49 protein-coding genes (2 of these 49 cut by a window edge) are annotated in these 57671 nt (G+C 72.0%); 28 read left to right on the top strand and 21 right to left on the bottom strand.

Annotated features, from left to right (window positions below):
* Positions 1-2296, top strand: partial view of a glycoside hydrolase family 65 protein gene (locus tag QBL25_RS06830; RefSeq protein ID WP_409056093.1) — the 3' portion only. It extends 104 nt beyond the left edge of the window; the window shows 2296 of its 2400 coding nt (coding positions 105-2400); the start codon falls outside the window, past its left edge; the stop codon is at positions 2294-2296.
* Between the two features lie 60 nt (positions 2297-2356).
* On the opposite strand, the gene QBL25_RS06825 is transcribed toward QBL25_RS06830, so the two are convergent.
* Entirely contained in the window at positions 2357-3193 is an 837-nt protein-coding gene (locus QBL25_RS06825; protein WP_409056092.1) for a universal stress protein, read from the bottom strand.
* A 191-nt stretch (positions 3194-3384) separates the two neighbouring features.
* On the opposite strand from QBL25_RS06825, the gene QBL25_RS06820 reads away from it, so the two are divergent.
* A complete protein-coding gene (locus QBL25_RS06820) occupies positions 3385-3801 on the top strand; it encodes an Hsp20/alpha crystallin family protein (protein ID WP_409056091.1) in 417 nt (138 codons plus the stop codon).
* A gap of 120 nt (positions 3802-3921) precedes the next feature.
* On the opposite strand, the gene QBL25_RS06815 is transcribed toward QBL25_RS06820, so the two are convergent.
* Both QBL25_RS06815 and QBL25_RS06810 read right to left on the bottom strand, forming a co-directional pair.
* The gene (locus QBL25_RS06815) at positions 3922-4794 is read right to left on the bottom strand and encodes a universal stress protein (protein ID WP_409056090.1); all 873 of its coding nucleotides are present in this window, start codon (positions 4792-4794) and stop codon (positions 3922-3924) included.
* Between the two features lie 91 nt (positions 4795-4885).
* Positions 4886-5749, bottom strand: coding sequence for a universal stress protein (locus QBL25_RS06810; RefSeq protein ID WP_409056089.1), 864 nt, complete (start codon positions 5747-5749; stop codon positions 4886-4888).
* 169 nt (positions 5750-5918) lie between these two features.
* Here QBL25_RS06810 and QBL25_RS06805 point away from each other — a divergent pair, with 169 nt between their 5' ends.
* From QBL25_RS06805 to QBL25_RS06730, 16 genes are all read left to right on the top strand, one after another.
* A complete protein-coding gene (locus tag QBL25_RS06805; protein WP_409056088.1) occupies positions 5919-6419 on the top strand; it encodes a hydrogenase maturation protease in 501 nt (166 codons plus the stop codon).
* Between the two features lie 12 nt (positions 6420-6431).
* Positions 6432-8726 (top strand): carbamoyltransferase HypF, encoded by a 2295-nt coding sequence (hypF, locus tag QBL25_RS06800; protein ID WP_409056087.1) that lies wholly within the window; start codon positions 6432-6434, stop codon positions 8724-8726.
* Between the two features lie 5 nt (positions 8727-8731).
* Positions 8732-9001: a HypC/HybG/HupF family hydrogenase formation chaperone gene (locus QBL25_RS06795; protein ID WP_409056086.1), complete on the top strand. Its 270-nt coding sequence runs from the start codon at positions 8732-8734 to the stop codon at positions 8999-9001.
* A 98-nt stretch (positions 9002-9099) separates the two neighbouring features.
* Entirely contained in the window at positions 9100-11793 is a 2694-nt protein-coding gene (locus QBL25_RS06790; protein ID WP_409056085.1) for a GNAT family N-acetyltransferase, read from the top strand.
* 13 nt (positions 11794-11806) lie between these two features.
* Positions 11807-12538 (top strand): CBS domain-containing protein, encoded by a 732-nt coding sequence (locus QBL25_RS06785; protein ID WP_409056084.1) that lies wholly within the window; start codon positions 11807-11809, stop codon positions 12536-12538.
* Positions 12539-12561: 23 nt separating this feature from the next.
* Entirely contained in the window at positions 12562-13083 is a 522-nt protein-coding gene (locus QBL25_RS06780; protein WP_409056083.1) for a flavodoxin domain-containing protein, read from the top strand.
* A gap of 4 nt (positions 13084-13087) precedes the next feature.
* Positions 13088-13681, top strand: a complete 594-nt coding sequence (locus QBL25_RS06775) for a hypothetical protein (RefSeq protein WP_409056082.1) — start codon at positions 13088-13090, stop codon at positions 13679-13681.
* A gap of 131 nt (positions 13682-13812) precedes the next feature.
* Positions 13813-14964 carry a 4Fe-4S dicluster domain-containing protein gene (locus QBL25_RS06770; protein ID WP_409056081.1) on the top strand — a complete coding sequence of 384 codons (1152 nt, stop codon included), beginning with the start codon at positions 13813-13815 and terminating at the stop codon, positions 14962-14964.
* Positions 14961-15425, top strand: a complete 465-nt coding sequence (locus tag QBL25_RS06765; RefSeq protein ID WP_409056080.1) for a Crp/Fnr family transcriptional regulator — start codon at positions 14961-14963, stop codon at positions 15423-15425. The genes QBL25_RS06770 and QBL25_RS06765 overlap by 4 nt, the downstream gene beginning before the upstream one ends.
* Entirely contained in the window at positions 15422-16228 is an 807-nt protein-coding gene (locus QBL25_RS06760) for an FAD/NAD(P)-binding protein (RefSeq protein WP_409056079.1), read from the top strand. The genes QBL25_RS06765 and QBL25_RS06760 overlap by 4 nt, the downstream gene beginning before the upstream one ends.
* 1 nt (position 16229) lies before the next feature.
* Entirely contained in the window at positions 16230-16985 is a 756-nt protein-coding gene (locus QBL25_RS06755) for an oxidoreductase (protein ID WP_409056078.1), read from the top strand.
* Positions 16982-18313, top strand: a complete 1332-nt coding sequence (locus QBL25_RS06750) for a Ni/Fe hydrogenase subunit alpha (RefSeq protein WP_409056077.1) — start codon at positions 16982-16984, stop codon at positions 18311-18313. The genes QBL25_RS06755 and QBL25_RS06750 overlap by 4 nt, the downstream gene beginning before the upstream one ends.
* A 17-nt stretch (positions 18314-18330) precedes the next feature.
* Positions 18331-18987 carry a CBS domain-containing protein gene (locus tag QBL25_RS06745; protein ID WP_409056076.1) on the top strand — a complete coding sequence of 219 codons (657 nt, stop codon included), beginning with the start codon at positions 18331-18333 and terminating at the stop codon, positions 18985-18987.
* Positions 18984-20087 carry a hydrogenase formation protein HypD gene (hypD, locus tag QBL25_RS06740; protein ID WP_409056075.1) on the top strand — a complete coding sequence of 368 codons (1104 nt, stop codon included), beginning with the start codon at positions 18984-18986 and terminating at the stop codon, positions 20085-20087. The genes QBL25_RS06745 and hypD overlap by 4 nt, the downstream gene beginning before the upstream one ends.
* On the top strand, positions 20084-21118 hold the full coding sequence (gene hypE, locus QBL25_RS06735; RefSeq protein WP_409056074.1) for a hydrogenase expression/formation protein HypE: 1035 nt from the start codon (positions 20084-20086) through the stop codon (positions 21116-21118). Before hypD ends, hypE begins: the two co-directional genes overlap by 4 nt.
* A gap of 101 nt (positions 21119-21219) precedes the next feature.
* Positions 21220-21903 (top strand): response regulator, encoded by a 684-nt coding sequence (locus QBL25_RS06730; protein ID WP_409056073.1) that lies wholly within the window; start codon positions 21220-21222, stop codon positions 21901-21903.
* 11 nt (positions 21904-21914) lie between these two features.
* On the opposite strand, the gene QBL25_RS06725 is transcribed toward QBL25_RS06730, so the two are convergent.
* The gene (locus tag QBL25_RS06725) at positions 21915-23636 is read right to left on the bottom strand and encodes a GAF domain-containing protein (protein WP_409056072.1); all 1722 of its coding nucleotides are present in this window, start codon (positions 23634-23636) and stop codon (positions 21915-21917) included.
* Between the two features lie 536 nt (positions 23637-24172).
* Between QBL25_RS06725 and ppdK the strand changes: the two genes are divergently transcribed.
* Positions 24173-26851, top strand: a complete 2679-nt coding sequence (gene ppdK / locus QBL25_RS06720; protein WP_409056071.1) for a pyruvate, phosphate dikinase — start codon at positions 24173-24175, stop codon at positions 26849-26851.
* A 320-nt stretch (positions 26852-27171) separates the two neighbouring features.
* A complete protein-coding gene (locus tag QBL25_RS06715) occupies positions 27172-29970 on the top strand; it encodes a glycosyl hydrolase (protein ID WP_409056070.1) in 2799 nt (932 codons plus the stop codon).
* Between the two features lie 177 nt (positions 29971-30147).
* Here the strand turns inward: QBL25_RS06715 and QBL25_RS06710 are convergent, their stop codons facing one another.
* The 3 genes from QBL25_RS06710 to QBL25_RS06700 form a co-directional block, all read right to left on the bottom strand.
* Entirely contained in the window at positions 30148-31398 is a 1251-nt protein-coding gene (locus tag QBL25_RS06710) for an IS701 family transposase (protein ID WP_409056069.1), read from the bottom strand.
* 158 nt (positions 31399-31556) lie between these two features.
* A protein-coding gene (locus QBL25_RS06705; protein WP_409056068.1) for an IS5 family transposase occupies positions 31557-32503 on the bottom strand; the annotation gives its coding sequence in 2 pieces (ribosomal slippage) (positions 31557-32104 and positions 32104-32503; 948 coding nt in all).
* A gap of 261 nt (positions 32504-32764) precedes the next feature.
* On the bottom strand, positions 32765-33982 hold the full coding sequence (locus QBL25_RS06700; RefSeq protein WP_409056067.1) for an MFS transporter: 1218 nt from the start codon (positions 33980-33982) through the stop codon (positions 32765-32767).
* 273 nt (positions 33983-34255) lie between these two features.
* Between QBL25_RS06700 and QBL25_RS06695 the strand changes: the two genes are divergently transcribed.
* Entirely contained in the window at positions 34256-35488 is a 1233-nt protein-coding gene (locus QBL25_RS06695; RefSeq protein WP_409056066.1) for an ROK family protein, read from the top strand.
* Here QBL25_RS06695 and QBL25_RS06690 read toward each other — a convergent pair.
* The 5 genes from QBL25_RS06690 to QBL25_RS06670 form a co-directional block, all read right to left on the bottom strand.
* Complete coding sequence (locus QBL25_RS06690) at positions 35485-36735, bottom strand: MFS transporter (RefSeq protein WP_409056065.1); 1251 nt, start codon at positions 36733-36735, stop codon at positions 35485-35487. The two genes, QBL25_RS06695 and QBL25_RS06690, sit on opposite strands and share 4 nt — an antisense overlap.
* 224 nt (positions 36736-36959) lie before the next feature.
* On the bottom strand, positions 36960-37556 hold the full coding sequence (locus QBL25_RS06685; protein WP_409056064.1) for a TetR/AcrR family transcriptional regulator: 597 nt from the start codon (positions 37554-37556) through the stop codon (positions 36960-36962).
* A gap of 61 nt (positions 37557-37617) precedes the next feature.
* The gene (locus QBL25_RS06680) at positions 37618-38562 is read right to left on the bottom strand and encodes a phosphotriesterase (RefSeq protein WP_409062571.1); all 945 of its coding nucleotides are present in this window, start codon (positions 38560-38562) and stop codon (positions 37618-37620) included.
* Between the two features lie 26 nt (positions 38563-38588).
* Positions 38589-39290 (bottom strand): DUF4865 family protein, encoded by a 702-nt coding sequence (locus QBL25_RS06675; RefSeq protein WP_409056063.1) that lies wholly within the window; start codon positions 39288-39290, stop codon positions 38589-38591.
* 64 nt (positions 39291-39354) lie between these two features.
* Positions 39355-39927 (bottom strand): TetR/AcrR family transcriptional regulator, encoded by a 573-nt coding sequence (locus QBL25_RS06670; protein WP_409056062.1) that lies wholly within the window; start codon positions 39925-39927, stop codon positions 39355-39357.
* Between the two features lie 319 nt (positions 39928-40246).
* On the opposite strand from QBL25_RS06670, the gene QBL25_RS06665 reads away from it, so the two are divergent.
* From QBL25_RS06665 to QBL25_RS06655, 3 genes are read left to right on the top strand one after another with little or no spacing between them, the layout of a single operon-like run.
* Positions 40247-40546 carry an SHOCT domain-containing protein gene (locus tag QBL25_RS06665; protein WP_409056061.1) on the top strand — a complete coding sequence of 100 codons (300 nt, stop codon included), beginning with the start codon at positions 40247-40249 and terminating at the stop codon, positions 40544-40546.
* Positions 40543-41463, top strand: a complete 921-nt coding sequence (locus QBL25_RS06660) for an ABC transporter ATP-binding protein (RefSeq protein WP_409056060.1) — start codon at positions 40543-40545, stop codon at positions 41461-41463. The genes QBL25_RS06665 and QBL25_RS06660 overlap by 4 nt, the downstream gene beginning before the upstream one ends.
* Complete coding sequence (locus QBL25_RS06655) at positions 41460-44081, top strand: ABC transporter permease (RefSeq protein WP_409056059.1); 2622 nt, start codon at positions 41460-41462, stop codon at positions 44079-44081. The genes QBL25_RS06660 and QBL25_RS06655 overlap by 4 nt, the downstream gene beginning before the upstream one ends.
* 59 nt (positions 44082-44140) lie before the next feature.
* Here the strand turns inward: QBL25_RS06655 and QBL25_RS06650 are convergent, their stop codons facing one another.
* Positions 44141-44680, bottom strand: coding sequence for an ATP-binding protein (locus tag QBL25_RS06650; protein WP_409056058.1), 540 nt, complete (start codon positions 44678-44680; stop codon positions 44141-44143).
* On the opposite strand from QBL25_RS06650, the gene QBL25_RS06645 reads away from it, so the two are divergent.
* Positions 44652-44816, top strand: coding sequence for a hypothetical protein (locus QBL25_RS06645; RefSeq protein ID WP_409062971.1), 165 nt, complete (start codon positions 44652-44654; stop codon positions 44814-44816). The genes QBL25_RS06650 and QBL25_RS06645 overlap by 29 nt on opposite strands.
* Positions 44817-44882: 66 nt before the next feature.
* Here QBL25_RS06645 and QBL25_RS06640 read toward each other — a convergent pair whose 3' ends face one another.
* Complete coding sequence (locus tag QBL25_RS06640) at positions 44883-45212, bottom strand: hypothetical protein (RefSeq protein ID WP_409056057.1); 330 nt, start codon at positions 45210-45212, stop codon at positions 44883-44885.
* 330 nt (positions 45213-45542) lie between these two features.
* Between QBL25_RS06640 and QBL25_RS06635 the strand changes: the two genes are divergently transcribed.
* Entirely contained in the window at positions 45543-46637 is a 1095-nt protein-coding gene (locus QBL25_RS06635) for a PLP-dependent cysteine synthase family protein (protein ID WP_409062570.1), read from the top strand.
* Between the two features lie 60 nt (positions 46638-46697).
* Here the strand turns inward: QBL25_RS06635 and QBL25_RS06630 are convergent, their stop codons facing one another.
* Complete coding sequence (locus QBL25_RS06630) at positions 46698-47186, bottom strand: SRPBCC family protein (RefSeq protein ID WP_409056056.1); 489 nt, start codon at positions 47184-47186, stop codon at positions 46698-46700.
* A 63-nt stretch (positions 47187-47249) separates the two neighbouring features.
* A complete protein-coding gene (locus QBL25_RS06625) occupies positions 47250-48143 on the bottom strand; it encodes a DeoR/GlpR family DNA-binding transcription regulator (RefSeq protein ID WP_409056055.1) in 894 nt (297 codons plus the stop codon).
* Positions 48144-48348: 205 nt separating this feature from the next.
* Here QBL25_RS06625 and QBL25_RS06620 point away from each other — a divergent pair, with 205 nt between their 5' ends.
* Positions 48349-50733 (top strand): hypothetical protein, encoded by a 2385-nt coding sequence (locus tag QBL25_RS06620; RefSeq protein WP_409056054.1) that lies wholly within the window; start codon positions 48349-48351, stop codon positions 50731-50733.
* On the opposite strand, the gene QBL25_RS06615 is transcribed toward QBL25_RS06620, so the two are convergent.
* The 4 genes from QBL25_RS06615 to QBL25_RS06600 all read right to left on the bottom strand — a co-directional run bounded on the left by QBL25_RS06615 (position 50693) and on the right by QBL25_RS06600 (position 55346).
* Positions 50693-53107 carry a right-handed parallel beta-helix repeat-containing protein gene (locus tag QBL25_RS06615; protein WP_409056053.1) on the bottom strand — a complete coding sequence of 805 codons (2415 nt, stop codon included), beginning with the start codon at positions 53105-53107 and terminating at the stop codon, positions 50693-50695. The genes QBL25_RS06620 and QBL25_RS06615 overlap by 41 nt on opposite strands.
* A 186-nt stretch (positions 53108-53293) precedes the next feature.
* Positions 53294-53899: a hypothetical protein gene (locus tag QBL25_RS06610; protein WP_409056052.1), complete on the bottom strand. Its 606-nt coding sequence runs from the start codon at positions 53897-53899 to the stop codon at positions 53294-53296.
* 141 nt (positions 53900-54040) lie between these two features.
* Positions 54041-54877, bottom strand: a complete 837-nt coding sequence (locus QBL25_RS06605) for an MOSC domain-containing protein (RefSeq protein ID WP_409056051.1) — start codon at positions 54875-54877, stop codon at positions 54041-54043.
* 46 nt (positions 54878-54923) lie between these two features.
* Positions 54924-55346 carry a DUF6643 family protein gene (locus QBL25_RS06600; RefSeq protein ID WP_409056050.1) on the bottom strand — a complete coding sequence of 141 codons (423 nt, stop codon included), beginning with the start codon at positions 55344-55346 and terminating at the stop codon, positions 54924-54926.
* Between the two features lie 292 nt (positions 55347-55638).
* On the opposite strand from QBL25_RS06600, the gene QBL25_RS06595 reads away from it, so the two are divergent.
* A complete protein-coding gene (locus tag QBL25_RS06595; protein ID WP_409062569.1) occupies positions 55639-56937 on the top strand; it encodes a TerD family protein in 1299 nt (432 codons plus the stop codon).
* A gap of 16 nt (positions 56938-56953) precedes the next feature.
* Here QBL25_RS06595 and QBL25_RS06590 read toward each other — a convergent pair whose 3' ends face one another.
* Positions 56954-57671 carry the 3' portion of a glycosyltransferase gene (locus QBL25_RS06590; RefSeq protein ID WP_409056049.1) on the bottom strand. 458 nt of this gene lie beyond the right edge of the window, so only the last 718 of its 1176 coding nucleotides appear in the window; its start codon lies off the right edge, out of view; the stop codon is at positions 56954-56956.

The following is a 57671-nucleotide window of genomic DNA, read 5'->3' as shown; positions in this document are numbered from 1 at the left end:
CACGCGGGGGGCGGCACCCGAATGCCCGGCGGACGAGGTGCACTACCCGGGGACGTACGCGGGGGGCTGCTACAACCGGCTCACCTCGCACGTCGCGGACCGCCGGATCGAGAACGAGGACATGGTCAACCTGCCCGACTGGCTGCCCCTGCACTACCGGCTGAAGACCCCCGAGGGGGTGGGGGAGTGGCTCACCCCGGACTCCCCCGAGCTGGTTGCGCTGCGGCAGTCCCTCGACGTCCAGTCCGGCCTCCTGGAACGCTCCCTGAGGTACGAGGACGGGCGGGGGCGGACGCTGGCGGTGCGTCAGCTGCGGGTGGTCCACATGGCCGACCCGCATCTCGCCCTGCTGCGGACCGAGTTCACTCTGGAGGGTCCGCCCGGCGCCCTGGAGGTCGAGGCGGCTCTGGACGGGACCGTCACCAACGCCGGTGTGGAACGCTACCGGCAACTGAACTCCCGGCACCTGACGCACGTCCACACCGGAGACGGCGACGCCGCCGACACCGTGTGGCTGCGCTGCCGCACCACCACCTCCGACGTACGGGTGGGCCTGGCCGCCCGCACCACGGCGGGCGCCGCGAGGGCCACGACCACGCACGAGGCGGGCCGGGCCGCCCAGCGTTTCGAACTCGGCCTGGAGCCGGGACGCACCGTCACCGTCGACAAGACCGTCGCGCTGCACACCTCGCGCGATCCGGCGATCAGTGACCCCCTGCACTCGGCCGTCGACCGAGTGAGCCGTGCGCCCGGCTTCGACGAACTCCTCGAATCACACCTCACCGCCTGGGACCAGCTGTGGCGCAGGGCTGAGCTGGACGTACCCGGTGAGGCGGGCCGCATCCTGCGCCTGCACCACTTCCACGTCCTGCAGACCCTCTCCCCGCACACCGCCGACCTGGACGTCGGCGTGCCCGCCCGCGGACTGCACGGCGAGGCCTACCGCGGCCACGTCTTCTGGGACGAACTGTTCGTCCTGCCCTACCTCAACCTGCACTTCCCCGAAGTCTCCCGGGCGCTGCTCACCTACCGGCACCGGCGCCTGGAGCAGGCGTGCGCCGCGGCACGGGACGCCGGCCGGGCCGGGGCGATGTTCCCCTGGCAGAGCGGCAGCGACGGGCGGGAGGAGACACAGCAGCTGCACCTCAACCCGCGCTCGGGGCGCTGGCTGCCGGACCACTCCCGGCTCCAGCACCATGTGGGGTCGGCGGTCGCGTACAACGTGTGGCGGTACTGCGAGGCCAGCGGGGACGCCGAGTTCCTGCACACCAAGGGCGCCGAGATGCTGCTGCAGGTCGCCCGCTTCTGGGCGGATTCGGCGACGTACGACGAGAGCCTGGGCCGGCACCGGATCCGTGGTGTCGTCGGGCCCGACGAGTACCACGACGCCTATCCCGACGCCTCGCGGCCGGGGCTCGACGACAACGCGTACACGAACGTCACGGCGACCTGGGTCCTGGCCCGGGCCCTGGACGTGCTGCGTGATCTGCCGGAACCGCGCAGGCGGGAACTGGTGGAGCGGATCGGGCTCGACGGCGGCGAGATCGAACTGTGGGAGGACGTGTCCCGCACCCTCCATGTGCCGTTCCACGAGGGGGTGATCAGCCAGTTCGCGGGCTACGGAGACCTCGCGGAGCTGGACTGGGACGGCTACCGCGCCCGCTACGGGGACATCCGCCGCCTCGACCGGATCCTGGAGGCCGAGAACGACACGGTCAACCGGTACCAGGCCTCGAAACAGGCCGACGTGCTGATGCTCGGCTACCTCTTCCCGCCGGCCGAACTGCGGGGACTCTTTGACCGGTTGGGCTACGCGCTGGACCCGGACACCTGGCAGCGCACCGTCGACCACTACCTGCGGCGGACCAGCCACGGCTCCACGCTCAGCGGCCTCGTGCACGGCTGGGTCCTCGCCAGGGTGCGGCGTGCGGGGGCCTGGAAGTTCGTCCAGGAGGCGCTGGAGGGGGACATCGCCGATCTGCAGGGCGGCACCACGGGAGAGGGCATCCACCTCGGCGCGATGGCGGGCACGCTCGACCTCGTGCAGCGGGGCCTGACGGGTCTGGAGGCACGCGGAGGCGCCCTGTGGCTGGACCCGGTGCCGCTCCCGGAACTGTCCGAGTACGGCTTCGCCCTGCGCTACCAGGGCCACTGGGGTGTGCGGCTGCGCATGCGGCCCGGCAGTCTGCACATCGCCGTGCCGTCCTCCGACCGTTCGCCCATCGACATCGAACTGCCGGGCCGGACCGTCTCCGTCGCGCCGGGGGAATCCTGCGACCTGGTACTGCCGGACTGACGACGGGCGGGAGTGAACGCGCCCTGCCGAAGCAGCTCTTGGCCCCTCGGGACGCTCAGGTCACTCGGGCACCACGGCGACCGGGCAGCGGCTGTGGTGGACGAGCGCGTTCGCCGCGGGGCCGAGCCGCGTGTCCCGGCGGCCGACGACGATCAGCTCCGCCCGGGCCGAGGCACGCACCAGGGCATCGGCCGGGGACTGGAGCACGACGTCCGGCCATACCCGGACGCGCGGGTACTTCTCCTTCCACGGCCGCAGGGCGTCGGACAGGAGCTGCTCCTCCTGGTCCTCCCAGCGGGCGCGGTCCCTCTCCGGGACCGGGAACGGTGTCCGGGCCGCCGCGGAAGCGGGGAGTGCCCAGGAGTGCAGGGCGCGCAGCCACCGGCCCGAGTGCCGTGCGGCATCGAAGGCGAAGTCGACGGCGGCGTCGACCGGAGCGCGCGCATCGATGCCGAGCGTGATGACGTCGGACCGGGAGTCGGCGCGCCCGGCGACGACCCCGCCCGGGACCAGGACCACCGGACAGCGGCAGGCCTCGGCGGCGCCCAGGGCCGTCGAGCCGAGGGCCAGCCCGGCGAAGCCGTCGGCCCCGCGCGTGCCCAGCACCAGCAGGTCCGCGGGCGCGGGCAGGTCGAGCAGGGTCCGCGTCGCCTGCCCCGTCAGGCGTATGCCCTCGATGTCCGACTCCGGATGGCGCCGGGCGAGCTCCGCCACGAACCTGCCGGGCAGGGGCACCGGACGGTACGGCCAGAGCTCGGCGAGCTCGTCCGGGGAGAGGGCGGACACGTGGACCACCGTCAGCGGCAGACCGCCCCGCTCGGCTTCCCGGGCCGCCCAGAAGGCAGCGGCCCGGCTGCGTGGTGAGCTGTCGACACCCACGATCACTGAACGTCGCATGGCGCTTCCCCCGTTCGTGGTGGAGCGAGCCTCTCCTCCTACGTTGCTGGCCGCCTCGTCCGGGCGCCAGAGCCGGTCGGGCACCTCTGGGGCCCGGCCGGCTCTCGTCGGTACCGGACGGCCGCGCGACGCTGGACACGAGAAGGACGGGAACAGAACGGAAGAACGGAGGCGAGAGGAACATGATCGGCATGATCGACAGGTTGCAGGGCATGCCCACGACGCTGCCGGACCTGTTCGGCTGGATCGAGGCGGGGGTTCCCGGGCTGCACCCGGCGCCCGGGGTGCACGGGATCCGGATCGAGGAGTCCCTCACGGACGGGACGTACTCCCTGCGTGCTGAACTCCCCGGCATGGACGCCGCCAAGCACATCGACATCACGGTAGCGGACGGCGTTCTGACGCTGCGCGCCGAGCGCGCGGCCGTCACGCCGGACAAGCACCACTCGGAATTCCGCTACGGCACCTTCGCCCGTGCCGTCCGGCTGCCTGCCGGCGCCCGCGGCGACGAGGCGAGCGCCGACTACAAAGACGGAATTCTGACCGTCACGGTCCCGGTGCCGGAAGGGAAGACGGCGAGCCGGGCCATTCCGGTGCGGCACATCTGAGCGCGGTGCGCGCGTGCCGCACCAGCCCGCGCGGTCGAGTCGGTGCGGCTGCGCGGGCGCTTCGCGCGCCGCTGTGAGCGCAGTCAAGCGGGAGCGGACCCCTCAGGCGTAGCGGACCCCTCAGGCGTGCGGAACGATCGCGACCGGGCACCGGGCGTGGTGGATCACCGAGTGCGCGGTCCGTCCCAGATGCGCCCCCGCGGGAACACGGCGGCCGACGGCGAGCAGGCAGGCGTCCGCAGCGGACTTCACGAGATGGTGGCCGGCAAGACCGTGCACGAGCCGCTCGGTGACCTGTACGCCGGGGAACGTGTGCCGCCAGGGGGTGAGCGCTGCCGTGAGGTGACGGGATTTCAGCACGCCGGGCTCCGTGGCACCGGCGGCATCGGCGGCATCGGCGGAGGGAACCAGCGGCATCGACCAGGCGTGCACGACGTGCAGCGGCGCGCGGCGGCCGGCCGCCGTGGCGAAGGCGAACTCCAGCAACTCGTCGCAGGGCCGCTCCAGGTCCAGGCCGAGCACGACCGGAGGGCCCGGCTCGTCCGTCGGCTCCTCGGGTTCGCCCAGGGGACGGCCCGCTGTCCGCACCAGGACCACCGGGCAGGCCGACCGGGCCGCGACCGTCAGAGCCACCGAGCCGACCAGGACGCCGGCGAGGGCGCCGAAGCCCCGGGAGCCGAGCACCAGCAGAGCGGAGGATTCCGCCGCTGCCGTCAAAGACCGCGCCGGCTCCCCGGATACCTGCTCGCGCACGATCTCCAGAGCCGGGTACGCGTCCGAGAACTGCCGGGCGGCGCGGTCGAGCGCGCCGCTCTCGCGGCGGAAGGGGACCTCGATCTCCGGGAGACGGCTGCGCTCCTCGGGCTGGTCGAAGGCATGGATCAGGCGGAGCGGAACGTCTCGGCGCAGGGCTTCGCGGGCCGCCCAGTCGGAGGCGGCCAGGCTCTCGGGCGAGCCGTCGACGCCTGCGGTGATCATGTGCCGCATGGGCATGGTGAGCACCTCCGGGGTGCGGTCGGAGCGCCGACCCGTCCAGGTCCGGTCGGCGGCGTCGGCGGCCGGGTCGCCGCACGCGGGTGCGTGTTCAGACGTGCGGGATCACGGCCACCGGGCAGAGCGAGTGGTGGAGCAGCGCGTGGTTGACCGGGCCGAGCTGCATGCCGACGTGTGCCTTGCGGCGGCGGGCACCGACCACCACGAGATCCGCCGTGCGCGAGGCGTCGAGGAGCACCGTGCGCGCATGGCCCTCGGCGCTCTGGCGGCGGACCTCTATGTCCGGGTGGGCGGCGGCCGCGTCCCGTACGGCCGCCTCGACCTGGGCGGAGGCACGCTTCTGGTGCTCGTCGCGGACCATCGTGGGAAAGTCGGGGACTTCCAGGGCCGGGCAGCGCCAGGCGTGGACGACGGCGACCGAGGCGCCGCGGGTCCGTGCCTCGCGGAAGGCGAACTCCACTGCGGGGGAACCCTCTTCGGGGTCGTCGATGCCGACCACGACGGTGCGGAAGCTGCCCGCCAGGCTCTCCTCACGGCCGCGTACGACGATCACCGGTGATGTCGCGTGCGCGGAGACGGAGAGGCCGACCGAGCCGAGCAACAGTTCGGCGAGTTCGCCGCGCCCCCGGCTGCCGACCACGAGGGCCCCGGCGTCCGGAGCGAGCCGTACGAGAGCGAGGGACGGGTCTTCCGGCAGCACTTCGCCCGTCACCTTCACGGCGGCGCCGCGGCGCCGCGCGCGCTCCACCGCCGAGGCCACGATGTGGTCCGAAAGGACCTGCACCGAAGACCGGTTGATGCCGAAGGACGGCTCGTGTCCCTCGTACCACTCCCACCGCGAGGCGTGGACGACGCGCAGCGGAACACCGTGCGCCGCTGCCTCGTCCACCGCCCAGTCCAGTGCTTGCAGGCTCGGGTCGGAGCCGTCGACCCCGACGATCAGCGGCTTGTCCACCGTGCCACCACCTTTCGGCATGCCCCCGGCAGGGGCTCTGCGAAAGACGGTGTCACCCACCCGGCCGGTCGGGGAGGGGCGAACCGGCCCCGGCAAAGGACATTCGGCCCCTGCCGCGGCCGGCCGCGTATCCGCACAGTGGTGGTACGGCCCGGCGGAAGGAGGCGCGATGTCCGTCCGGACAAGGATCGCGGTGATCGGCGTCGGCAACGAGTTCCGGCGCGACGACGGCGTGGGCTGGAGGGTGATCGCCCGCCTCCGCGAGCGCGCGGCCGGCCGTCCCCTGCCGCCGGGCACGGTCCTGGCCGCGTGCGACGGTGACCCCGCCCGGCTGATCGGCCTGTGGGAGGGCGCGGATCTCGCGGTGATCGTGGACGCCGCCTATGGGCACCCCGGCCGGCCCGGGCTGGTGCACCGGCTGTCCCTCGACGCCGGTGAACTGGACCGGCCACGGACGACGAGTTCCCACGGGCTCGGGCTCGGCGAGGCCGTCGAACTCGCCCGCGTTCTGGGCCGACTGCCGAAGCGGCTCGTGGTGTACGCGGTGGAAGGCGCCGACAGCGCCCTGGGCACCGGACTGTCACCGAGCGTCGGGGCGGTGGTGGAACCGCTTGCCGACGACGTCGAGGGCGAGATCGTGCGGCACCGCGACGCCGCCGCCCACGGCTGAGGGGGAGCGGCCATGCCCGAGCGCAGCACCTTCCGCTTCGAGGTGTTCGGCACCGTGCAGGGGGTGGGCTTCCGCCCGTTCGTGCACCGGCTCGCCACCCGCCTCGGGCTGGACGGATGGGCCGCCAACGCCGAGGGGCGTGTGGTCGGCGAGGTAGCCGGATCGCCCGACGCAGTCGAGGAGTTCACCGCCGGGCTGCGCACCGAGACTCCCGCACTGGCGCAGGTCCGGCAGGTGTGCGTGACTCCCGCACGAGAGCCCGCTCCGCCGCCGGCGTCCGGCTTCACCATCCGGCGCAGCGACGTGGGCCACGCCGTGGCCCACGGGCCGCGGGAGATCCCGCCCGACGCCGCGATCTGCCAGGCATGCCTGCGCGAGCTGCTGGACCCGACCGACCGCCGCTTCCGCCACCCGTTCATCAACTGCACCGACTGCGGTCCGCGCGCCACCGTCGTCGAGGACCTGCCGTACGACCGGATCCGCACCACGATGCGGGACTTCCCGCTCTGTCCGGCCTGCGCGGCGGAGTACGCCGACCCCGCCGACCGGCGCTTCCACGCCGAACCCCTCGCCTGCCCCGACTGCGGGCCGCAGCTGTCCTGGGGCGACCTCCGCGGCGAGGCCGCCCTGCGCGCCGCGGTCAAGACCGTCGAAGGCGGAGGCATCGTCGCGGTGAAGGGGCTCGGCGGCTATCAGCTGGTGTGCGACGCCACCGACCAGGCGGCGGTCCGGACGCTGCGGGAACGCAAGCGCCGGCCGGTCAAGCCGTTCGCCGTCATGGTCCAGGACGTCACCGGCGCGCGGGAGCTGGCGCGTGTGTCACGGCTCGAACTGGACGCCCTGGAATCGGTGGCACGCCCCGTCGTACTGCTCGCCGCACGCGGCAGTATTCTCGCGGCGGATGTGCATCCGGGCCGTCGCCGGACCGGCCTGTTCCTGCCCACCACCGGGCTGCACCACCTCCTGCTCCGGGAACTCGCCCGCCCGCTCGTCGTGACCAGCGGCAACCTCGCCGACGAGCCGATCGCCACCGACGAAACCGGAGCCCACTGCTCGCTGGACGCGGTCGCCGACGGCTTCCTCACCCACGACCGTCAGATCCGCGCCCGCTACGACGACTCGGTCGTCCAGGCCGTGGGCCGCACCGTCCTGACCGTCCGCAGGGCGCGGGGCCTGGCGCCCGCGCCCCTGCCGCTGCCGGTCGCCACCCCCGTACCTCTGGTGGCCGTCGGCGCCCAGCTCAAGCACACGTTCACGCTGGCCGACGGCGACCGCTCCCACCTCTCCCCGCACGGCGGGGATCTGGCGAACGCCGCCGCGCTGGAAGGTTTCACGCATGGCTACGACCAACTCGTCCGGCTCACCGGCATCACCCCGAAGGCCGTCGCGCACGACCTGCACCTCGGATACCTGTCGACCCAATGGGCGCGGGACCGGTCGCTGCCCCGCGTCCCCGTCCAGCACCACCACGCCCACGTGGCGGCGTGCGCGGCCGAGCACGGACTGCGCACCCCCTTCGTCGGAGTCGCTTACGACGGTCTGGGACTCGGTGACGACGGGGCGCTGTGGGGAGGGGAGATCCTCGTCGCCGACCTGACCGGCTACCGCAGGGTGGGACGCTTCGCGACCGCGCCGCTGCCGGGCGGCGAGGCCGCCGTCCGGCACCCGTACCGGATGGCGCTCGGATATCTGCACGGAACTGAGATGCTGGGCGGCCCTCGCCCCTACCCGTGGCTGACCCGGGGCTTCAACGAGCGGCTCGAACCGGCGGAAACCGCTGTCCTGCGCTCCATGGTGGCCCGGGGCGTCAACTCACCGCGCGCTTCGAGCGCCGGACGGCTCTTCGACGCGGTGGCGAGCCTGCTTGGCCTGGCCGACACCGTCAGTTACGAGGGCGAGGCCGCCGCGGCCCTGGAGGCGGCGGCGGGCAACGTGCGCGCCCTGCCACTGGCACATCGCCTGGTCCGCGTGGAGGGTCTGTGGGTGTACGACCCGGGCCCGACCCTGGCCGATCTCCTGGAACGGCAGCACACCGGCGAGAGCGTCGCGTCGCTCGCCGCGGCCTTCCACCAGACCCTGGGCCTCGTCACCGCCGAACTGGTCGCGCACGCCGTGGCGGATGGGGCCCCGCGCACCGTCTGCCTCGCCGGAGGCTGCTTCGTCAACCGCCGGCTGCTCACGGAGGTCGGCCGCCGGCTGCGCGCGCGGGGCCTGCGCGTGCTGGTCGCCCGGAAGGTTCCGGTGGGCGACGGCGGCATCAGCTACGGGCAGGCCGCGGTCGCCGCCGCCCGGCTCGGGAGGGAGTGAGCGCGATGTGCCTGGGCATCCCCGGGCGGGTCCTGGAAATCTGGGACGACGCCGGACTGCGCATGGCCACGGTCGACTTCGGCGGCGTACGGCGTGAGGTGTGTCTGGCCTACACGCCGGAGGCCACCGTCGGCACCTATGTCGTCGTGCACGTCGGATTCGCCATCACCGAGGTCGACGAGGCCGAGGCCGAGCGGACCCTGGACGTGCTGCGGGCGATGACGGGCGCGGTGGAGGCCGAACTGGGCCGCCCCCTGCCCGGAACCTCCACTTAGGGCCGGTCGGCCCCTGGGCCGTGCCCTGCCAGCCCCTGGGGCACGCCACCCGACCCGGCCGATCCTCCAAGGGTCAATCCGCCGTCAGGAGGCCCGACATGACGCACGACGAGCGAAGCCGACCTCCGGTCCACGCCCTGCTCGCCGACGGGACGACGACCTGCATCCGGGACGTCCGGCCCGAGGACCACTCCCAGGTGCAGGGGCTCTACGAGGAGATGTCGTCGCAGAACCTGCGGCTGCGGTTCTTCGCCGCGAGCCGCCGGTCCGCCGCACAGGCCGCTGACCGCGCCTGTGCCGCTCCTCGCCCCGGCTACCGGGCCCTGCTCGCCGAGACCAAGGACCAGGTCATCGGCCTGGCCGAGTACGAGAGGACGGGCGACCCCGGTGCCGCCGAGATCTCGCTCGCCGTCGCCGAGGGCCTGCACCACCGCGGGATCGGCACCCTGCTCCTGGAACACCTGGTGTCCGCCGCCCGCGCCGAAAGCATCACCGCTTTCACCGCCGACGCGCTCGCCGAGAACCACGAGGTGCTGAAGGTCTTCGCCGATCTGGGCCTGCGCACCGCCCGCCGCTTCGACGGCCCCGAGGTGCGCTGCACCATCCGGCTGGAGCAGGACGAGGACTACCTGGCGGCTGTCGAAGCACGCGGCAGCGCCGCCGACGTGGCCAGTCTGCGGCCGCTGCTGCGGCCCGGGTCGGTGGCCGTGGTCGGCGCGGGCCGCAAGGCCGGTTCGGTCGGCCGGGCCGTCCTGCGCAATCTGCGCACCGGCGGCTTCACCCGGCGGCTCTTCGCCGTGAACCCGAGCGTGTCGTTCCTGATGAACGTGCCCGCCTACCCGTCGGTCGCCGCGCTGCCCCAGGTCCCCGACCTGGTGGTCATCGCGGTGCCCGCGCCCGCCGTGCCCGCCACCGCGGAGGAGTGCGGCAAGGCGGGCGTACGGGCCCTGGTGGTCGTCACGGCCGGTCTCGACGCCGCCCAGGGAGCGGCGCTGCTGGCCACCTGCCGGACCTACGGCATGCGGCTCGTCGGGCCGAACTGCCTCGGTATCTCCAACACCCACCCGGCGGTGTCGCTGGACTCGACTTTCGCCGCCCGCCACCCGCGCCCCGGCACAGCAGGCGTGGCCGTGCAGTCCGGGGGTGTGGGCATCGCTCTGCTGGACGGCCTGTCCCGCCTGGGCCTCGGCGTCTCCAGCTTCGTCTCGCTCGGCGACAAGTACGACGTCAGCGGCAACGACCTGCTCCAGTGGTGGGAGCGCGACGGTGTCACGGACCTCGCCCTGCTGCACCTGGAGTCCTTCGGCAACCCGCGGGCCTTCTCGCGCACCGCGCGGCGCGTGAGCCGGCGCATGCCGGTCCTCACCGTCGACGCGGGCCGCACCGAGGCCGGCCGGCGGGCCGCCGCCTCGCACACCGCCGCGGCCGCCACGCGGACCATGACCCGGCAGGCGCTGTTCACCCAGGCGGGCATCACCGCCACCCGCACGATCGGCGAACTCGTCCAGACCGCCGCCCTGCTGCACTCGCAGCCCGCACCGGCCGGGAACCGTGTCGTCATCGTCACCAATGCCGGCGGGGCGGGAGTCCTCGCGGCCGACGCGTGCGCCGAAGAAGGGCTCACCCTGCCGCCGCTCGCGACCGACCTCATGGACGAGCTGCTCGCCGTCCTGCCCGAGGGAGCCTCGGCCGCCAACCCCGTCGACGCCACCGCCGCCGTGAGCGAGGAACAGCTCAGGAGCTGCGTGGACCGGCTGACCCTGTCCGGAGCCGTCGACGCGGTCCTGGTGGTGCTGGTGCCCACCGCGGTCGCCGCGGCGACCGGCGACGACCTCACCCGCGCCCTCACCCACGCACCCGGCCGACGCGCCGGAGCGGTCGCCGCGGTCCACCTCGACCAGGCCCTGCCCGTCCGCCTGCTGCCCACCACGACCGGCGGCCCCGTGCCGTCGTACGCCGATCCGCAGGCAGCGGCCCGCGCACTCGCCCACGCCGTCCGCCGCGCCCGGTGGCTGGCCCGGCCCTCCGGCAGCGAGCCCGACCTCCAGGGGGTCGAGACCGCGCACGCCCACGCCGTGACCGAGGCCTGGCTGACCGGTCACCCCGAAGGGGGATGGCTGGATCCGCGCACCTGCGCCGAGCTTCTGGCCTGCTACGGCATCCCCCAGCTCCCCTGGGCCTGGGCCGAGACCGAGGACGAGGCCGTCGTCGCCGCCGAGCGGCTGCGCGGCCCGGACGGCCGGGTCGTGCTGAAGGCGCACTGGCCCGGACTGCTGCACAAGAGCGAGCAGGGCGCCATCCACCTCGACGTGCGGGGAGACGCCCATGTACGCGCCGCGTTCCGGGACTTCGAGACCCGCTTCGCCGGGCTGCTGTCCGGAGTGGTGGTCCAGCCGCTCGCCGAGCGGGGCACAGAGCTGTTCGCGGGCGTCGTCCAGGACGAGGTGTTCGGCCCGCTGGTCCTGTTCGGACTCGGCGGCACGGCCACGGAACTGCTCGCGGACCACGCGGCCCGCCTGGCCCCGCTCACCGACCTCGACGTCCACGACCTGATCACGTCGCCGCGCTGCGCCCCGCTGCTCTTCGGGCACGCAGGCAGCGGCCCCGTCGACCTCGAAGGCCTGGAGCAACTGCTGCACCGGCTGTCCCGGATGGCCTGCGACCTGCCGCAGCTGGCCGAGGCCGACCTCAACCCCGTCCTGGCACGGCCCGGCGGCGTGACGGCGCTCGACGCGCGCGTACGCCTGCTGCCACGGACCGCCCACGACCCGTACCTGCGCCGACTGCGCTGAAAAGGAGAGTGCGATGAAGCACAGCAAGATCGGATCCGTGATGGCCGGTGATGTCGTCAGTGCCCGGTACGCCACCCCGTTCAAGGACGTGGTCAAGCTGCTCGCCGAGCACCGCATCAGCGGGCTTCCCGTGATCGACACCGACGACAAGGTGATCGGAGTGATCTCCGAGACCGACCTGCTCGTGCGCGAGGCGAAGGCTCCCGACCCCTACCGGCGGCCGAGCCGCTTCCGGCTGCCCCGGATCACGCCCACCGCACGGACGGCGAAGACCAAGGCCACGGCACGGACCGCGGGACAGCTGATGTCCACGCCTCCCGTCTGCGTGCACGCCGAGAACACCATCGCCGAGGGCGCCCGCCTCATGGCCGAGCACAAGGTGGAGCGCCTGCCCGTCATCGACGACGAGGACCGCCTGGTCGGGATCGTCACCCGGCGCGACCTGCTCCAGGTGTTCCTGCGCCCCGACGACGCGATCCGCCACGAGGTGATCGAGCAGGTCCTGGTGCAGGCCCTGTGGCTGGCGCCGCAGACGATCGACGTCGACGTGCGCAACGGCGTGGTGACCCTGGAGGGGCAGCTGGAGCGCCGCAGCGAGATACCCATCGCGGTGCACATGACCCGGGAGATCGACGGAGTCGTCGCGGTCGTGGACAAGCTCACCTACCGCCTGGACGACTCCCACCTCCGGCCCGACGACCAGGCCCTGAAGGGCGTGGCCGACGACTGGCTGCGCAAACTCTGAGCACGAAGGAGGGGCCGACCACCATGACCATCAAGGTGCTCGTCGCCTACGCGACGAAGAACCACTCCACGGCCGAGATCGCCCGGACCGTCACGGAGGTCCTGCGGGAGGAGGGCCTGGAGTCCGACACGCGGCAGGCCGACCAGGTCGGCGACGTGCGGGCGTACGACGCCGTCGTGCTCGGCAGCGCCCTGTACGCGGGCCGCTGGCTCAGGGACGCCCGCCGCTTCGTCCGGCGCAACGCCCGGGCTCTGGAGGGGACTTCGGTGTGGCTGTTCAGCAGCGGTCCGCTCGACACGTCGGCCGGCGAGCGGGACATCCCGCCGGTGCGTGCCGCGCGCCGTGCCCTCGTCCGGCTCGACGCCCAGGAGCACGTCACCTTCGGCGGCCGTCTCGTCGAGGGAGCGAAGGGCCGGGTCGCCCACATGATCATCACGTCGGGGAAGGGCGGCGACTTCCGTGACTTCGCACGGATCGCCGCCTGGGCACGGCACATCGCCGCGACGCTTCGCGAGGAGGCCGTGGTGGGACCCGAAGGGCGCTGACACCATGGACGCGCCGACGCGGCTCCGGATCCGGGGCGCGGGGTGGCGATGGCGCAGGAACCCGCTGCGCCGCCGCAGCGACGTCGTCGAGGCGTGGACGCGCGTGCTGCTGGCCGCCGTGCTGCTGATCGGCGGCCCGCTGGCCGGGGTGTTCGCCGGGGCCCTCACGTACGACACCCTGCACACGAGGGCCGCACGGCAGCGGGCCGAGGGCCGGGTCGTGTCCGCCACCCTGCTGGAGGACGCTCCCGCGGTCGGCGGCACGAGCTCCCGAGCGATCCACCCGGTCACGGTGCGCTGGACCGACCGTGGCGGAAGGGTGCGCACGGCCACGGCCAAGGTTCCGGCCGGTGCCACGGCGGGCAGCCGGACCGGGCTCTGGCTCGACGCCCGCGGCAGGGCGACCGCCGCCCCCATGGCCACCGACGTGCAGTGGGGCACCGCGATCACCGTGGGCTGCGGCGCCGCCCTGATGGTCTGGACGTTCACCTGGGGCATCTGGATGACCGCGCGCGTCGTGTCCTGCCGTCGGCGGATGGCCGAGTGGGAGCGGGACTGGGCGCGGACCGCGCCCCGGTGGTCCGGCGGCGAGAGCTGAACCGGGGCCGACCGGGCCCCGGCAGGGCCGCTCGGCCCCTGCCCGCGGCGCCACGCCTCTTCGATCCTGGGGAGTGGACAGAGCCCTGGTGAGCAGGGTGGTGAGCTGCCCCGAAGCGTGGGAGGAGCGACATGACGACGACCGTCGGAGCCACGGCAGTCCTGGACCGGGAGGGCCTGAACGCCCTCGTGGAGCAACTGAGGGCCGACGGATACACCGTCGTCGGGCCCACCGTCGGCGACGGCGCGATCGTCCTCGCCGAACTCGACTCCGCCGAACAACTCCCGTACGGCTGGGGCGTGGAACTGGAGGCCGGGCACTACCGCTTGCGGCGCCGCGAGGACGGGGCCGCCTTCGCGCACTCGGCCGGGCCGCAGTCCTGGAAGAGCTTCCTGCACCCGCAGCGCGAGCGGCTGTGGAGCGCGGACCGCGCGCCCGACGGCACGGTGGCACTCACCACGGACGGCGCCGACCGTCCCGCGTACGCCTTCCTGGGAGTGCGCCCCTGCGACCTGCGGGCCATAGCGGTCCAGGACCGGGTGCTCACGGGCGGTCGCCACCGGGACAGCGGCTATGAGGAACGCCGGAGGGGGGCGTTCCTCATAGCCGCCGAATGCACCGAACCGGGTGCGACCTGCTTCTGCGTCTCCATGGGCAGCGGCCCCGGCGTCGACACGGGCTTCGACCTGGCGCTCACCGAGGTCGTCGACGACGCGGGCCACCGCTTCTTCGTACGGGTGGGCAGCGAGGCGGGCGCGGAACTGCTCGCCAAGGTCCCGCGCGTCCCGGCCGACGCCACCACCCGGGACGCGGCCGCCACCGCCGTCACCGAGGCCGTCGACAAGATGGGCCGGGCCATGCCGCCGGTGAGCCTGCGGCAGCTGATGGGATCGAGCCTGGAGGCCGACCGTTGGGACGACGTGGCCGCACGCTGCCTGACCTGCGGCAACTGCACCATGGTGTGCCCCACGTGCTTTTGCACCACCACCGAGGAGGTCACCGATCTCACCGGCAATCACGCGGAGCGCTGGCAGCGCTGGGACTCCTGCTTCGACCTGGACTTCTCCCAGGTGCACGGCGGTCCGGTGCGCTCCTCGGGCCGCAGCCGCTACCGGCAGTGGCTCACCCACAAACTCGGCACCTGGCACGACCAGTTCGACAGCTCCGGCTGTGTGGGATGCGGCCGCTGCATCGTCTGGTGCCCGGTCGGCATCGACATCACCGAAGAGGCCGCGGCCCTGCACGAGGAGGCCGAGGCACGGAAGAAGGAGACCGAGCGATGACCAGCACCACCACCCTGATGAGCGCGCTTCCGGCCGAACACCGCAACCGGTTGCTGCGGATGGCACGCGAGGTGTCCTTCCCGGCCGGGGCGCGGATCTTCGAGGAAGGCGGCCGCGCCGACCGGTTCTGGGTCATCCGTACCGGTTCCGTCGTGCTCGACATGCACGTCCCCGGCCGCCGCTCACCGGCGATCGAGACGCTTGGGCACGGGGAACTCGTGGGCTGGTCCTGGCTGTTCCCGCCGTACGTCTGGCAGCTGGGCGCCGCGGCACAGAGCCCGGTGCGCGCCTACGAGTTCGACGCGTTGGCGGTGCGCCTCATGTGCGAGAACGATGCGGCTCTGGGGGCGGTCGTCAACCAGTGGGTGGGTCGCGTGCTCGCCCACCGTCTCCAGTCGGCCAGGACCCGGCTCCTCGACCTGTACGCCCCCTACGGCAGCGGTAGCGGTGTCCGGGGATGACCGCCGTACCGGTTCCACACCGGATCGTCGCCCGCCGGGCGGAGACGCCGGACACGGCTACGCTGCGTCTGGAGCCGGTCGGGGAGCCGCTGCCCGCCTTCGCGCCGGGGCAGTTCGCCATGGTGTGGGCGTTCGGCCGGGGAGAGATCCCGCTCTCGGTCAGCGCGATGTCCGCCACCGGTGGGCTGGCGCACACCGTACGCGCAGTGGGGGCCGTCTCCGAGGGCCTGTACGCCGCCGAGGTCGGCGACGTGCTCGGGCTGCGCGGGCCCTACGGCACCGGCTGGGAGCTGGAGACGGCCGCGGGGCAGGACCTGGTGGTCGTCGCGGGCGGTATCGGGCTCGCCCCGCTCTGCCCCCTCGTCCGGGCCGCGGTGGCCGAACCGAAATCCTACGGGCGTCTGAACGTCCTGCTGGGCGCCCGCACTCCCGCCGACCTGATGGCGAAGACCGAGACCGGGCAGTGGGAGACCGCGTACACAGGGGTGTCCGTCGACCGACCCGACGGACACTGGGCGGGACGTATCGGCGTGGTCACCAAGCTGCTCGACGAGGCCCGGTTCACCCCGGACGACACCACCGCCTTCGTCTGCGGCCCCGAGGCGATGATCCGGGCGACGGCCCGGGAACTGCTGCACCGCGGAGTGCCCGCCGACCGCGTCCGGGTCTCCCTGGAACGCAACATGCGCTGCGCGACCGGGCACTGCGGCCACTGCCAGCTCGGCCCGCTGCTGCTGTGCAGGGACGGCCCCGTCATCACCTGGGACCGGGCCGAACCACTGCTCTACGTGAGGGAGTTGTGAGATGAACCCGCCGACGCTCGCCGTGTTCAAGCTCGCCTCCTGCGACGGCTGCCAGCTCACGCTGCTCGACTGCGAGGACGAACTCCTCGGCCTGGCCGGGCGGGTGGAGATCGCGCACTTCCTGGAGGCGTCCAGCGCCGTCGCCCCCGGCCCTTACGACCTGGCCCTGGTCGAAGGCTCCGTCACCACACCTGCCGACGCCGAGCGGATCCGCGAGATCCGGGCCGCTTCCCGCCGTCTGGTGACGATCGGGGCCTGCGCGACGGCCGGCGGCATCCAGGCGCTGCGGAACTTCGCCGACGTCGAGGAGTTCACCCGCACCGTCTACGCCCGCCCCGACTACATCGACACCCTCGCGACTTCGACCCCCGTCTCCACCCATGTGGACGTCGACTTCGAACTGCGTGGCTGCCCCATCGACCGTCGTCAGCTCCTGGAGGTCCTCACCGCCTACCTGGCCGGACGCAAGCCCGCCGTCGCCGACCACAGCGTGTGCTTCGAGTGCAAGCGGCGCGGCACGGTCTGCGTCACCGTCGCCCACGGCACGCCCTGCCTTGGCCCGGTCACCCACGCGGGCTGCGGGGCGATCTGCCCGGCGTACGGGCGGGGCTGCTACGGCTGCTTCGGCCCTTCGGGATCGGTGAACCTGCCCGCCCTGATCCCGGTGCTGCGCCGCGACGGCATGGACGGACGCGACACCGACCGCTTCCTGCACACCTTCAACAGCGCCGCCTTCGACGAGGAGTTGCACCGATGACGCACCGCGGCTCCCGTGTCCTGCGCGTCGGCTCGCTCGCCCGGGTCGAGGGCGAAGGCGCCCTGCACCTGAGCGTCCACGACGGCAGGGTCACGGCGGCGCAGCTGCGGATCTACGAGCCGCCGCGGTTCTTCGAGGCGTTCCTGCGCGGCAGGTCGTACGCCGAGCCGCCCGACATCACCGCGCGGGTGTGCGGAATCTGCCCGGTCGCCTACCAGATGAGCGCCTGCGCCGCGATCGAGGACGCCTGCGGGGTCACCGTCGACCCAAAGCTGCGGGAGCTGCGGCGCCTCCTGTACTGCGGCGAGTGGATCGAGAGCCAGACCCTGCACATCTACCTCCTGCACGCCCCGGACTTCCTCGGCTGCGACGGCGCGATCGAGCTGGCCCGCACCGCCCGTGGGCACGTCGAACGCGGTCTGCGCCTGAAGCAGGCGGGCAACGCGATCCTCGAACTCCTCGGCGGGCGCGCCATCCACCCGGTCAACGTCCGCGTCGGCGGCTTCCACCGCACTCCGGCGGCCGGGGAGCTGAAACCGCTGGCCGAGCAATTACGGCGGGCCCTGGACGACGCCTGGCAGACCGTCGAGTGGGTCGCGGGCTTCGACTTCCCCGACGCGCGGACCGACGCCGACCTGTTCGCGCTCGCCGACCCGGAGTCGTATGCCATCGAGAGCGGCACGCCCACCGTCCTGCGGGCTGACGGCACGCTGACCAGCTTCGAGCTCCCGGCTTTCCCGGACCACGTGCGCGAGGAACACTTGCCGCGGTCCACGGCGCTGCACTCCACTCTCGACGGGCGCCGCCACCTCACCGGCTCGCTCGCCCGCTTCGCGATCGGCGGCAGGCGGCTGTCGCCCACGGCGATGGAGGCGGCGCGCGCGGCCGGGCTCGGCGACCCCCGTGCGGGCGCGGTCTGCCGCAATCCCTTCCGCTCGATCCTCGTCCGGGCCGTCGAAGTCGTCCACGCGACCGGCGAAGCACTGCGGATCATCGACGCGTACGAGCCGCCCCGGCGCCCGTACACCGACGTCCCGCCCGCGGCGGGCACCGGGCACGGCGCGACGGAGGCACCCCGAGGGCTGCTCTACCACCGCTACGTGCTGGACGCCCGAGGCACCGTCGCCGATGCCCGCCTCGTACCGCCCACCGCGCAGAACCAGGGCGCCATCGAGGACGACCTGCGCCGCGTGGCCCAGCACGCGATCGAACGTGGCGACCCGGCGGACGACGAGCTGACGCGGCTGTGCGAGCGCGCCATCCGCAACCACGACCCGTGCATCTCCTGCTCCACGCACTTCCTCGACCTGACCGTCGACCGCACCTGACCCTTCAGGAGGACGCTGTGCTCCACTCCCCGCGCACCGTGAGCGACGTGATGACCCACACGGTCATCGCCGTGGGCCGTGAGGCCCCCTTCAAGGAGATCGTCGAGCTGATGGTCCAGTGGAAGGTCAGCGCCCTGCCCGTCCTTGAGGGCGAGGGCCGGGTGATCGGCGTGGTCTCCGAGGCGGACCTGCTGCCCAAGGAAGAGTTCCGCGACAGCGACCCCACCCGCTTCGACCAGGTGCGCCGCCTCTCCGATCTGGCCAAGGCCGGTGGCGTGGTCGCGGGCGAGGTGATGAGCACCCCCGCCGTCACCGTCCACGCGGACACCACTCTCCCGCAGGCCGCCCGGATCATGGCCCACCGGCGCGTCAAGCGGCTCCCGGTGATCGACGCCCACGGGATTCTGCAGGGCGTGGTCAGCCGCAGTGACCTGCTCAAGGTGTTCCTGCGCACCGACGAGGAAATCGCCGACGAGGTGACCCGCACCGTGGTCGCCTTCCTCTTCCCCGAAGGCGCCGTCACGGTCGCCGTCGAGGACGGCGTGGTCACCCTCGGCGGCACGATCCGGGACAAGACCCTCGTCCCCGTCGCCGCCCGCCTCACCCGGGCCGTCGAGGGCGTGGTGGACGTCCGGATGAATCTCGCCGAGCCGGTCCGGACGCCACCTCGATGAAATACCTCGACGAGTACCGCGACCCCGCCCTGGCCCGACATCTGCTCGCGGAGCTGCGCCGCACCGCGACGCGCCCGTGGCGGCTCATGGAAGTGTGCGGCGGCCAGACCCACACCCTGGTCCGCCAGGGCATCGACGAGCTGCTGCCCGCCGGCATCCACATGATCCACGGCCCCGGCTGCCCGGTCTGCGTCACCCCGCTGGAGACCCTGGACCGCGCCATGGCGATCGCCGCCCGCCCCGGCGTCATCCTCACCAGCTTCGGCGACATGCTGCGGGTCCCCGGCAGCAGCACCGACCTGCTCGGCCTGCGCGCTCGCGGAGCCGACGTACGGGTCGTGTACTCGCCGATGGACGCGGTACGGATCGCCGTCGAGCACCCAGAGCGCGACGTGGTCTTCCTCGCCGTCGGCTTCGAGACCACGGCGCCCGCCAACGCGATGGCCGTCCTGCACGCCGACCGGATCGGCCTCGCCAACTTCTCGCTCCTGGTGTGCCATGTCCTCGTGCCGCCCGCCATGACCGCCCTTCTCGAAGACCCGGAGTGCGAGGTCGAGGCGTTTCTCGCCGCCGGGCACGTGTGCGCGGTCATGGGATGGACCCAGTACGAACCGATCGCCTCGCGCCATCGGGTGCCCGTCGTGGTCACCGGTTTCGAGCCGCTCGACCTGCTGGAAGGGATCCTGATGGCCGTCGCCCAGCTGGAGGGGGGCCGGCACGACGTCGAGAACCAGTACGTGCGGGCCGTGCGGCGATCGGGCAACACCGCGGCCCAGGACGTCATCGGCCGTGTCTTCCGCGTCACGGACCGGGCCTGGCGCGGGATCGGAACACTCCCGGCCAGCGGGCTCGAACTCGCGCCGAAGTACTCCTCGTACGACGCGGCCAGGCGCTACGACGTGGGCGGGCCGCACCCCGTCGAGGACCCCGCCTGCATCGCCGGCGCCATCCTCACCGGCGCCCGGCTGCCCACCGACTGCTCCGCCTACGGGACACGCTGCACGCCCCGCACCCCACTCGGCGCCCCCATGGTCTCCGGTGAGGGCACCTGTGCCGCCTTCCACGCCGCCGGGCGACGAACCGGGAGCACACCCTCATGAACCTCGACTGCCCCCTTCCGAACGACGAGAACGAACGCGTCCAGTTGGGCCATGGCGCGGGTGGGCGGCTCGCCGCCGAGTTGCTGGACACCCTGGTCCTGCCCGCTCTGGGCGATGAGCCGGATGGCCCGCTCGAAGACGCGGCCCTCGTGCCCGGTGGCGGCGCGCTCGTCGTCTCAACGGACTCGTTCGTGGTCAGCCCGCTGGCCTTTCCCGGCGGGGACATCGGGTCCCTGGCCGTCCACGGCACGGTCAACGATCTGGCCATGCGCGGCGCCGCGCCGCTGGCCCTGACGCTGGCGGTGATCGCCGAAGAGGGGCTGCCGCTGGCCGAACTCCGCGCGGTGCTCCACTCGGCGGGCAAGGCGGCGCACCGGGCGGGCGTCCGCGTGATCACCGGTGACACCAAGGTGGTGGGCCGGGGCGCCGCCGACCGGCTCTTCCTCAACACGACCGGCATCGGCCGCCGGATGCCGGGCCTGACGCCCTCGGCCGCCGGGGCCCGCCCGGGCGACGCGATCCTGCTCTCCGGTCCGGTCGGTCTGCACGGCACCGCCGTGCTCGCCACCCGCGAAGGTCTCGGCTTCCAGACCGACATCGCCTCGGACACCCGCCCCCTGCACCGCCTGGTCCAGGCCCTCACCCCGTTCGGCGGAGCCGTCCACAGTCTGCGGGACCCTACCCGGGGAGGTCTTGCCGCCTCCCTGAACGAGATCACCCGCTCCTCGGGGGTCGGCGCGGAGATCGACGAAGCTGCCGTACCCGTTCCCCCGGCCGTCGCCGCCGTCTGCGACCTGCTCGGCCTCGATCCGTTCGTCGTCGCCAACGAGGGCTGCCTGGTCGCCTTCGTCGCGGCGGACCGGGCCGAGGGGGTGCTCGCCGCACTGCGGGCACGGCCCGACGGAGTGCACGCCGTCCGCATCGGCCACTGCACGGCGGGCCCCGCGGGGCGGGTGGAGGTGCGCACCCTGCTGGGCGCGCGACGGGTCCTGGACCTGCCGCTCGGCGAGCAACTGCCGCGTATCTGCTGAGAGATGACCACGGGTGCCGTGGCATGGGGGCCATCCGGCCCTGGTGCGCGGCATCGCCCGCAGAGATGATCTGAGGGGGCCGTCGACATCCAGGGGGCATCATGACCGCACGTATCTTCTCGCCGGAACACCCGATCCGGGTGTTCCTCCTCGACGATCACGAGGTCGTGCGCAGGGGAGTGCACGACCTGCTGGACTCCGAGCCTGACATCTCGGTGGTCGGGGAGGCGGGCACGAGCCAGCAGGCCCTGGCCCGTGGTCCTGCCCTGCGCCCCGACGTGGCCATCCTCGACATCCGGCTCCCCGACGGCGACGGCATTACCCTCTGTCGTGAGCTGCGCTCCAGGGTGCCGGAATTGGCCTGCCTCATGCTGACCTCGTTCGACGACGACGACGCGCTTCTGGACGCGATCATGGCGGGCGCCGCCGGGTACGTCCTGAAACAGATCAAGGGCACCGATCTGATCGACGCGGTCCGCACCGTCGCCGCAGGGCAGTCCCTGCTCGACCCGGCCACCACGACCCGCCTGATGAGCACGCTGCGGGGGCCGGACCAGGCGGCGGCGCCCCCGGACGACAAGCTGGCCGGCCTCTCGGAACGCGAGCGCGACATTCTGGCCCTGATCGGCGAAGGCCTCACCAACCGTCAGATCGGCAAACGTCTCTACCTGTCCGAGAAGACGGTCAAGAACCACATCTCCCGGCTCCTGTCGAAGCTGGGCGTCGAACGCCGTGTCCAAGCCGCGGTCATCGCTGCCCACCTTGACCCGGACCAGCCGCGTTGAGCAGGCCCGGGTCACCGGCCGGACAGCGGAACTTGCCACTCCAGGTGTGTGCCGCCACCTGGATCACTCCGCACGGCCAGAGTGCCACCCAGCTTCTCGGCCCGTTCGGAGATGTTGCGCAGCCCGCTGCGGCGACCGACCTCACCGATGCCGATGCCGTCGTCCGACACCTGGAGCACCAGTCGTCCCCGGCGCACCACGAGCGAGACGTCCGTGGCCGACGCCCGGGCGTGCCGGGTGATGTTGGCGAGCGCCTCGCTGAGCACGGCCACCGCGTCGTCGGCGACGGAGGCCGGTACGTCGGTGTCGATCAGGCCCTCCATGCTCAGCGCGGGGGTGAAGCCGAGGGCGGGGACCGCTTCCTCCACCGTCTTGGCGATCCGTACCCGCAGGCCGGGGTGGGCCAGAGGATGCGCGTCGTGAGCGCGGAGCCCGAAGATGGTTGAGCGGATGATCTTGATGGTGGTGTCGAGGTCGTCCACCGCCCGCATCAGGCGTTCGGAGGCTTCGGGGTGTGGGACGAAGCGCTGGGCGCTCTGGAGCGTCATCCCGGTGGCGAACAGGCGCTGGATCGCCAGGTCGTGGAGGTCTCGCGCGATGCGATCGCGGTCCTCCAGCAGGCTCATCTGCTCGGCGTCGCGCCGCCGCTCGGCGAGCTCCAGGGCAAGTGCGGCCTGTCCGGCGAAGCCGGGCAGCGGTGCGGTCTCGGCCCGGCCGAACGCGGGGCGCCCGGCGCGTCGGGCGAGGACCAGCACGCCGCGCACTCCTTCGGCCGTTCCCATCGACACGGCCACGGCCGGGCCCATCCCCGTCCACCGCTCCGGAGCGAAGGTGACCCTTGGATCATCGGTCACGTCCTCGGTCTCGACGAGCCCGACGCCGTCCAACGCCGCCCCGGCCAGTGTCCCCTGACGGGGAATGTGCCGCCCTTGATGTACCGCCGACCCCTCGCCGAGCGCGAGGGCGCCCAGCAGAGCCTCGGTCTCCGCCACCACAAGATCCACCACGCCGATGTCGGCCGAGGTGATCGCCAGGGCGCGCTCGACCATCATCTCCAGGACGTGGGCTTCGGACGTCCCTGACAGCAGGGCGTTGGTGAACTCGGCTCCGGCCGACAGCCATCGCTCGCGCAGCCGTGCCTCCTCGTAGAGCCGAGCGTTCTCGATGGCCACACCCGCCGCGACGGCCAGCGTCGAGAGCACCGCCTCGTCCTCGGCGTCGAACTCTCCCCCGCCGCGCTTCTCGGTGAGGTAGAGATTCCCGAACACCTTGTCGCGCACCCGGATCGGGACGCCGAGGAACGAGTGCATCGGCGGATGGTGAGCCGGGAAGCCCGCCGATGCCGCGTGCTCCGACAGCTCCCGGAGCCGCAACGGCGCCGGATGCCGGATCAGCTCACCGAGCAGTCCGTGCCCTGAGGGGAGACCGCCGATCTGGGCCCGGAGCTCCTCGTTGATGCCCACGGGCAGGAAGGCGTCCAGTTTGCTCCCCGCGCCGATGACGCCGAGGGCTCCGTACTCCGCGTCGACCAAGGCGACGGCGGTCTCGACGATGCGCCGCAGCACCTGCGGAAGATCCAGCTCCCGACCGACCGACAGCACCGCCTCCAGCAGACCGCGCAGCCTGTCCCGGCTACCACGCACCGCGTCGATGCGCGTCTGAAGCTCTTCGTGCAGTTCGTCGAGCCGCAGCCGTGGTAACTGCTCGGTTTCGCCCGATCGTTCGCCGCCCATGCGCTGCCTCCGCCTGGCTGTGTCGGACAGGGCGTTCAGGTATCTCCCACAGTAGCCATCCGGGCGTGGAGGTGTCTGTCCTGCCGACCCAGCAGAGAACCTCTCGGCCAGGGCATGCCACCAGCTGCGTGCAGAAATGACGGCCGAGGACCACCCCGGCGTCGACGAGGTCCACGACGGCCGGGGGCGAGGCGCCCGGCACGTACGGCCCGGCAGGGGGGCAACCGCCTACGGGCGGAACGGCAGATCAACACCGTGTTCCCGTCGGCCTCGCGGCCAGCAGGCCGCAGCGACCACCGGCGGTCGAAGGGGACGATCGGTCCGTTCGCCGAGCCGGACCGGCCTGCCCGCACCAGTCGGGCCGGATGTCCCTTCCGGGGGCCGAATGGCCCGCAGCGTCCGAGGCCCCGGAGCGGCACCATGCACCGGAGAAGACGCAGCCCGCCACGGGCCGGAGTTGCCCGCCCGCGACCAGGGGCACCATGGGTCATCGACTCCGCGTCCTGTGTCGCCGCAAGGCTGGGAGGGACAGCGACATGACTCAGTACGTCTACGCGTTCGAGGACGGTGGCCGGCAGATGAGCGGCCTGCTCGGCGGAAAGGGTGCGAATCTCGCAGAGATGACGCGTCTCGGACTGCCTGTCCCGTACGGTTTCACCGTCACCACCGAAGGGTGCCGGGCCTTTCTCGACTCAGGCGCGGAGCCGCCGGGACTCGGCGGCCAGATGGCCCGTGCGCTGGGACGCCTCGAAAATGCCACGGGCTGCATCCTCGGCGACGCGGACGACCCGCTGCTCCTCTCGGTGCGCTCCGGCGGCAAATTCTCCATGCCGGGCATGATGGAGACCATCCTTGACGTCGGGCTCACCGATGCCTCGGTGGTAGGACTCGCCAAAGCGCGGGGAGACGAACGCTTCGCCTGGGACTCCTACCGGCGGCTGTTGCAGATGTTCGGCCGTACGGTCATGGGGATCGACGGTGCGCTGTTCGAGCGTGCCCTCGGAGACCTCAAGGCGGCGCGGAACGTCCCCGCCGATGCAGGACTCGACACCCGCGACCTCGCCCGGCTCGTCGCGGAGTTCAAAGAACTGATCGTGTGCGAGGCGGGAGAGGAGTTCCCGCAGGACCCGGTCGAGCAACTGCACCGCGCCCTGCGGGCCGTGTTCACCTCCTGGAACGGTGAACGCGCCCGGCTTTACCGCAGGCGCGAGCACATTCCCGACGGCCTGGGGACGGCTGTGACCGTCCAAGCCATGGTCTTCGGCAACCTCGGTCCCGGCTCCGGGACCGGAGTCGCCTTCACCCGCGATCCGGTTACCGGCACTCCCGGGGCCTACGGCGACTATCTGCCCGACGCACAGGGCGAGGATGTCGTTTCGGGCGTCCGCAGTGCCGTGTCCCTGCGGGAGCTGAAGCTGCTTGAGCCACGTGTGTACACCGAACTGCTGACCCATCTGGGGACGCTGGAACGCCACTACCGGGACCTGTGCGACGTGGAGTTCACCGTGGAGCGCGGCAAACTGTGGATCTTGCAGACCCGGGTCGGCAAGCGCACGGCGGAAGCATCGTTCCGCATCGCCCACGATCTGCACCGAGAAGGTCTGATCCAGGAGGAGGACACCCTCGCACGGGTGTCGGGAGAAGAGCTCACCCGCCTGATGTTCCCCCGCTTCGAGACCGGTTCCGCTGCCGCGTCGCCCCTCGCTGAAGGTCTCCCCGCTTCACCCGGAGCCGCCGTCGGCGCCGCGGTGTTCGATTCGGCGGAGGCCGTCCGGCGTTCCTCCGAGGGCGAGGAGGTGGTGCTGGTGCGCCGTGAGACCACGCCCGACGACTTCCCCGGCATGGTTGCCGCACAGGCGGTGCTCACCGGGCGGGGTGGCAAGACCAGTCATGCGGCCGTGGTGGCCCGCGGCATGGGGAAGGTCTGTGTGTGCGGGGCAGAATCACTTGCCATCGACGAGCAGGCGCGGCGGTTCACGGCACCGGGCGGAACCGTGGTGGCGGAAGGCACCGTGATCTCGGTGGACGGGACGGCGGGCCGGATCCATCTCGGCGCACTTCCGTTGACTGCGTCGGACGTAGGTGGATACCTCGAAACGGGCCGTGCCGACAGCCCGCTGACGGAAGCCGTCGCGAGGACGCTCTCCCTCGCGGACTCGGTGCGTCAGCTCGAGGTGCGGGCCAATGCTGACACCCCCGAGGACGCGGCCCGTGCCCGCCGCTACGGCGCGCGGGGAATCGGGCTGTGCCGGACGGAGCACATGTTCCTCGGCGAGCGGCGCCCCCTGGTGGAGCGCATGATCCTTGCTCGCGACGAGAGCGAACGGCGCTCGGCCCTCGCCGACCTCCTGCCGCCGCAGAGGCAGGACTTCCTCGCGATACTGGAGGCGATGGACGGCCTGCCGGTCACGATCCGGCTGCTCGATCCGCCCCTGCACGAGTTCCTGCCCGACCACGCCGAGTTGTCCGTTCGGGTGGCGTCCGCGGACGTCCCGGATCCGCATGATCTGCGGCTGCTCGAATCCGTGGAGCGGCTGCGCGAGCAGAACCCGATGCTCGGTCTGCGGGGCGTTCGTCTCGGCCTGGTGGTGCCGGGCCTGGTGGCCGTGCAGGTACGTGCCGTCGCCGAAGCGATGGTGCGACGTCTGCGTGTCGGCGGCGACCCCAAGGTGGAAATCATGGTTCCGCTCGTCGCGACCGTCGAAGAGTTCCGGCTGATCCGCTCGGAGGTGGAGCGTGTCCTTGCCGATGTCGGCGTCGAGACGGGCACCCCGGTCCGCTGCCCGATCGGCACCATGATCGAACTGCCGCGTGCCGCGCTGACCGCCGGGCGCATCGCCCGGGAAGCAGATTTCTTCTCCTTCGGCACCAACGACCTCACTCAGACGGCCTGGGGTCTCTCGCGCGACGATGCGGAGGCTTCCTTCTTCCCCGCCTACCTCGCTCAGGGCGTCTTCACCGCCTCGCCGTTCGAGACCTTGGACCAAGACGGTGTGGGCCGTCTGGTGGCTCTTGCGGTGGAGGAGGGCCGGGCCGCCAAGCCGGGCCTGCCCACTGGAGTGTGCGGCGAGCACGGCGGAGACCCCGACTCGATTCACTTCTTCCACCGAACGGGCCTGGACTATGTCTCCTGTTCGCCGTTCAGGGTCCCCTCGTCCCGGCTGGAGGCCGGGCGAGCGACGCTGACCGCAGCCGCTGAGTCCGACACCAGGTGAGGGCCCGGCGGCCGTCGGAGCGGCTGGTAGACGGGCGTGGCGGAGAGCGGACGACTTCTTGAAGATCGCCGGGCCGTGGATGCCGCCGTGCATGTCGTCAGGAGCGAGGGCCCGTCGCTCCGACGGGCACCCCACAGATGCGCTCGGAAGGACTCCGCGGGGCACCGCGTCGTCAAGGCTCGAAGTCACGACCACTTCCGCCGGGCCAACTCGGTCCCGTGCGCGAGCTATTGACGCCTGTGTGTGAGCAGTCCTACGGTCCTCGACACCTGAGAGCGCTCTCAAAGCGCCCTTGCCTTCATGACTTCGAGGTGCCGTCCATGCCAGATGCCCCCTCAAGACCCACCCTTCGCGCCCTGCGCCACAGACCGGCCGCCGCCTTGATTCTGGTCACCGCGCTGGCCGCCGTCGGCCTCGGCCCCGCCGCCACCCCGGCGGCGGCCGCCACCGTCCCCGTAGGCTCCGGCAGTTACTCCGACACCCGTCCCGCGGGAACGTCCGGACCCACCACCAACACCGGTGCTCCGGTGACCCCCAAGGTCACCCCGGCCGCCAAGGGCAAGCCGGTCCCCACCAACGACTGGTGGTCGTCCCTGGCCTTCCAGCGGTACGGCGACAACCCGTACTCCACCCCGATGTACGGACACCCGCTCACCTACCAGGCCACCTCCGGCGGCCTGGAAGTCGGCTACCCCACAAGCCCCGCGGTCGTCGGCGAGGGCCGCCAGTACGAGTACGCGCACAAGCGCGACCTCACCCTCGGTCTGACCGGCCTCAACTCCCCGGACACGAAGGCCGACGCCTGGTCCGACTGGACCGTCACCCCCTACTGGTCGGACGGCACCCGCACCCTGCGCACCACCATCGGCCACGGTCTGCCCTTCGTGTACGCCAAGGGCTCGGGCGGCAACGCCCAGATCACCACCGCCGCCGCGCCGACCGTCTTCGCGGACCAGGGCAATGTCCTCGGCATCACGGTGGGGGGCCACCACTACGCCCTCTTCGCGCCGAGCGGCAGCGACTGGACGGTCTCGGGCTCCACCGTCACCGCCGGTCTGGGCAGCAAGGACTACTTCTCGCTGGCCGTCCTCCCGTCGGCCGACGCGCTCGCCACGTACAAGAAGTACGCCTACAGCTTCGTCACCGGCTCCAAGGTGACCTGGTCCTCCTCGGCGGGCTCGGTGAAGGCGGGCTACACCCTCACCACCCAGGCGCAGGAGGGCAGCGAGACCGGCACGCTCCAGGCGCTCTACCGCCACCAGTGGCTGCACACGACCGATCCGCTGACCTCGTACACCTACGTGTCGCCGCGCGGCACGATGAAGGTGCGCGAGGGCACGTCCTTCACCACCACCCAGAAGTCGTCGTCCGTCCTGCCCGCGCTGCCGAAGTCCTCGGGCGTCGACCGGGCGCGCCTGAAGACGTACCTCGACGAAGCGGCGAACGCGGCCGATCCGTTCTCGGGCGCCACCGACACGTACTGGACGGGCAAGGCGCTCGGCAGGCTCGCCCAACTCGTCCCCGTCGCCGATCAGATCGGCGAGACGGCGACCCGCGACAAACTCATCGGCCTGCTCAAGGGGCGGCTCCAGGAGTGGTTCACCGCAGGCGGCGCGAGTGAGTTCTCCTACGACAAGGACTGGAAGACCCTGATCGGCTACCCGGCGTCGTACGGCAGCGACACCGAACTCAACGACCACCACTTCCACTACAGCTACTACGTGTACGCGGCCGCCATCGTCGCCCAGTACGACCAGGCCTGGGCCGCCGACTCGGCATGGGGCGGCATGGTGAAGACCCTCATCAAGGACGCGGCCAACCCCACCCGCGGCGAGTCGGCCTTCCCCTTCCTGCGCGGTTTCGACGTCTACGCCGGCCACAGCTGGGCCTCGGGGCACCAGGGCTTCGCGGCGGGCAACAACCAGGAGTCCTCGTCCGAGTCGACCAACCTCAGCGCGGCCCTGGTGCTCTGGGGGTCGGCCACCGACAACAGCGAACTCCGTGACCTGGGCGCCTACTTGCTGACCACCGAGTCCGAGGCGATCGCCCAGTACTGGTTCGACGCCGACGAGCAGGTGTTCCCCTCCGGCTTCGGCCATGACACGGCCGGCATGGTCTGGGGCAGTGGAGCGGCGTACGCGACGTGGTGGACGGCCAACCCCGAGGAGATCCACGGCATCAACGTCCTGCCGGTCACCGGCGGCTCACTCCACCTGGCCGGACACAAGTCCGCGATCCGGCGCAACCTCGCCGAAATGATCCGGGAGAACGGCGGTCCGGCCGTCGAGTGGCGCGACATCCTCTGGGAATTCGAGTCGCTCGCCGACCCGGCCGCGGCCAAGTCCAAATGGGACGCGGGCAACGGCGGTTACACGCCCGAGCAGGGAGAATCCAAGGCGCACACCTACCACTGGATCAACACCCTGGACACGCTCGGCGCCCCCGACACGACGATCACGGGCGACATCCCCACGTCGGCGGTCTTCAGCAAGGGGACGGTACGCACCTACGCGGCGCACAACTTCGGTTCCTCGCCCCGCACGGTCGCCTTCTCCGACGGCGCGACCCTCACGGTCCCGGCCCGCTCCACCGCCACGGGCACCGGAACGGGCGGCGGCGACCCGGACCCCGACCCGCCCACGGGGAACGTCTTCCAGCTCCGCAGTGGAGGCACGCTCACCACGGCGACGGGGGCCACGGCCGGCAGCGACACCCTGGCGTCGGCGGGCGGTGCGAACCACGACGGCACGCCGCACCAGCCGCAGGTCTACGAGGCGAAGAAGGTCAACGGCACGCTCGTGGCGGGCAAGGCCACGGCCTTCCGACTCCAGGTGGACGCGGGCACCGCGGTCGGCCTCGGCCAGCAGGCCAGGATCAGTTACGACCTCACGGGCGACGGCACCTTCGACCGCACGGAGACCTATCAGTACTTCGCGACGGATCCGGTGACCGGCTGGGAGGCCTACAGCGAGGGCCGCGGCCTCAAGACGGCGACGGGCACCCTGGGAGACCTGAAGGGAGGGACGGTACGTCTGGAGGTGTGGTCGGCGATCGGCAACGCCCCGGCCAAGCTCCGGACCGGCACGGCCGACTCGACGCTCACGATCCCCTTCGGCTAGTACTCCAGCAGGACTTCGCTGTCTGACCTGTGGCGTTGGCCGGGCGGCTGGAGTGTAGCGGGCCGGACCATGGTCAGGGACGGTCTCACGGGGGCCGCCCCTCGAACGTGCGACCCCGCCGCCGGTAATGGCAGCGTCGGGCGACTGCCTGGCGCCGTCGGCGCCAGTTGGACCAGTTCATCGCGTGGTGTCTGCCTCGCTGTCCGCGCAGGTGCGGGGGCCGGGGACAACAAGCTGCCAGGAGTCGCCGAACCTCCGCCACTGTGAGCGCGATGGCCCCGGCGCTTTCACCGGTGGCGCCCCCTTTTCGCTTGCCCGGTGGGCGGTGACGGCCAGGAAGGCGTGGGCGAGCATGGCCAGCGTGATGTGCCGGTACCAGCCCACGTAACGGCGGACTTCGTACTGGTCCAGCCCGCATTCGTTCTTCGCCGCCTGGAAACACTCCTCGATGGCCCACCGCGCCCCGGCGATCCGCACCAGTTCCTGGACGGTGACCTGCAGGGGGCTGTAGGCGAGGTAGTAGGCGATGTCATCCGGGCGGGACAGGCTGCGGCGGGCCAGCGCCCACCGCATCCGGAACGGGACGTCGCCCTGGTAGTCGAACTCTTCGACGGCCGGCAGCCGCACGGCGGCCCAGTGGTAGATGCGCGGTCCCTTCGCCCCTTCGCCGCAGGAGAGCTTCTGCCATGCCTCGGCCGGGGCCTGCGCGAACAGGTGGTCGATGCGCGGGCAGCCGACGGCGAACTGGGACTTGGGCACGGCCAGCACGTAGCCGACGCCGGACTGTTCCAGCAGCCGGCGGAAGCGGTCTTCCTGCCCGTAAGCGGAATCCGCAGTGACCCAGGTGATGGGCAGGGATGAGGCCAGGGCCCTCAGTACTATGTGCCGCGCCAGTTGCCCCTTCGTGGCGAACCCCCGGCCATCGGGGATCTTGGCCGCGTGGCAGCGTTCCTGGTCCTCGGTCCAGGACTTGGGGAGGTACAACTCCCGGTCCACCAGCACCCGTCCGCGGCGGGAGGCGTAGGCGGCGAACACACCGATCTGGCAATTCTCGGTGCGGCCGGCGGTGCCGGAGTACTGACGCTGCACCCCGGCAGAGGTGGTGCCCTTTTTGATGAAGCCGGTGTCGTCGATGACGAGGACACCGTCGTCCTCGCCGAGCTGGTCGGCGACATATTGCTGCAGGTCATCGCGGACGTCGTCGGGCTGCCACTTCGCGCCGGCCAGCAGGTGCTGCAGACCGTCGGGGGTGGCATGGCCGGCCTGCTCGGCCAGCTGCCAGCTGTTCTTCCGGGCGACCGGGGCGAGCAGCCCGCGGACGTAGTCACGCATCCGGCGCCGCAGCTCCACCCGGCCGAAACGACGGCCGACGGTGATCAGAAGGTCGTCGAGTTCCCGGCCCCACTGCGCGGCAGCACGCTCGGTCATCACAAGAAGACCGTGCCCCCGACGCTGCCATTACCGGCGGCGGGGTCGCACGTTCGAGGGGCGGCCCCCGTGAGACCGTCCCTGACCATGGTCCGGCCCGCTACACTCCAGCCGCCCGGCCAACGCCACAGGTCAGACAGCGAAGTCCGGCTGGAGTACTAGGGCGTTTCTGATGGCTCTTGGACGATGTCGCGGAGCCAGATGACCATGGCGGTGACGGTCAGTGTGCCGTGGAAGATGTAGGCGCGTTTGTCGTAGCGGCTGGCGACCGCACGGAATTGCTTCCACTTGCTGACGCAGCGTTCGGCGGCACTGCGGCGCCGGTACTGATCCGAGTCGAAGGCCGGAGGCCGGCCGCCGCTGCGGCCGCGCCGGCGACGGTGTTCACGCTGGTCATCGGGCTGGGCGATGGTCGCTTTGATGTGCCGTCGGCGCAGGTAGGCGCGGGTGTCACGGCTGGAGTAGGCCTTGTCGCCGCGGAGTCGGTCCGGGCGGGTGCGGGGGCGTCCGGGCCCGTGCCGGTAGACCCGCAGTTGCTCCAGGACGGGCACGAGCATGGGGTTGTCGCCCCGCTGGCCGGGCGTTGTCTCCCAGACCAGCGGCCGGGCCCGGTCATCGGCCAGAAAGTGGATTTTGCTGGTCAGTCCGCCCCGGGAACGTCCCAGGGCCTCGCGTCCATCGGCCTCCACACGCGCCCCGCCCCCTTTTGCGGGAAATCATGCGGCGGCCGATGCCGGGCCCCGGCCGCATGCTGATGCGCCCGGCAGGAGGTCGAGTCGATGTTCACCGCCCACTCGGCCTCTTTGTCTGCGGACCGGGCGAGGGCACCATCGGGGTCACCTGCATCGGCGTCGATCTGCAGCTCGGTCAGGATCCGCTGCCAGGTCCCGTCGGCCGACCAGCGGCGATGGCGCTCATAGATGGTCTGCCACGGCCCATACCGCTCTGGGAGATCCGGCCACGGCACCCCCGTGCGGGCCCGGAACAGCACACCGTTGATCACCCGCCGGTGATCCGCCCACTGCCCGCCCGGGCCGCCGTTCACCGGCAGCAGCGACTCGATCCTCCGCCACTGCGCATCGGTCAGTTCATGACGTCGCACCATATGACCCACGTGCCCGGCGTCAGCACTGATCCACCCAACCCAGCAAGAGCCATCAGAAACGGCCTAGCTGATCGGGCAGCACTCGCCGATCCCGGCTCGGCCGAAGCGGTGTGGTCGGGCGGCGTGATCGACAGGGCGCCGTGATCGGGCGCTGTGATACGTCGGCGTGATCGGGAAGGGTGGTCATACGTGTCGGCGGGGCGATCCAGCCCCGCCGACGCTCACGTCAAGCCCCGCTCCCCACCCGCACGGCAGGAGTGATCACCGACCCTCTGCTTCGCCGCCCTGTGGGCGGCGGGTGGTGTAGCCGATGGTGGCGGCGAGTGCGGCGAGGACGGCGACGCTGGTGAGGGCGGTGGGGAGGGTGAACCAGTCGGCCATGAAGCCGATGGCGGGTGGTCCGAGGAGCATGCCGCCGTAGCCGAGGGTGGAGGCGGTGGCGACGCCGTTGGGTCCTGCGTGGGTGCCGGCGCGTTCGACGGCTACGGGGAAGATGTTGGCGAGTCCGAGGCCGGTGACGGCGAAGCCGAGGAGGGCGAGCCAGGTGGTGGGGGCCAGTGCGCCCAGGAGCATGCCTGCGGCGGCGGTGGCGCCGCCTCCGACGAGGATCGGGGTCTGGCCCAGGCGTTCGAGGAGGGTGGTGCCGCTGAGGCGGCCGACGGTCATGGCCAGGGCGAAGCAGGAGTAGCCGGCGGCTGCGATGCCGGGGTGGGCGTTGAGGTCCTGTTCGAGGTGGAGGGCGCCCCAGTCGGCGAGTGCGCCTTCGCCGTAGGCGGTGCACAGGGCGATGAGCCCGAAGACGATGACCAGGCGCCGGGTACGGGTGTCGAGGCGGCGCCGGGTGCCGTCGGTGGCCGGGCGGTCGGCCGGCGGGGCCGGGGGTTCGAGGCGCAGGAGGACGCGTCCGGCTACGGCGGTGACGATCAGGCCGATGACGGTGAGGCCGAGCAGGTGGCGGGTGGGGGAGAGGGCGCCGGCTATGAGGCCGCCGACCCCGGCACCGACCATGCCGCCCAGGCTGAAGGCGGCGTGGAAACTGGGCATGATCGGACGCCGCATCGCGGCCACGAGGTCGACGGCGGCGCTGTTCATGGCGACGTTGATGCCGCCGTAACCCGCCCCGAAGACCAGGAGGACCGCGCCCAGGGCCAGTGCCGAGTGGGTCAGCGGTGGCAGCGCCACGCTCAGCGCGAGCAGGACGCCGCACGCGACCGTCACCGGGTGGCTGCCGAAGCGGCGGCAGAGCCGTCCGGTGAGCGTCATGGTGATCACGGCACCGGCGGAGACGCCGAGCAGCGCGAGGCCGAGGTCGCTGGCCGACGCGCCGGTCTGTTCCTTGATGGCGGGGATGCGGACGACCCATCCGGCGAAGATGAAGCCGTCGAGCGCGAAGAAGACGGTGAGTGCGACACGGAGCCGGACAAGGCCCGGGGGAGTGGCCCGCGACGCTGCGGACGTGGTTTTGTTTAGGAGCGGCACAAAGTCAGAGTAGAGGGGTGCCCCCGTGACGTACAAGGCGGTTCCTGTGAGGCGGCGGTCACCGGTGGTCGGTGGGGTCACGTGGGGGATCGTCGCTCGGGGGCCGGGTGGGGGAGACCAAGGCGGGGCGGGCGGAGGTTTTCGTGCGGCGCCGGGCAGGGGCAGGGGAAGGGTTTTCGTGAGGTGGCAAGGGAAGGGCAGGGGAAGAGCGGTGCACGAGCAGATGGCGGCCGAACGGCGAGACGGCGTACGGATCATGGGAGACTCGCCCTCATGAACGGCAAGGCTGCCCCCCGCACCGAGGGGGATCTGTCCACGCGTACGCGCCTTGAGCGAGGGCGTGGCGCGCTCGGTCCCGCGCTCGAACTCGTCCACACCGGGCGCGCCCCGACCCGTGCCGTGCTCACCGCCGAACTCGGTGTCACCCGCGCCACCGCGGGCGCCGTCGCCGCCGAACTGGAAGCCCTCGGTCTGATCAGGATCGACGCGCGGCCGAGCGCGCCCGCGGGTTCCCAGGGCCGCCCCTCGCACGGTCTGTCGATCGCGGAGGACGGGCCGGTCGCGCTGGCCACGCAGGTGCACTCGGACGGTTTCCGGGCCGCGCTCGTCGGTCTCGGCGGCCGCATCGTCGCCACCGCGCCCGGCTGCGAGACGATCGGCGCCGACCCGGCCCAGGTGCTCGGCTCGGTCATCGACGCGGGCGCCCAACTGCTGCGGGAGACCGGCAGGCGCTGCGTGGGCGCGGGTCTGGCGGTGCCGTCGGCCGTCGCCGAACCGGAGGGCACCGCGCTCAACCCGCTGCACCTGGCGTGGCCCGCGGGCTCGCAGGTGCGCCAGATCTTCGCCGACTGCGTACGGGACGCCGGCATCACCGGGCCGGCGTTCGCGGCCAACGACGTCAACCTCGCCGCACTCGCCGAGCATCGCCACGGAGCCGGGCGCGGGGCCCGCGATCTGCTGTGCGTGGCGACCGGCCACCGGGGCGTCGGTGGTGCGCTCGTGCTCGACGGGCGGCTGCACACGGGCAGTTCGGGCCTGGCGCTGGAGGTCGGCCACCTCACCGTCAATCCGGAGGGGCGCCCTTGCCACTGCGGCAGCCGGGGCTGTCTGGACGTCGAGACGGACCCGCTGGCCTTCCTCACGGCGGCGGGCCGTGAACCGGGCCCCGAGGGCTTGCTGCTCCAGGCCCGCGAACTGCTGCGCGACGCGGGCGAGGACCCCGCGGTGCGTGCCGCGGCCGAGGAGCTCATCGACCGCCTCGGCCTGGGGCTCGCGGGCCTGGTGAACATCCTCAACCCGGACCGCATCATCCTGGGCGGCCTGCATCGCGCGCTCCTCGAAGCCGACCCCGAGCGGCTGCGTGCCGTCGTCGCCGACCGGAGCCTGTGGGGACGCAGCGGCGGCGTACCCATCCTGGCCTGCACCCTTGATCACAACAGCCTGGTGGGGGCCGCCGAGCTGGCCTGGCAGCCGGTGCTCGACGACCCCCTCGGGGCGCTGGGCTAACCGACGCGGGCCGTGGTGTCCTCCGGGGCGGTCGGTGTGGCCTGGGCGGGCGGCGCGGCCGGGGTGGTCCGGCGGTCGCGCAGGCGCTTGAGGTCGGGCAGCAGCGTGACGAGGCCGAGCGCGGCGAGAGCGGCACCGATCCAGAGCGGCGCGCGCAGCCCGTACGCGTCGATGGCGGGCCCGCCCACGGACGTCGCGATGATGATGCCGAGGGTGATGAACGAGGAGTGGACCGTGTTGACCAGCGGCCGGGCGTTGCCCGCGCGCTGGACGCGGGTCACCAGGGCGGGGTTCATGGTGACGCCGACCAGACCGATCCCGGTCATCAACACCACGGCTGCCAGGCTCAGTTGGGCGAGCAGGGCGAAGCCGGCGAGGAACGCCAGGTTGAGCAGCAGACCGGTCAGCAGGACCGGCACGGTATGCCGGTCGGCGAGTCGGCCGACGACGGTGTTGCCGATCACGGTGGCCGCCCCGTACGCGATGAGCAGCAGCGGGACCGTGCCCGTGGAGAAGCCGGTGATCTCGGTGAGGATCGGGTTGAGGTAGCTGAAGGCGGAGAACGTGGCGCCGATGATGAAGGTGCTGGTGGTGAGCGTCAGCCAGAGCCGACGGCTGCGGAAGACACGCAGTTCCTGACGCAAACCGCCGCCTTCTTCGCTGCCGTCCGCGCCGCTGTCGTGCTCGGCACGCTCGGCGTGCTCGGTGCGCGGTACTCCGACGAGGGTGGCGAGCGCGGCGAGGACGGTCAGGCCGGTGATGGCCCAGAACGCCGCGCGCCAGCCCAGGTGTTCGCCGATGACCGTGGAGAGCGGCAGTCCGAGGAGCGTGCCCAGCATCAACCCGTTGAGGGCTACGGCGATGGCCCTGCCGCGTATTTCGGGGCGGGTGAGTCGCACGCACATGGAGATGGAGACACCGAAGAAGGCCTGCGAGGCGATGCCGGTGATGACGCGGGCCACGAGCATGGTGCGGTAATCCGGAGCGAGGGCGGCCATGACGTTGCCCGCCAGGAAGATGCCGAACAAGACCATCAGCGCCGACTTCTGACGCATTTTCAGCAGAGCGATCGTGAGGATGGGCCCGCCGAACGCCATCGCTGCGGCGAAGGCGGTGATCAGGTACCCGATCTCCGGAATCGTGGCATTCAGTCCGTCGGCCATGAGAGGCATCAGCCCGGCGACCACGAATTCACTGGTCACCATGGCGAAGATGCCGAGTGCCAGGAGGTAGACGGCGCGTGGCATGGGGGCTCCTGTCGGGAGAGTGAGAGGGAGGAGGGGCGGGGAGGGGTCGGGAGTTGTGAACTGTTCAGTACAAAACGAGGGCGTGCGGGAGCGAGCCCTGGGTGTACCCCGGGGCGACGGGCCGACAGGCCACAGGCCAGCGAATCCGCAGGTCGGTGAGTCGGCAGGTTGCTGAGGCGGTGAGTCGGTGGGTGCGTGAGTCGGTGGGTTCGTGAGTCAGCGGGTCAGCGGGCCAGCGCGTCCAAGGCGGTGTCAGCGATGGTCGTCAGGGCCGCGCGATCCGCGCCGCCCTGGGCGGAGACCCGCATGCCGCCGATGACGGCGTTCAGGAAGCGGGCCAGGTCGTCCGCGTCTCGCGTGGAGGTGATGTCGCCGCCGCTCTGCCCCGCACGGATGACGGCGCTGATGGCGGCCAGCCGGGCCGAGAGGTCGCGTGCGAGCATCTCGGCGGCTGCGGGGTCGCGGCCGGCCAGCTCGACCGTCGTGTTCACGGTCAGGCACCCGATGCTGTGCTCGCCCTCGCGGCACTCGAACTCGGTGTCGATGATCCGGGCGAACAGGGCGCGGAGGCGTTCCGTCGGGGAGCGTTCGGCGTCTTCCAGGATCTTCACCTGGTCGGACGTCATGGAGTCGATGTAGCGGGCCAGGGCCCGCTGGAACAGTTCGTGTTTGCTGCTGAAGGTGTTGTAGATGCTGCTGCGGCCCAGGCCGGTGGCGTCGCACAGGTCCTGGGTCGAGGTGGCCTCGTAACCATTCGCCCAGAAGGCGCGCATCGCCGCGTCCAGGGCCCGCTCCTCGTCAAAGGTTCTCGGTCGGGCCATGTCGGTACCGTACATGTTTTGGAATGGTCGGTGCAATACGTGGTCGCAGGCGTGCCCGGCCTCACTCCTGGACCGATCCCCGCTCCCACTCCACCGCGAAGGCGCGCCCCGGGTTGACCGTCAGCATCCTCGCCACCACGCTTGCCCCCACGGCGAGTTCGAGCCGCGGACGGACTCTGCGCAGCAGATACGGCAGCCCTGGGCCGCCGTTCACCGCGCGTGCCCCGGCGGTGGTGGTGTCGCCGCCCAGGAGCAGCTGGTCCGCGAAGCCCGCCTCGACCAGGGCCTGCACGGCATCCGGCATGCGCCAGTCCGTGGCGTGGTGGGCGCGGGAAGGCCCGTCGAAGGCCAGGTGGGCCCCGGCCGCCGCGGCCTCGCGGTGAACGGTCAGATCGGGGGAGCGGTTCAGGTGGCCGAGAACCACCTTTCCGGCCGGTACCGACAACTCCCCGCACAGCAAGTCGAGTACGTCCAACGCACCCGTCCCCAGTTCCAGGTGGACGGAGATGGGCGCGCCCGTCGCGTGGTGCGCCTCGGCCGCCGCGTCCATCGTCCAGCGGGCGTGCGCGTCCAGGCCGTGGAAACCGCCCGCCACCTTGATCAACCCTGCACGCACACCAGTGCCGCCGATCCCTTGCGTCAGCTCGCGCACGAAAACGTCCGCGAGGCCCTCGGCGCGCAGCCGGGCCAGCAACTCCTGCTCGTAGTGGACTGCTTGATGCAAGCCGGTCGCCGCCACGATGCGTACGCCCGTGGCCCGGGACAGCCGGGTCAGTTCACCCGCGTGGCGGCCCATTCCAAGAGGAGTCCACTGGATGAGGCTTTCGCCGCCCGCAGCACGGAAGGCGGCGAGCTCCTCTCCGGCCAAGGTGGCTGATGAGAGCTCCTGGCCCGGGAGCTGAGGACTGGTAAGGAACAGGTGATCGTGGGCATCGCAGACGCCGAGGTCGGTGGGCGCGATATCACCGAGAACGGTACGGACCGCAGGGGCGGCCTCGCGATCGATGCGACCGGGGGCGGTACGGGCTGCGTTCACCACTGGCGCCCTTGGGGGAGGAGAGCGCGCTCCGGAGCCGAAAGGTGCAGGACCTGGAAGATCTCTCCCTCGCCCTTGGGGGATGCGTGGTCCCAGAGGGTGAAATGCACTGCCTCCCACGTGCGCGGATCGATGGCCACGGCGGCGTAGAGCGCCCCATCCTGACGCGCCAACCGTTCGGCCTCGTGGGCGAGTTCGGTGGCGAAGGCGCCCAGCGGGGTTCGGTCCGGGATGCGCATGCGGCGCCGTATCGCGGCTTTGGGGGAGGGGGTGGGAGCGGGCGCTTCAGGAAGGGGGGAGTCTGAGGAATCCGCAGGCGAGGCGAACGACGTGGAGGAGGCGGACGAGGCTGACGACGTGGACGAGGCGGTCGATGCGGACGAGGCGGATGACGCGGCCCCCTCCACGAACGCCACCCCGCCCCAATGCTGCACTTCTGGCCGCCCGAAGTCCTCCACGATGCCCTGGAACCCGGGCCCCCAGAGGAAGGAGTTCATGCCCTCGGGAGTGTTCCAGAGGTAGAACGGGGCGTACTGGTTCACGGGGGAGCCGTCGACACCGCGCTCACGGATCAGATACGCCTTGGCCCCGAGGCCCGCATAGTCGTCCAGCAGATGGCCTTTTGCGGCGACCCGGTTGCGAATGATTCCCATGTCGTAGTCGGCCGGAAGCGTTATCTCGTACTGCATCGCGTGCATGATGACCTGCTCCTTCGTGCTTTGTCCGCCCGGTGCGTCTCGAGTCCTTTGCGTCTCAAGTCCTCTACGGAGATGGAGTGGTGGCGGCGAAGAGGAGGGCGAGCAAGCCGCGCACGCCGGTGTCGAACGCCGTGGGAGACCCCGAGGCACGGGCGAGGACATAGCCGCCCTGGACGGTCGCCACGACCGTCGCCGCGATGGCCGGGGCGTCGAGCGTGGCCGCGAACTCGCCCTTGGCCTGGCCCTCTTCGACGATCCCGGCGATCCGGCCCCGCAGCCAGTCGAGCGTCTCGGTGACGGGTGCGCGCAGCTCGTCGCTCGCGACGACGTCCGGGTCCATGGTCAGCCGCCCGACCGGGCAGCCCCGCATGACGTCCCGCTCGCGCATCAGATACGCCTCGATGCGCTCGTACGCCGAACCGGTGCCGCCCAGCACGCCCTCGGCCGTGGCCTGCATCTCGTCCGCCGTGCGGCGGATCGCGGCGAGCGCCAGGTCGGGTTTGCCGCTGAAGTGGTGGTACATACTCCCCTGGCCGGCGCCCGCGTGCTGCTGGATCGCCTTGGGGCTCGTGCCGACGTAGCCGCGTTCCCACAGCAGTTCGCGCGTGGACTCGATCAGGCGCTCCGGAGTGCTCATGGATCCACTGTACATACTAGTAGGTACAGAGATCCAGACGGCGGCCTCGGCCCCCATCCGGGCAGCGCCCCCCACCCCGGGAGCAGGCCTGCCCTCGCCATGTACTCCCGCCGTGGTACGCGCACTGCCGCTGGCCGTACGACGACTCGGACCCCCTCGGAGCGCGAGTCTCAAGGCATCGCACGACACCCCGGCCGAAGCCCGGGCGCACCAACCGTCAGGCATCGCGAGGCACCGCTTTCCGAGGCACCGCTTTCCGAGGCTTCGCCTCCCGAGGCACCGCAATTCCCAGGCACCGCATCCCGAGGAGATGGACACCATGAACACCCTGGCTCACTTCGACGGCGGGCCCGGCCCGTGGATCCTGTTCTTCCCGCTCATCTGGGCGGCCGTCGTCATCGGCGGCGTCACCTTCCTGCGTCGCACCGTGTGGCGGGGGCGTCGTGCGCCGTGGCAGCGGGACGGCGGCGAGGGGAACGTACGCATCGACGAGAAGTCGCCCATCGCCGTGCTCGGCCGCCGGTTCGCGTCCGGCGAGATCGACGAGGAAGAGTACTGGCGCCGCCTGTCCGTCCTGAACGAGGAGTTCGGGCGCGCCACCAAGGGCGGTGCGGCATGACCACCGGCGCCAAAGGCACCAATGACCCCACCAGCCCCACCGGCACCACGGGCCTCACCGGTACCACCGGCGCCCGAGGTGCCACCTCCACCGTCGATGCCGCCCGCGTCACCAAGGCCGTCAAGGTCTACGGCGGCGGCGACACCGCCGTGCGGGCCCTGGACGGGGTGAGCGTCGGCTTTCCCGCCGGGCGGTTCACCGCGATCATGGGTCCGTCCGGCTCGGGCAAGTCCACCCTGATGCACTGTGCCGCGGGCCTCGACACCCTCACCTCGGGGGCCGCCCACATCGGCGACACCGAGCTGGGCGGTCTCGACGACCGGCGCCTCACGCTGCTGCGCCGGGACCGCATCGGCTTCGTCTTCCAGGCTTTCAACCTGGTACCCACCTTGACCGTGGCCGAGAACATCACGCTCCCGATGGACCTCGCCGGCAAGCGCGGTGACGGCGCGTCAGCGGAATGGATCGATGCCCTCGTCGACGTGGTGGGGCTGGGCGACCGGCTCCACCACCGGCCCGCCGAACTCTCCGGCGGGCAGCAGCAACGCGTCGCCGTGGCGCGGGCGTTCGCGGGACGGCCCGACGTCGTCTTCGCCGACGAGCCGACCGGCAACCTCGACTCGCGCTCCGGAGAGGAGGTCCTGCGCCTCCTGGGCCGCGCCGTACGGCAGATGGGCCGTACCGTCGTCATGGTCACCCACGACCCGGTCGCCGCCGCCCACGCCGACGAGGTCGTCTTCCTCGCGGACGGCCGCCTCGTCGACCGGATGGCCGACCCGACCGCCGACAAGGTCCTCGACCGGCTGAAGGCCTTCGACCCGCAGACGCCCACCGGCCCTCACCCCCGGCCCCGCACGCAACCGGAACCCCACCCCCACTCCCAGCCTCACCCCCACACCAAGGGGGCTCCTTCATGACCACCCCACCCGAACCCACCCCCGCCACCCCCACATCCACCTCCACCCCCACCACAACCTCAGCAACCACCCGCCTGAGCCTCGCCTCCCTCCGCGCGCACAAGCGCCGCTTCGCCGGTACGTTTCTCGCGGTCATGCTCAGTGTGGCCTTCCTGGCGGGCACGCTCGTCATGGGGGACACCCTGCGCGGCAGCTTCGACACGATGTTCGGCAACGCCACGAGCGGGACCCATGCCGTCGTCCGCAGCGCCGACACCGTGACCACCCCCGACGACAGCCAGGGCACCCGGCAGCCCGTGAAGACCTCGCTGGTCGAGAAGATCGAGCGGACCGACGGCGTCGCCGCCGCCGCGCCCAGCATCCAGGGCGCGGGCCAGCTCCTCGGCAAGGACGGGAAGCCCGTCGGCGGCCAAGGGCCGCCCACCCTCGCCGGGAACTGGATCGGCGACAAGGAGCTGAACGCCTACCGGTTGGCCGAGGGCCGGGCCCCCGCCGCGTCCGGCGAGGTCGTCGTCAACCGCGGTGCCGCGGAGGCCGGCGACCTGGAGGTCGGCGACACGACCACGCTGCGCACCCCCGACCCCCTCAAGGTGACGATCGTGGGCCTGGCGACCTTCGGCGGCGAAGACGGCATGGCCCAGACCACCTTCACCGGCATGACACAGGCCGACGCCGAGAAGTACCTGACGCCGAAGCCCGGCGAGGCCGCGTCCATCCAGGTGCGGGCCGGACCCGGCGTGAGCGAGCGGGAACTCGTCGACGCGCTGGAACCCGTACTGCCCAGGGGAGTTGAGGCCATCACCGGTGAGGCGTCGGCGGCGGAGAACACGGACAACGTCTCCGGGCAGTTCCTGACGCTCTTCACCGGCTTCCTGCTGGTCTTCTCCGGGGTCGCACTGCTCGTCGCCACCTTCAGCATCCACAACACCTTCGCGATCGTCGTCGCCCAGCGCACCCGTGAGAACGCCCTCCTGCGTGTGCTCGGCGCCTCGCGCCGCCAGGTCACCGCGGCCACCCTGGTCGAGGCGAGCGTGGTGGCCGTGGTCGCGTCGGTGGCCGGGCTCGCGGGCGGGATCGGGATCGCGGCCGGGCTTCAGGCGCTCTTCCCGGCCATCGGATTCCCCTTCCCCGAGGGCGATCTCGTCGTCAGCGCGCTGTCGATGCTGCTGCCGCTGGCCGTGGGCATCGTGGTCTGCCTGGGCTCCGCGCTGCTGCCCGCCGTACGCGCCGGGCGCACCGCGCCGCTGGCCGCGCTGCGTGAGACGGCGGTCGACCACTCCGGTGCCTCACGCACGCGTGCCGTCGCCGGAGCGGTCCTCGCGCTCGCCGCCGTCGGGCTCTCGCTCGCCGGCGTGCTCCTCACCCCGTCCGTGTGGCCGGCCGGAGCGGGTGCGGCGCTCGCGCTCGTCGCGTTCGTGGTGCTCGGGCCGGTCGCGTCCTCCCGTGCGGTACGGGTGATCGGCGGACCCCTGGACCGGATGCGGGGCGTCACGGGCGGGCTCGCCCGGCGCAACGCCCTGCGCAGTCCGAAGCGGACCGCGGCCACCGCGAGCGCGTTGATGATCGGTGTCGCCGTCGTCTCGCTCTTCACGGTCTTCGGTGCCTCCCTGAAGGCGACCATGGACCAGACGGTCAGCCGTTCCTTCGCGGGCGACCTCGCCATCAGCACCCCCGGTTTCGGCGCGGGCGGCAGCGGACTCAGCCCCAAGCTGGCCCCGGCGCTCGCCGAGCGGCCGGAGGTCGCGACCGCGGTCGGCCTCGGCAAGGGCGCGGCGAAGGTCGACGGGGAGGGACGCGCCCTGACGGTGACCGACCCTGGTCCCTTCGCCCGGTCCTTCGACCTGGGAAAGGTCGAAGGATCGCTGGAGGGGCTCGGCACCGACGGCATCGCGATCACCCGCGAGGAGGCCGAGAAGCAGGACCTGAAGGTCGGCTCCCGCACCGAGCTGGCCTTCGCCGACGGCAAGAAGGCGACCTTCACCGTGCGTGCGCTGTACGGCCGGTCGGAGCTCGCGGGGGACTACGTCGTCACCCGTGCGGCCTGGGCGCCGCACCGCATGCAGGATGCCGACAGTCTCGTCTCGGTCAGCTTCAAGGAGGGCGTGAGCGCGGCCGAGGGGAAGGCGGCGGTGTCCGAGGTGGCCAAGGAGTACGGCAATCCGGATGTGCAGACCCGTGGGGAGTACGCGCGGTCCGCGGCGGGCGGCATCGACATGATGCTCACGCTGGTCTACGCCCTGCTCGCGCTCGCCGTACTGATCGCCCTGCTCGGCATCGCCAACACGCTGACCCTGGCGATCCACGAACGGACCCGTGAGCTGGGCCTGTTGCGGGCCGTGGGGCAGACCAGGGCGCAGCTGCGGGCCATGGTCCGCTGGGAGTCGGTGCTGGTCGCGGCCTTCGGTACGGCCGGCGGCCTGGTGCTCGGCGGCTTCCTCGGCTGGGTGCTCGTCAAGGCCTCGGACTCCGCGACGAGCAGTGCCTTCGCGTTCGCGGTGCCGCCCGTGCAGCTCGCGGTGGTCGTCCTGGTGGGCCTGACGGCGGGAGCCCTCGCGGGTCTGCGTCCGGCGCGGCGGGCCGCACGCCTGGACGTGCTGCGTGCCATCGCCACCGAGTGACATAGGACGGCGCCGGGCCCGCGGAGCTCTTGCCGCCCGCGGGGCCTGTCACCGCCCGGTCAGCCGACAACGGCCGACCGGGCGGGAGCATGTCCGGGCGCGTGCCCGTCGGCGAGGGACTTCGGCCCGACACCCAGGTCGGCGAAGGGCCCCGCGGCGACCGCACCGCAGACCGGGTAGGTGGCCGGCAGCGCGACGGCGGACGTGGGGGCCGGGAGGGTGAACCAGACGACCTTGCCCGTGTCGCCGTGGGGGCGTACCCCCCAGCTCTCGCTGACCGCGGCGACCATGGCGAGCCCGCGGCCACACGTCGCGAAGGGCTCCGCGTCGTGCACCTCGGGAAGGCGGGGGTCGTGGTCGTGCACGGAGACCGTGAGTCGGTCGAGCAGCAGCTCGATCTCCACGGTGCACACCTTGTCCGGCTGTGCGTGCCGGTGCACGTTGGTCAGGAGCTCGGTCACACCGAGCGCGGCCTGGTCTATCAACGGATCGAGATGCCAGTAGCGCAACTGCGCCGATACGATTCTGCGGACCTGGCGGATCCGCGACGGCAGGGCTTGAAGCTCTACCGTGCAATACCTGCTTGGCTGGCTGATCACGGCTGCGACTCCCCGAATTGCGGTCCGGAAGAAGGCGACGATCGGATTCAGCAGCGGCCGCGGGGTCTGCCGGCTGCTGTTCGTAACCGGCGGGCTGGTTCGCAGCGTCATCGCCGATGAACCCAGAGTGATGTGAGACCAGAGTGACTCAGGGGGTGCGAGCGTGCAACTCGCACCGCTCCGGCCGTAGTGCGCGGACTTCTCAGGCGCGGGCCATGCGGCCCTTGGCGCTGCGGACCGCGTCGATGAACTTGCGGACCGTGGGCGGTCCTGCCTTGCCGGGCGCGGGGTCATGGTCGGCGAGAGTCAGCCGGTAGCGCGTGCCGTTCAGCTCGGCCAGGGCCCGGTCGTCGGGGGCGAACCACGGCTTGCCGGCCTTCACCGTCTGGACGGGCGCGCTGTCGATCTCGCTGCCGTAACTGGTCAGCAGCTCGAACCTGCCGTCGGTGATACGGATTTGGCCCGCCCGGGTGAGGGAGCGCAACCGTCGTCCGATCCGCACGCCTGTGGCCGTGAACTCCGGCTCCGCCATGACGTTCCGCCCCCTTGAGCGCTTCGGTGTGTCGTTCCGTACGGGACCGCTTTCCCGTGCGGTGCAGTCTGCACGCACCTGAGGTCGAGCACCAGTGCGTATGAAGACGTGGTCATAAGTGGACGCGGCCCCCTTACCAGTGTGCCGTGGTGCGGTGCCGGTCGGCTGCGCCAGGTGTTCCTTTGAGGTGCTCAAAGGTGTGTTTATGCAGGTGAGAAGCGTGCGGAAGGTGCCTATGATCGAGGTGTCCGGCCCGCTCGGAGCGCGGCCAGGTTGACGCCAAGGAGCCGCGCGGTGAGCACCACACAGCAGGATCAAGCCGAGGAGCCGATGACCACGCTCGACGTGGACCGCAGCGACGCGGAGTACCGCGCGTGGCTCAAAGAAGCCGTACGCAAGGTGCAGGCCGACGCCAACCGCTCCGCCGACACGCATCTGCTGCGCTTTCCGCTGCCGGAGCACTGGGGCATCGACCTGTACCTCAAGGACGAGTCGACCCATCCGACCGGCAGCCTCAAGCACCGCCTCGCCCGCTCGCTCTTCCTCTACGGCCTCTGCAACGGCTGGATCCGGCCAGGACGCCCCGTCATCGAGGCCTCCAGCGGCTCGACAGCCGTCTCCGAGGCGTACTTCGCCGGTCTGATCGGGGTGCCCTTCATCGCGGTGATGCCTCGCACGACCAGCGCCGAGAAGTGCCGACTGATCGAATTCCATGGCGGCCAGTGCCACTTCGTGGACGACTCGCGCACGATGTACGCAGAGTCCGCCGCTCTCGCCGCCGAGACCGGCGGGCACTACATGGACCAGTTCACCTACGCGGAACGCGCGACGGACTGGCGGGGCAACAACAACATCGCCGAGTCGATCTACCAGCAGATGCGTCTGGAGCGCTATCCGGAGCCCGCGTGGATCGTCGCCACGGCGGGCACCGGCGGCACCTCGGCGACCATCGCCCGCTACGTCCACTACATGCAGTACGACACCCGCCTGTGTGTCGCCGACCCCGAGAACTCGTGCTTCTTCGACGGCTGGACCCACCACGACCCCGACGCCACCAGCGACTGCGGCTCCCGTATCGAGGGCATCGGCAGGCCGCGAATGGAGCCGAGCTTCGTGCCCGGCGCGATCGACCGCATGATGAAGGTGCCGGACGCGGCGAGCGTCGCCGCCGTACGCGCTCTGGAGCAGGCGATCGGCCGCAAGGCGGGCGGCTCCACCGGCACCGGCCTGTGGAGCTCGCTGAAGATCGTCGCCGAGATGGTGGCCGAGGGCCGCACGGGCAGTGTCGTCACGCTCCTGTGCGACCCGGGCGACCGGTATCTGGACAAGTACTACTCGGACGCGTGGCTGGCCGAACAGGGTATGGACATCACGCCCTACGCGACCGCCATCAAGTCGCTGCTCGCGAACGGCACCTGGACCTAGGCGGCCCTGACGGCCCGCCCGCTGTCCCGCTCGGCGCCCCGCCCGCGTTCGCGTCCGGGCTCAGGCGTCGGCCGTGGTCAGGCGACGGTCGAGGGCCGTCACCGCGTCACGGAAGGAGCGGCCCAGGCCCGAGCGGCCGACGCTCAGGGCCAGGCGGAAGGGGGCGGTGCCGTCCGCGGCGAACGTCCACCGCACGCGGGTGCCGGTCCCGGCCGGGGTCAGCCGCCACTCCTCCAGGAGGGCACGCAGCCCCGGGGCGTTCGACTCGTCGACGCGGTAGGCGTACCGCTCCGACGGTTCGGCGGCGACGATCGTCTCCCAGAAGCGCGTGCCGCCCTTGAGCCGGACCTCACGGCCTTTGGTGCCGTCCGCGCCCTCGGTGGGACGGCACAGCGTGACCGCGGTGAACCACGCGGGCCAGTTGGCCACGTCCTCGGCGAGCGCGCGGTACACCGCGTCCGGCGAGGCGCTCACCTCGCGGGCGAAGACCAGCCGCAGGGGAGCGGACTCGGCGAACTCCAGCCCCACGGGCCTCAGTCGGCGTGCCATCGAACGCAGCCCCCAGCGGTATCGGGTCGTTGACCGGACACCGTCACCATAGCTGGCGGACCGTCAGATGTCTGCGGTGCTCCCGGCGTTGCCCGCGCGCACGACGCTCTCCTCGGGCTCGCCCCGCTCGTCGGGGCCCGGCTCCTCGGGCCGGCCCGTCACCACCAGGCGCCGCAGATGCTCGGAGATCTCCGTGCGCGCCTCCGCGGGCAGGCCCGCGTCCGTCACGAGCGTGTCGACCTGCGCCAGGCTGGCGAACGAACTCAGGCCCACCGTGCCCCACTTGGTGTGGTCGGCCACCACGATGACCCGGCGCGCCGACTGCACCAGACGCCGGTTGGTCTCGGCCTCCGCGAGGTTCGGCGTGGAGAGCCCGGCCTCCGCCGATATGCCGTGCACACCCAGGAAGAGCACGTCGAAGTGCAGCGCGCCGATCGCCTGGTCGGCGACCGGCCCCACCAGCGAGTCCGAGGGAGTGCGCACCCCGCCCGTCAGGACGACCGTGGCCGCGCCCTGGCGCTGGCCCGAGGTGCGCTGCGCGGAGTGGAAGACGTCCGCGACCCGCACGGAGTTCGTCACCACCGTCAGGTCCGGCACGTCCAGGAGGTGGTGGGCCAGTGCGTACGTCGTCGTGCCGCCGGAGAGCGCGATCGCCGTGCCCGGCGCCACCAGGGAGGCCGCGGTGCGCGCGATGTCCTCCTTGGCGGTCAGCTCCAGGCCCGACTTGGCCTCGAACCCCGGCTCGTGCGTGCTCGCCTCGACCACCGGGACGGCGCCGCCGTGCACCTTCTCCAGGACACCCTGGCGGGCGAGGGCGTCGAGATCGCGGCGGACGGTCATGTCCGACACACCCAGCTTGCGGGTCAGTTCATTGACCCGGACCCCGCCCCGGCGGCGTACCTCGTCGAGGATGAGGGCGCGGCGCTGCTCCGCGAGGAGGTTCTGATTCTCGCTCACGTCCGTCCCGGCCCTTCTGCCTCGTCACACCCGTCGCGCCCGTCCATCGCGCTGCCTCATCCTCGCATGCGCCGCCGACAGGCGGCCCACCGCCCGAATCCGCGTGCTCACCCGGAACGGGGAGATTACGTGAGGGGAGGTGTGGACGGGGTCAGGAACGGAGATCCTTGTGGCCTGACCACGCGCACATCGGGGGAAGCGAACGGTGGCAGCTGACCACAGAGAAGAGACGGCTCTCGAACTCCTCGTCCACGGAGTGGGGGGCACCACGCCCGAGCAGATGCTGGGCGATCCCAGGACCGTGCGGATCTCCGGCGACGAGACGGCGGCCGTGTTCCGCCGCACCGAGGACGCCGACGCCGAGCAGCGCCCGGACGACTACCGCGGCAAGCCGGTCCCGGAGGCGTACGTCTGGTGCAATCTGACCTCCGGGAACGGCTCGCGGGCGCTCTGGCTCCTGCTGCTGCCGTTCATGGTCGTCAACCTCGCGCACTGGATGCGGCCCACTTCGCGGCGCAGGCGCGGAGCCGTGCGGATGTACGGCCTGCTGGTGCGCCTGACCGGGCTCAGCCTCACCGTCCTGCTCGTCGCCGCCGCCTGCGAGGTCGCCATCGACCTCACGGCCTGGCAGTGCGCGGGCACCCCCGCGTGCGCGGCCGACCGCTCCTGGCTGGGCTTCCTGGCGGCCGACGCCTCCGGGGGCGGCGGCTGGTGGAGCCAGCCCGGCCGTCGCCTCGCCTTCGCCGCCGTGCTGCCCGCCGCCCTCACCGGCCTGCTCTGGTACCTCTCCCAGCGCACCTGGAGCGCGTACGAGTCCCAGACCCCGCTGCCCCACCAGGCCGACCCGGAGGAGGAGGCCGGACGCACCGCGCTCGGCAAGCCCGGGTTCTGGTACGGGCGCCGGCTGGTGGCCCGGCTGCGGGCCGCGCACACGGCCGCCGGTTTCCTCACGGTGGCCGCCGCGGTCGGCGCCGCGGCCACCCGCCACGACCGGCGCCCGGGCGGGCCCGCGCTCCTTGACGCCCTCGGCTGGATCCTCGACGTGACGCTGGTCCTGGGCGGCGCTCTGGTCGTCCTGGTGGTCTGGCGCAGGGGCCGCAGCGAGAACAAGCTCGACCGGCACCTCGACGAGAGGCTGATCCGCGGGCTGCCCCTGGGCGCGCTCGCCTTGCTCGTCCTGACGCTCCTGTACGCCGGGTGGTCACGCCCCGACTGGACCTCCGAGGGCAGGCTCCCGGGCAACGCGACTTTCGGCGGCATCGCCCTGGTGCAGGGGCTCCTGGTCGTCGCGCTCGCGGTGGTCGCCCGCCTTCTGTACCGCACGGCACCCGACTCGCGCACCGCCCTGCGGGGTTTCGCGGGCCCGGCTGTCGCGATGCTGGCCTGCGCGCTGGGCGGGGTGATGTCGGGAGGCGGCGCCCAGCGCGTCGCCGACTGGCTGGACGGCGCGGGGGAGCCCGGCTCCGGCGGCACCATCGACGGCCCGCCCGTGCTCCTGACCTGGCAGGCTTCCGTCATCCCGCCCCTCCTGGTGGTCCTGGCGGCGCTCTGCGGCTGGCTGGGCGTCCGCACCTGGCGGCGGGCCCGCCGCGAGCGGGAGACCATCCCGCTCGAATACCCGGGCGAGCCCAAGGACACGGCCCGCAGCCGGCGCATCGCCGGGACGCGCGCGCGTGCCGCCCTCACCGACCGGGCCCCGCTTTTGGTGGGCATCACCTCGGCGGTGACGCTGCTGCTCGGCGCGGGGGCGCTCGTCGGCGCCTGGGTGAGCGAGAAGGTGCCGAGCGAGGCCGCGCAGGGGCTGCCGCTCTTCCTCGAAGGAGCGGTCGAGACCTCCCAGGCGCTCGGCTCCTGGCTCATCGGCTTCGGTTTCATACTGTTCGTGACGTGGGGCCGGCGCGCCTACCGCGATCCCTCCGCGCGGCGCACCATCGGCATCCTGTGGGACGTCGGCACGTTCTGGCCGCGCGCCGCCCACCCCTTCGCCCCGCCCTGCTACGCCGAGCGTGCCGTCCCCGACCTCACCTGGCGCATGCACACCTGGACCCGCGCGACGCGCGCCACGGGGGGCCGGCTCGTCATCTCCGGGCACTCGCAGGGCAGCGTCCTGGCCGCCGCGGCCGCCTGGCAGCTGTGGCCCTCCGTGCGCAAGCGGGTCGCCCTGCTCACGTACGGCTCACCGCTGGAGCGCCTCTACGGACGCTGGTTCCCGGCGCACTTCGGACCGGCCGCCCTCGGCTCGCTGCACCGCGAGGTCGACTGCTGGCGCAACCTGTACCGCACCACGGATCCCATCGGCGGCCCCGTGCGGGTCGTCCCGGACGACGGCGGGCCCCAGGTCGACCACGAGGCCCTCAAGGACCCCCTGGTCTACGGCCGCACGGAGCAACACCCGCTGCCCGCACCGATCCTGGGCCACTCCGACTACCAGGCCGACCCCGCCTTCGCCGAGGAGCGCGCCCGGCTGCTGGCCCGGCTCAAGCCCGCCGTGCCCGCCCCGCGCCCGCAGGGCACGCAGACCGCCCAGGCCGCTCAGGCCGCCGCGACGGTCACGGCAGCTCCGGCAGATCCTCCGGATACAGCAGGGTGAGGTCGTCCGTGCTCGGCTCCTCGAACTGGGCGACGCGCCCCGCGTGCCGCTCCACCATCGCCTCGAACGTCTGGCGCGCGGTGCGGCCGTTGCCGAACGCCGGGCCCTTGGGAAGCGCCGTGAAGTACTTCAGGAGGGCCTCGCCCGTCCCCGTGTCCAGGCGGTACTCATGCTCCTCGGCCTGCTGCTCGACGATCCGCAGCAGCTCCTCGGGCGCGTAGTCGCCGAAGGTGATGGTGCGTGAGAAACGGGACGCCACACCGGGGTTGACCGACAAGAAGCGCTCCATCTCCACGGTGTAGCCCGCGACGATCACCACCACCGCCTCGCGGTGGTCCTCCATCAGCTTCACCAGCGTGTCGATGGCTTCCCGGCCGAAGTCGCGCCCGGAGTCCTCGGGCGAGAGCGCGTACGCCTCGTCGATGAACAGCACGCCGCCGCGCGCCCGGTCGAACGCCTCCTGGGTGCGGATCGCCGTCGACCCGATGTGCTCGCCCACCAGGTCGACGCGCGACACCTCGACGAGGTGCCCGCTCTCCAGGACGCCGAGCGACGCAAGGATCTCGCCGTAGAGCCGGGCCACGGTCGTCTTGCCGGTGCCGGGGGAGCCGGTGAACACCAGATGGCGGCGCGCCGAGGCCGCCTTGAGACCGGCCAGCTGCCGGCGCCGCCCGACCTCGATCATGTCGGTGAGGGCGCGCACCTCGCGCTTGACGCTCTCCAGGCCCACCAGCTTGTCGAGTTCCCCGAGGACGTCCTTCGACGAGCGGGAGGGTGTCTCGGGGGCCGCGGGCTTCGCGGGCTCCGGGTCCGTGCGCTGTCCGGGGATCGTGCCGAGCAGCCCCACGGTCTGCTGGGCCGTCTGCGGGGCGGCCTCCCGCGCGGTGGCGGTCGCGGTCCGCACCCCGCCGCTCTCGTCGCTGGTGCAGTCCTCCACGAGCGGGCCGTCCTCGGCGAACTCGAAGCCGCCGCGCGCGCACCGCTCCGTGCGGCATTTCTTCAAGGTCGTACGGCAGCCGTCGATGACGTGGAAGCCGTACCCGCCGCTGTCGTTCACGCGGCAGCCCTGGAGGCTGCCGCGGCCGCCCGCCGAGACGTAGAAACCGGCCTCCGCGGGCGAGGTGACCGTGCAGCGCTCGATGGTGGGGTCGGCGCCCTTGGTGACGATCACGCCCGTCTGGACGCCGTCGACCGTGCAGTTGGCCAGGGTGCCGCCGCTGCCGTGGTCGCGGAACCACGCGCCGGTGGCGGCGTCGCGGATGCGGCAGTCGTCCAGCTGCGCCGTCGCGCCGTCGCTCACGGACACCGCCGTGTTGCGCACCTGGGAGAGATCGCTGTCGACGACGTCGGCGCGTGAGCCGCGGTCCAGGACGAACAGCGCGTCCGGCACGTCGTGCACCCGGCAGGACTCCAGGACGACCGTCGCGCCGTCGCTGACCCACACCGCGGGGTAGTCGCCCGTGCTGTCGTGGATCTCGCACTGGTTGGCGTCCACGCGGGTGCCCGGGTCCCACACCGACAGGCCGTTGCGCCCGAACTGCCGCACGGTGGACCGGGTCAGCGTCAGGACCGAACGGGACCGCAGGTCGATCGCGTTCTCCGGGATGTCGTGGATGCGGCAGTCGGCCAGCGTCAGGACGGCGTCCGTGTCGAGCGTGACGCCGTCCGACGTCGTGCGGTGCACGTCGCAGTCCGTCAGATGCGCCACCGCCCGTCCGGTGATCTGCACGCCCGAGCCCTTGACCTCGTACACCTCGCAGCCGATCGCCTCGAGACCGGAGTGCTCCCCGGTCACCGAGAGGCCCGCGCCGGACGCGTGGTGCACCCGGCAGCGCTCCAGGCGGGGGTGCGCGCCGCCGCGCACGGCGACGCCCGACTGCCCGGCCGCGACGACCTCGCACTCCTCGAAGACACCGCCCCCGCCGTCGAGCACGGCGATGCCGATGCCGCCGGGGTTGTCGACCGTGCAGCGGCGCACGGTCGGGCGTGCTCCGCCGCGCACCTCGATGCCGGTCGCGGAACGCGTCACCACGCGGACGTCGACGAGTTCGGGTGCCCCGTCCTCGACGAGCAGCGCGGGCGCGGCCGAGTCCTGCCCCTCGACGTGCAGGTCCTGCACCACGGCCGACGAGCGGACGGTGAGCGGCACCCCGTCGGCGGGTGCGATGCGGACGGAGCCGTGGGAGCCCTCGGGGCCGCGCAGCGTCACCGCCCGCTGGACGACGAGATTCTCGCGGTACGTGCCGGGGGCGATGGTGAGGACGTCCCCGTCGCTCGCGGCCTCCAAGGCGGCAGCGAGCGATGCGTACTCACCCGTGCGGCGCCGCCACCGCGAGGTGCCGGTGTGCGTCACCTGGACCGTGCCCTGTGCCATGGAGTTGCTCTGCCCCCACCTTGTCGTACGCGGGACCTCACGACCTCGCGCAAGGCGCCGAAGAGTTCGGCCGGTCCACCGTAGCGCGCGCGGCGAGGGCGAGTTGACCCGATCGCCAGGCTCTCACCTGGTCATCGCCGCTCTCTTACCGGCCCGGCCGGGCCCGGTGGGCCTTCGCCGGGTGTCTCAGGAGCCGGTTCCGGTCCGTCCCCAGTCCGGTCCGGCCTTCTCCCAGGCCTGGTCCCAGCGGTCGTAGCGCCGCTGGACGATGCGCCAGACGACGATGCGCCTGGCTCCTTCGACGAGGCCGACGACGGCCGCGGCGGCGCCGATTCCGGCCAGCGCCGCGTGGGTGCCCGCCGTCGCGTCGTCCAGCGGGCGGCCGACCACCTGGCCGTGCTCGTCGGTCCAGAGGCGGAAGCGGTCGCCGGGGTCGGGGGAGCGGAGGGCGGCGAGGACCGTGCCGGAGTGCGCCGTGCCGTCCGGGGCCGTCCACTCGGCCAGCACCCGGCTGTGCCGGTCGCGTGCGGAGGCCGTCTCGGGGTCGGGGTCGACCGGGGGTCTGGAGACCTTCTTGACCACCGTGCCCGTCACCTCGTGACGCACCTCGCGCTGTTCCCGCACCGACTGAAGGAGGGCGTCCCGCGAGGCGCCGCCGATCGCGAAGCCGGCCAGCGGCGCGGCGACGGCGATGAGCAGCACGGCCACGAAGGCCACCCAGGCTTCGACGAGGTCGGTCTTCCGGCGCAGCGGATTGTGCCGCCAGCGCCAGAGTCCGACGAGTGCTCGCACAGTCCTGCACCCCCTTCCGCGTCCGTCATCACCACGAACGGCACGGCCCACACACCGGCGGGGAGAAGAGAGAGGCATATCACCCTTCTCGTCCCCGCTCAACGACCATGCCCGGCCTTCGGGTTCCCCGGCCCGATGCCGTCAACCTACCCGTCGGTCAAGGACGGTGAACGGGTCGCCGATCCGGATCGGACCGGTCGTCTCCGGCACCAGATTCTGGCCGAAGACGAGCTGGTCACCGAAGCGGCGGTGCTTGGCGAGGGTCCGCAGCGGCTCTTTGCCGCGCTCGGCGGTGCGCTGGTCGGTGGTGGTCACGACGCAGCGGCCGCACATCTTGGCCACCCGGAAGGTGACCTCGCCGATCGCGACGCGCGCCCAGTCGTCCTCGGCCCAGGGAGCCGTCCCGTCCACGACCACATTCGGCCGGAAACGGTTCATGGGCAGGGGGCCCTCGTCGGAGTGGTCGCCCTGGGCGATGAGCGAGTTCAGGGCGTCGAGGGAGGAGAGCGTGGTCAGGAGCAGCGGGTAGCCGTCGGCGAAGGAGACGGTCTCGCCGTCCTCGGCGTACGCCGGATCGATGGGGCGCCGGGTGGCGGGGTCGGCGAGGTGGACGAGCCGCACGTCCGTCTCCAGATGGGCGCTGAACCAGGCGTGCGCGGCCTCGGCGGCGGGCTCCGCCTCCACCTTGTCCTTCCAGATCTCCACCGTGACGGTCTCGCCGGAGGGCGGCACGGCGACGGTCAGCGGCTCCCGGCCGGGTGCGGACATGCGTATGCCGCCGCCGGGCAGGTGCTCGGCGGCGGCCAACGCCAGCCTCGGATGAGGCCGTTGCGTGACGAGCCGTCCCGCGCCGTCGACCAGCATCCACCGCCGGTCACCGGCGAGTCCCCAGGGCTCGACGACGGCCTCACGCGGAGCGTGTCCCCCGACCGCCTTGAGCGGGTAGAAGTGGATCGAGTGCAGCGCTGGATTCGGCATGCCGTCATCCTGCCAGCAGCCACTGACAGGGACGCGCGCGGGCGAATCAGTAGCCGCGGTAGGGGCGGTTGTACGGATCCTCGTACGTCGCCGGGGCCGGGCGGGGTGCCGCGGGGCGCATGGCCTCGTAGCCCGTACCGGCCGGGGGGCGCTGTTGTTGCTGGGGGCCCGGGTATCCGCGCGGCGCCGAGGGCTGCTGCGGGATGTACGGCGCGGGCGCCTGTTGCAGCGGTGCGGGCTGCTGCGCGTAGCCGTACGAGGGGTTGTGGTGGGACGGTGCGGCCGGCAGCGCCGGCAGGGCGGCCGGGAGCGCGGGCAGGTGACTGCCCGTGTCGTACGCGGAGGGGACCCGGATCGGGGCGATCTGAGGAGTACCCCGCTCGGCGACAAGGGAGTCGTAGATCGGAGTGTCCGGGAAGGACGGCGCGGAGTAGTAACCGCCGCCATAGGTGGAGCGGGGGGAGGTCATGACACATAAGTTAAGCCCTTGATGTGCTGGTTGGGGAGACCGATAAGAGGGTTGTTTTACGTGTCGGTAGTGAACTGAGATCCCCAATGCGAGCGAACTTAGGAAAAATCGGTCGCGCGGCGGCGTAGGGATCCTGTAAAAGCCAAGCTCCGTACGGGTTACCGGCGGTTGACGCACGGTTGACACCAGGGGTGTGCGGCGGGCTCCGGGCGGCGGGCGTGGGCCACTCGGGGGTGCGGGTAATAGGTTGGTCATGAACGGGACGGCGGTCGGCCGGACGTGGCCACTTGCGATGGGGGCGGACATGACAATGCCTAAAGGATCAAATGTTCCCGTGCCGGCACCTGCCGTGCGCGTCGAATTGGGGTGGACTTCAGGGGCCGGCGTGCCGGACGCCGACGCGTCGGCGCTGTTGCTCGCCTCCTCCGGGAAGGTCCGCTCGGACGACGACTTCGTCTTCTACAACCAGGCGGTCCACTCCTCCGGCGCCGTGCGCCATGAGGGCAAGAAGACCGACGGTGGCCGGGTGACCGACGCGCTCGTGGTCGACCTCGCGCGCGTGGAGGCCGCCGTCGAGACCGTGGTGCTCGCCGCCTCGACGGACGGCGGCACGTTCGGACAGGTCCCGGGCCTGTTCATCCGGGTCGTCGACGCGGCGAACGGCGCCGAGATCGCGCGCTACGACAGCGAGGACGCCACCGTCGAGACGGCGTTCGTCCTCGGCGAGCTCTACCGCCGCCAAGGCGCGTGGAAGTTCCGCGCCGTCGGACAGGGCTACGGCAGCGGACTCCAGGGCCTGGCCACCGACTACGGGATCTCGGTGGACGAACCGCAGCAGGCGCCGGCGCCCGCTCCGGCCGCCGTGCAGCCGCCCCCCGCCCCGGTCGCTCCCGCGGCCCCCGCCCAGGCTCCGCCGCAGCCCCTCGCGTCCCCCGCGCCCGCGGGCCCGCCCGTGCGGCTGACCAAGGTCACGCTCACCAAGGACGCCCCGTCGGTCTCCCTCACCAAGCAGGGCGGCACCTCCGGGGCGATGCGCGTGAACCTCAACTGGGAGGTGCGCAAGCAGTTCAAGGGCTGGGCGAGCAAGCTCGGCCGGGCCGTGGCCATGCACGCTGACCTAGACCTGGACCTGTGCGCCCTGTACGAACTGGCCGACGGCCGCAAGGGCGTCGTCCAGGCGCTCGGCAATGCCTTCGGGTCGCTGGACCAGCCGCCGTACCTCCTGCTCGACGGCGACGACCGCACCGGCGCGGTGGCCAGCGGCGAGAACCTCACGGTCAACCTCGACCACATCAAGGACTTCAAGCGCATCGTCATCTTCGTGACGATCTACGAAGGCGCGCGCAGCTTCGCCGACCTGAACGCCACGGTGACGCTGCAACCGCAGCACGGCGCCTCCATCGACTTCTCGCTCGACGAGTGCACGGTGCCCTCCACGGTGTGCGCGCTCGCGCTGCTCACGAACAACAACGGCGACCTGTTCGTCCAGCGCGAGGCCCGCTACCTGGTGCCCGAGCGCGGCGTCAGCCCGCAGCGCACCATCGACTACGCCTACGGCTGGGGCATGAACTGGACGCCCGGCAGGAAGTAGCGCCCCGGCCGAGGCCTCACCGGCGTCCGGGAGCGGGATCGGGGCGGGCGTAGGTCCGCCCCTTCCACGCCGCCCCGCGCCCCCGGTAGTGCCGCACCGCCGAGTCCACCGTCATCAGGAGGTAGAGGAAAGCGGTGAACGGCAGCAGGGGAGCGAGCCACAGCGTCTGCCGGTAGTAGCGCAGCATCGGGACGTATGTCGCCGTCATCACCAGCCACGCGGCCCCGCCGAGCGCGGCGGGCAGGGCGCTGCCGGCGGCCAGGCCGCCGAGCAGGGCCGCCGGGGGCACCAGATAGACCAGGGCGAGTCCCAGGACCGTGCCGAGCAGGATCAGGGGCTGGTGGCGCAGCTGGGCGTAGGCGCTGCGCGAGACCATCCGCCACAGGTCGCCGAGGCCCGGGTACGGGCGCACGCTGTCGACGCGTTCCGCGAGGCCCAGCCAGATGCGGCCGCCCGAGCGCTTCACCGCCTTCGCCAGCGTCACGTCGTCGATCACCGCGTGCCGGATGGAGTCGGGGATGTCCGCGCGCTCGGCGGCCGCGGCGGCGAGCAGGACGCAGCCGCCGGCGGCCGCGGCCGTGCGCGAGCCCTTCTTCGCGATCCAGCGGAACGGATACAGCTGCGCGAAGAAGTAGACGAACGCCGGGACGACGAGCCGCTCCCACATGCTCGCCACGCGCAGCCGCGCCATCTGCGAGACAAGATCCAAACCGGTCGTCTCCGCCGCGGCGACC

This window comes from Streptomyces sp. SYP-A7185, from assembly GCF_046103685.1.
In the GTDB taxonomy this organism is placed as follows: Bacteria; Actinomycetota; Actinomycetes; order Streptomycetales; family Streptomycetaceae; genus Streptomyces.
This window is presented reverse-complemented; position numbering and strand designations above follow the sequence as displayed.

Bases quoted from the DNA above. Each gene is read 5' to 3' on its own strand.
- hypF (WP_409056087.1), top strand. From the start codon at position 6,432: ATGCCCGAGCGCAGCACCTTCCGCTTCGAGGTGTTCGGCACCGTGCAG.
- QBL25_RS06730 (WP_409056073.1), top strand. From the start codon at position 21,220: ATGACCGCACGTATCTTCTCGCCGGAACACCCGATCCGGGTGTTCCTC.
- QBL25_RS06755 (WP_409056078.1), top strand. From the start codon at position 16,230: ATGAACCCGCCGACGCTCGCCGTGTTCAAGCTCGCCTCCTGCGACGGC.
- QBL25_RS06670 (WP_409056062.1), bottom strand. From the start codon at position 39,927: ATGAGCACTCCGGAGCGCCTGATCGAGTCCACGCGCGAACTGCTGTGG.
- QBL25_RS06775 (WP_409056082.1), top strand. From the start codon at position 13,088: ATGGACGCGCCGACGCGGCTCCGGATCCGGGGCGCGGGGTGGCGATGG.
- QBL25_RS06605 (WP_409056051.1), bottom strand. From the start codon at position 54,877: ATGCCGAATCCAGCGCTGCACTCGATCCACTTCTACCCGCTCAAGGCG.
- QBL25_RS06785 (WP_409056084.1), top strand. From the start codon at position 11,807: ATGAAGCACAGCAAGATCGGATCCGTGATGGCCGGTGATGTCGTCAGT.
- ppdK (WP_409056071.1), top strand. From the start codon at position 24,173: ATGACTCAGTACGTCTACGCGTTCGAGGACGGTGGCCGGCAGATGAGC.
- QBL25_RS06640 (WP_409056057.1), bottom strand. From the start codon at position 45,212: ATGGCGGAGCCGGAGTTCACGGCCACAGGCGTGCGGATCGGACGACGG.
- QBL25_RS06675 (WP_409056063.1), bottom strand. From the start codon at position 39,290: ATGCACGCGATGCAGTACGAGATAACGCTTCCGGCCGACTACGACATG.
- QBL25_RS06655 (WP_409056059.1), top strand. From the start codon at position 41,460: ATGACCACCCCACCCGAACCCACCCCCGCCACCCCCACATCCACCTCC.
- QBL25_RS06725 (WP_409056072.1), bottom strand. From the start codon at position 23,636: ATGGGCGGCGAACGATCGGGCGAAACCGAGCAGTTACCACGGCTGCGG.
- hypD (WP_409056075.1), top strand. From the start codon at position 18,984: ATGAAATACCTCGACGAGTACCGCGACCCCGCCCTGGCCCGACATCTG.
- QBL25_RS06695 (WP_409056066.1), top strand. From the start codon at position 34,256: ATGAACGGCAAGGCTGCCCCCCGCACCGAGGGGGATCTGTCCACGCGT.
- QBL25_RS06710 (WP_409056069.1), bottom strand. From the start codon at position 31,398: ATGACCGAGCGTGCTGCCGCGCAGTGGGGCCGGGAACTCGACGACCTT.
- QBL25_RS06715 (WP_409056070.1), top strand. From the start codon at position 27,172: ATGCCAGATGCCCCCTCAAGACCCACCCTTCGCGCCCTGCGCCACAGA.
- hypE (WP_409056074.1), top strand. From the start codon at position 20,084: ATGAACCTCGACTGCCCCCTTCCGAACGACGAGAACGAACGCGTCCAG.
- QBL25_RS06665 (WP_409056061.1), top strand. From the start codon at position 40,247: ATGAACACCCTGGCTCACTTCGACGGCGGGCCCGGCCCGTGGATCCTG.
- QBL25_RS06760 (WP_409056079.1), top strand. From the start codon at position 15,422: ATGACCGCCGTACCGGTTCCACACCGGATCGTCGCCCGCCGGGCGGAG.
- QBL25_RS06690 (WP_409056065.1), bottom strand. From the start codon at position 36,735: ATGCCACGCGCCGTCTACCTCCTGGCACTCGGCATCTTCGCCATGGTG.
- QBL25_RS06660 (WP_409056060.1), top strand. From the start codon at position 40,543: ATGACCACCGGCGCCAAAGGCACCAATGACCCCACCAGCCCCACCGGC.
- QBL25_RS06780 (WP_409056083.1), top strand. From the start codon at position 12,562: ATGACCATCAAGGTGCTCGTCGCCTACGCGACGAAGAACCACTCCACG.
- QBL25_RS06790 (WP_409056085.1), top strand. From the start codon at position 9,100: ATGACGCACGACGAGCGAAGCCGACCTCCGGTCCACGCCCTGCTCGCC.
- QBL25_RS06765 (WP_409056080.1), top strand. From the start codon at position 14,961: ATGACCAGCACCACCACCCTGATGAGCGCGCTTCCGGCCGAACACCGC.
- QBL25_RS06630 (WP_409056056.1), bottom strand. From the start codon at position 47,186: ATGGCACGCCGACTGAGGCCCGTGGGGCTGGAGTTCGCCGAGTCCGCT.
- QBL25_RS06600 (WP_409056050.1), bottom strand. From the start codon at position 55,346: ATGACCTCCCCCCGCTCCACCTATGGCGGCGGTTACTACTCCGCGCCG.
- QBL25_RS06825 (WP_409056092.1), bottom strand. From the start codon at position 3,193: ATGCGACGTTCAGTGATCGTGGGTGTCGACAGCTCACCACGCAGCCGG.
- QBL25_RS06635 (WP_409062570.1), top strand. From the start codon at position 45,543: ATGACCACGCTCGACGTGGACCGCAGCGACGCGGAGTACCGCGCGTGG.
- QBL25_RS06595 (WP_409062569.1), top strand. From the start codon at position 55,639: ATGGGGGCGGACATGACAATGCCTAAAGGATCAAATGTTCCCGTGCCG.
- QBL25_RS06795 (WP_409056086.1), top strand. From the start codon at position 8,732: ATGTGCCTGGGCATCCCCGGGCGGGTCCTGGAAATCTGGGACGACGCC.
- QBL25_RS06820 (WP_409056091.1), top strand. From the start codon at position 3,385: ATGATCGACAGGTTGCAGGGCATGCCCACGACGCTGCCGGACCTGTTC.
- QBL25_RS06805 (WP_409056088.1), top strand. From the start codon at position 5,919: ATGTCCGTCCGGACAAGGATCGCGGTGATCGGCGTCGGCAACGAGTTC.
- QBL25_RS06615 (WP_409056053.1), bottom strand. From the start codon at position 53,107: ATGGCACAGGGCACGGTCCAGGTGACGCACACCGGCACCTCGCGGTGG.
- QBL25_RS06685 (WP_409056064.1), bottom strand. From the start codon at position 37,556: ATGGCCCGACCGAGAACCTTTGACGAGGAGCGGGCCCTGGACGCGGCG.
- QBL25_RS06815 (WP_409056090.1), bottom strand. From the start codon at position 4,794: ATGCCCATGCGGCACATGATCACCGCAGGCGTCGACGGCTCGCCCGAG.
- QBL25_RS06770 (WP_409056081.1), top strand. From the start codon at position 13,813: ATGACGACGACCGTCGGAGCCACGGCAGTCCTGGACCGGGAGGGCCTG.
- QBL25_RS06750 (WP_409056077.1), top strand. From the start codon at position 16,982: ATGACGCACCGCGGCTCCCGTGTCCTGCGCGTCGGCTCGCTCGCCCGG.